General features: G+C 42.3%; 54 protein-coding genes and 5 tRNA genes (1 of these 59 running past the window's edge). 52 read left to right on the forward strand and 7 right to left on the reverse strand.

The annotated features are described in order from the left end of the window. Positions 1 to 157 precede the first annotated feature (157 nt). Positions 158 to 232: transfer RNA gene (locus tag CVV21_03020), tRNA-Glu, on the forward strand. A gap of 171 nt (positions 233 to 403) precedes the next feature. Here CVV21_03020 and CVV21_03025 read toward each other — a convergent pair. After that, positions 404 to 586 (reverse strand): hypothetical protein, encoded by a 183-nt coding sequence (locus CVV21_03025; GenBank protein PKL92299.1) that lies wholly within the window; start codon positions 584 to 586, stop codon positions 404 to 406. Positions 587 to 752: 166 nt separating this feature from the next. Between CVV21_03025 and CVV21_03030 the strand changes: the two genes are divergently transcribed. The 23 genes from CVV21_03030 to CVV21_03140 all read left to right on the forward strand — a co-directional run bounded on the left by CVV21_03030 (position 753) and on the right by CVV21_03140 (position 23,118). After that, a complete protein-coding gene (locus tag CVV21_03030; GenBank protein ID PKL92300.1) occupies positions 753 to 1,082 on the forward strand; it encodes a four helix bundle protein in 330 nt (109 codons plus the stop codon). A gap of 92 nt (positions 1,083 to 1,174) precedes the next feature. Then, positions 1,175 to 1,912 (forward strand): ABC transporter ATP-binding protein, encoded by a 738-nt coding sequence (locus CVV21_03035; GenBank protein PKL92301.1) that lies wholly within the window; start codon positions 1,175 to 1,177, stop codon positions 1,910 to 1,912. Further along, positions 1,897 to 3,009, forward strand: coding sequence for a hypothetical protein (locus CVV21_03040; protein PKL92302.1), 1,113 nt, complete (start codon positions 1,897 to 1,899; stop codon positions 3,007 to 3,009). Before CVV21_03035 ends, CVV21_03040 begins: the two co-directional genes overlap by 16 nt. Then, a complete protein-coding gene (locus tag CVV21_03045) occupies positions 3,010 to 3,771 on the forward strand; it encodes a hypothetical protein (GenBank protein PKL92303.1) in 762 nt (253 codons plus the stop codon). 48 nt (positions 3,772 to 3,819) lie between these two features. Continuing rightward, positions 3,820 to 4,191 (forward strand): hypothetical protein, encoded by a 372-nt coding sequence (locus CVV21_03050; protein ID PKL92304.1) that lies wholly within the window; start codon positions 3,820 to 3,822, stop codon positions 4,189 to 4,191. Positions 4,192 to 4,310: 119 nt separating this feature from the next. Further along, positions 4,311 to 5,399: a type IV pili twitching motility protein PilT gene (locus tag CVV21_03055; protein PKL92305.1), complete on the forward strand. Its 1,089-nt coding sequence runs from the start codon at positions 4,311 to 4,313 to the stop codon at positions 5,397 to 5,399. Between the two features lie 20 nt (positions 5,400 to 5,419). After that, positions 5,420 to 6,625: a pilus assembly protein PilC gene (locus CVV21_03060; protein PKL92306.1), complete on the forward strand. Its 1,206-nt coding sequence runs from the start codon at positions 5,420 to 5,422 to the stop codon at positions 6,623 to 6,625. A 101-nt stretch (positions 6,626 to 6,726) separates the two neighbouring features. Further along, on the forward strand, positions 6,727 to 7,191 hold the full coding sequence (locus CVV21_03065; protein PKL92307.1) for a hypothetical protein: 465 nt from the start codon (positions 6,727 to 6,729) through the stop codon (positions 7,189 to 7,191). Then, the gene (locus CVV21_03070; protein ID PKL92308.1) at positions 7,124 to 8,002 is read left to right on the forward strand and encodes a prepilin peptidase; all 879 of its coding nucleotides are present in this window, start codon (positions 7,124 to 7,126) and stop codon (positions 8,000 to 8,002) included. Before CVV21_03065 ends, CVV21_03070 begins: the two co-directional genes overlap by 68 nt. An 18-nt stretch (positions 8,003 to 8,020) precedes the next feature. Continuing rightward, positions 8,021 to 9,151, forward strand: coding sequence for a hypothetical protein (locus CVV21_03075; protein PKL92309.1), 1,131 nt, complete (start codon positions 8,021 to 8,023; stop codon positions 9,149 to 9,151). After that, positions 9,148 to 9,723 (forward strand): hypothetical protein, encoded by a 576-nt coding sequence (locus CVV21_03080; GenBank protein PKL92310.1) that lies wholly within the window; start codon positions 9,148 to 9,150, stop codon positions 9,721 to 9,723. The genes CVV21_03075 and CVV21_03080 overlap by 4 nt, the downstream gene beginning before the upstream one ends. A gap of 3 nt (positions 9,724 to 9,726) precedes the next feature. After that, on the forward strand, positions 9,727 to 10,317 hold the full coding sequence (locus CVV21_03085) for a hypothetical protein (GenBank protein ID PKL92311.1): 591 nt from the start codon (positions 9,727 to 9,729) through the stop codon (positions 10,315 to 10,317). Beyond that, on the forward strand, positions 10,314 to 10,763 hold the full coding sequence (locus CVV21_03090) for a hypothetical protein (protein ID PKL92312.1): 450 nt from the start codon (positions 10,314 to 10,316) through the stop codon (positions 10,761 to 10,763). The genes CVV21_03085 and CVV21_03090 overlap by 4 nt, the downstream gene beginning before the upstream one ends. A 62-nt stretch (positions 10,764 to 10,825) precedes the next feature. Then, complete coding sequence (locus CVV21_03095) at positions 10,826 to 13,153, forward strand: hypothetical protein (GenBank protein PKL92313.1); 2,328 nt, start codon at positions 10,826 to 10,828, stop codon at positions 13,151 to 13,153. A 9-nt stretch (positions 13,154 to 13,162) separates the two neighbouring features. Continuing rightward, on the forward strand, positions 13,163 to 14,347 hold the full coding sequence (locus tag CVV21_03100) for a chorismate synthase (GenBank protein PKL92314.1): 1,185 nt from the start codon (positions 13,163 to 13,165) through the stop codon (positions 14,345 to 14,347). 1 nt (position 14,348) lies between these two features. Continuing rightward, entirely contained in the window at positions 14,349 to 14,864 is a 516-nt protein-coding gene (locus CVV21_03105; protein PKL92315.1) for a shikimate kinase, read from the forward strand. Beyond that, positions 14,852 to 15,946, forward strand: coding sequence for a 3-dehydroquinate synthase (locus CVV21_03110; GenBank protein ID PKL92316.1), 1,095 nt, complete (start codon positions 14,852 to 14,854; stop codon positions 15,944 to 15,946). Before CVV21_03105 ends, CVV21_03110 begins: the two co-directional genes overlap by 13 nt. A 15-nt stretch (positions 15,947 to 15,961) precedes the next feature. Beyond that, on the forward strand, positions 15,962 to 17,344 hold the full coding sequence (locus CVV21_03115; GenBank protein ID PKL92317.1) for a hypothetical protein: 1,383 nt from the start codon (positions 15,962 to 15,964) through the stop codon (positions 17,342 to 17,344). 24 nt (positions 17,345 to 17,368) lie between these two features. Further along, on the forward strand, positions 17,369 to 17,725 hold the full coding sequence (locus tag CVV21_03120; protein ID PKL92318.1) for a hypothetical protein: 357 nt from the start codon (positions 17,369 to 17,371) through the stop codon (positions 17,723 to 17,725). Beyond that, positions 17,725 to 18,561: a hypothetical protein gene (locus CVV21_03125; GenBank protein ID PKL92319.1), complete on the forward strand. Its 837-nt coding sequence runs from the start codon at positions 17,725 to 17,727 to the stop codon at positions 18,559 to 18,561. The genes CVV21_03120 and CVV21_03125 overlap by 1 nt, the downstream gene beginning before the upstream one ends. Beyond that, positions 18,540 to 18,860, forward strand: a complete 321-nt coding sequence (locus CVV21_03130; GenBank protein ID PKL92320.1) for a hypothetical protein — start codon at positions 18,540 to 18,542, stop codon at positions 18,858 to 18,860. Before CVV21_03125 ends, CVV21_03130 begins: the two co-directional genes overlap by 22 nt. Positions 18,861 to 18,959: 99 nt before the next feature. Further along, positions 18,960 to 20,258 carry a hypothetical protein gene (locus tag CVV21_03135; GenBank protein PKL92321.1) on the forward strand — a complete coding sequence of 433 codons (1,299 nt, stop codon included), beginning with the start codon at positions 18,960 to 18,962 and terminating at the stop codon, positions 20,256 to 20,258. 391 nt (positions 20,259 to 20,649) lie between these two features. After that, positions 20,650 to 23,118 (forward strand): hypothetical protein, encoded by a 2,469-nt coding sequence (locus CVV21_03140; protein PKL92322.1) that lies wholly within the window; start codon positions 20,650 to 20,652, stop codon positions 23,116 to 23,118. A 209-nt stretch (positions 23,119 to 23,327) separates the two neighbouring features. Here CVV21_03140 and CVV21_03145 read toward each other — a convergent pair. The 3 genes from CVV21_03145 to CVV21_03155 all read right to left on the reverse strand — a co-directional run bounded on the left by CVV21_03145 (position 23,328) and on the right by CVV21_03155 (position 25,636). After that, positions 23,328 to 23,402, reverse strand: a tRNA-Met gene (locus CVV21_03145). A gap of 112 nt (positions 23,403 to 23,514) precedes the next feature. Continuing rightward, positions 23,515 to 23,600 (reverse strand) — tRNA-Leu (locus CVV21_03150). A gap of 161 nt (positions 23,601 to 23,761) precedes the next feature. Beyond that, positions 23,762 to 25,636 (reverse strand): tRNA uridine-5-carboxymethylaminomethyl(34) synthesis enzyme MnmG, encoded by a 1,875-nt coding sequence (locus CVV21_03155; GenBank protein ID PKL92323.1) that lies wholly within the window; start codon positions 25,634 to 25,636, stop codon positions 23,762 to 23,764. Between the two features lie 105 nt (positions 25,637 to 25,741). On the opposite strand from CVV21_03155, the gene rlmN reads away from it, so the two are divergent. From rlmN to CVV21_03220, 13 genes are all read left to right on the forward strand, one after another. Beyond that, positions 25,742 to 26,773, forward strand: coding sequence for a 23S rRNA (adenine(2503)-C(2))-methyltransferase RlmN (rlmN, locus tag CVV21_03160; GenBank protein PKL92324.1), 1,032 nt, complete (start codon positions 25,742 to 25,744; stop codon positions 26,771 to 26,773). A 599-nt stretch (positions 26,774 to 27,372) separates the two neighbouring features. Beyond that, positions 27,373 to 28,593 carry a hypothetical protein gene (locus tag CVV21_03165; protein ID PKL92325.1) on the forward strand — a complete coding sequence of 407 codons (1,221 nt, stop codon included), beginning with the start codon at positions 27,373 to 27,375 and terminating at the stop codon, positions 28,591 to 28,593. Positions 28,594 to 28,886: 293 nt separating this feature from the next. Continuing rightward, positions 28,887 to 30,848, forward strand: a complete 1,962-nt coding sequence (locus CVV21_03170; GenBank protein ID PKL92326.1) for a hypothetical protein — start codon at positions 28,887 to 28,889, stop codon at positions 30,846 to 30,848. Then, positions 30,848 to 31,168 (forward strand): hypothetical protein, encoded by a 321-nt coding sequence (locus CVV21_03175; GenBank protein PKL92327.1) that lies wholly within the window; start codon positions 30,848 to 30,850, stop codon positions 31,166 to 31,168. Before CVV21_03170 ends, CVV21_03175 begins: the two co-directional genes overlap by 1 nt. A gap of 153 nt (positions 31,169 to 31,321) precedes the next feature. Continuing rightward, positions 31,322 to 31,696, forward strand: a complete 375-nt coding sequence (locus tag CVV21_03180; GenBank protein PKL92328.1) for a hypothetical protein — start codon at positions 31,322 to 31,324, stop codon at positions 31,694 to 31,696. Positions 31,697 to 31,758: 62 nt separating this feature from the next. Continuing rightward, positions 31,759 to 31,998: a hypothetical protein gene (locus tag CVV21_03185; GenBank protein PKL92329.1), complete on the forward strand. Its 240-nt coding sequence runs from the start codon at positions 31,759 to 31,761 to the stop codon at positions 31,996 to 31,998. Positions 31,999 to 32,385: 387 nt separating this feature from the next. After that, positions 32,386 to 33,672, forward strand: a complete 1,287-nt coding sequence (locus tag CVV21_03190) for a hypothetical protein (protein PKL92330.1) — start codon at positions 32,386 to 32,388, stop codon at positions 33,670 to 33,672. A gap of 33 nt (positions 33,673 to 33,705) precedes the next feature. Then, entirely contained in the window at positions 33,706 to 34,626 is a 921-nt protein-coding gene (locus tag CVV21_03195; GenBank protein ID PKL92331.1) for an ABC transporter permease, read from the forward strand. A gap of 35 nt (positions 34,627 to 34,661) precedes the next feature. Continuing rightward, the gene (locus tag CVV21_03200; GenBank protein ID PKL92332.1) at positions 34,662 to 35,906 is read left to right on the forward strand and encodes a hypothetical protein; all 1,245 of its coding nucleotides are present in this window, start codon (positions 34,662 to 34,664) and stop codon (positions 35,904 to 35,906) included. Positions 35,907 to 35,990: 84 nt separating this feature from the next. After that, on the forward strand, positions 35,991 to 36,962 hold the full coding sequence (locus CVV21_03205; GenBank protein PKL92333.1) for a diguanylate cyclase: 972 nt from the start codon (positions 35,991 to 35,993) through the stop codon (positions 36,960 to 36,962). Continuing rightward, positions 36,962 to 37,771 carry a peptide ABC transporter permease gene (locus CVV21_03210; protein PKL92334.1) on the forward strand — a complete coding sequence of 270 codons (810 nt, stop codon included), beginning with the start codon at positions 36,962 to 36,964 and terminating at the stop codon, positions 37,769 to 37,771. Before CVV21_03205 ends, CVV21_03210 begins: the two co-directional genes overlap by 1 nt. Next, the gene (locus CVV21_03215) at positions 37,771 to 38,736 is read left to right on the forward strand and encodes a peptide ABC transporter ATP-binding protein (GenBank protein PKL92335.1); all 966 of its coding nucleotides are present in this window, start codon (positions 37,771 to 37,773) and stop codon (positions 38,734 to 38,736) included. Before CVV21_03210 ends, CVV21_03215 begins: the two co-directional genes overlap by 1 nt. Further along, on the forward strand, positions 38,733 to 39,503 hold the full coding sequence (locus tag CVV21_03220; protein ID PKL92336.1) for an ABC transporter ATP-binding protein: 771 nt from the start codon (positions 38,733 to 38,735) through the stop codon (positions 39,501 to 39,503). Before CVV21_03215 ends, CVV21_03220 begins: the two co-directional genes overlap by 4 nt. A gap of 320 nt (positions 39,504 to 39,823) precedes the next feature. On the opposite strand, the gene CVV21_03225 is transcribed toward CVV21_03220, so the two are convergent. The 3 genes from CVV21_03225 to CVV21_03235 are packed head-to-tail and all read right to left on the reverse strand — an operon-like array spanning position 39,824 to position 42,797. Beyond that, positions 39,824 to 41,170, reverse strand: a complete 1,347-nt coding sequence (locus tag CVV21_03225; protein ID PKL92337.1) for a signal recognition particle protein — start codon at positions 41,168 to 41,170, stop codon at positions 39,824 to 39,826. Then, a complete protein-coding gene (gene rpe / locus CVV21_03230) occupies positions 41,170 to 41,838 on the reverse strand; it encodes a ribulose-phosphate 3-epimerase (protein ID PKL92338.1) in 669 nt (222 codons plus the stop codon). The genes CVV21_03225 and rpe overlap by 1 nt, the downstream gene beginning before the upstream one ends. Then, on the reverse strand, positions 41,838 to 42,797 hold the full coding sequence (locus CVV21_03235) for a hypothetical protein (protein ID PKL92339.1): 960 nt from the start codon (positions 42,795 to 42,797) through the stop codon (positions 41,838 to 41,840). Before CVV21_03235 ends, rpe begins: the two co-directional genes overlap by 1 nt. A gap of 343 nt (positions 42,798 to 43,140) precedes the next feature. Here CVV21_03235 and CVV21_03240 point away from each other — a divergent pair, with 343 nt between their 5' ends. The 15 genes from CVV21_03240 to CVV21_03310 all read left to right on the forward strand — a co-directional run. Next, on the forward strand, positions 43,141 to 45,609 hold the full coding sequence (locus CVV21_03240; protein ID PKL92340.1) for a hypothetical protein: 2,469 nt from the start codon (positions 43,141 to 43,143) through the stop codon (positions 45,607 to 45,609). A gap of 9 nt (positions 45,610 to 45,618) precedes the next feature. Next, positions 45,619 to 47,556 carry a hypothetical protein gene (locus CVV21_03245; GenBank protein PKL92341.1) on the forward strand — a complete coding sequence of 646 codons (1,938 nt, stop codon included), beginning with the start codon at positions 45,619 to 45,621 and terminating at the stop codon, positions 47,554 to 47,556. Continuing rightward, the gene (locus tag CVV21_03250; GenBank protein ID PKL92342.1) at positions 47,553 to 48,521 is read left to right on the forward strand and encodes a hypothetical protein; all 969 of its coding nucleotides are present in this window, start codon (positions 47,553 to 47,555) and stop codon (positions 48,519 to 48,521) included. Before CVV21_03245 ends, CVV21_03250 begins: the two co-directional genes overlap by 4 nt. Before the next feature lie 17 nt (positions 48,522 to 48,538). Then, positions 48,539 to 49,597: a hypothetical protein gene (locus tag CVV21_03255; GenBank protein ID PKL92343.1), complete on the forward strand. Its 1,059-nt coding sequence runs from the start codon at positions 48,539 to 48,541 to the stop codon at positions 49,595 to 49,597. Then, positions 49,590 to 50,876, forward strand: a complete 1,287-nt coding sequence (locus CVV21_03260; protein PKL92344.1) for a hypothetical protein — start codon at positions 49,590 to 49,592, stop codon at positions 50,874 to 50,876. Before CVV21_03255 ends, CVV21_03260 begins: the two co-directional genes overlap by 8 nt. Then, positions 50,866 to 51,597, forward strand: a complete 732-nt coding sequence (locus CVV21_03265; protein ID PKL92345.1) for a hypothetical protein — start codon at positions 50,866 to 50,868, stop codon at positions 51,595 to 51,597. Before CVV21_03260 ends, CVV21_03265 begins: the two co-directional genes overlap by 11 nt. 220 nt (positions 51,598 to 51,817) lie before the next feature. Continuing rightward, positions 51,818 to 52,801 carry a hypothetical protein gene (locus tag CVV21_03270; GenBank protein PKL92346.1) on the forward strand — a complete coding sequence of 328 codons (984 nt, stop codon included), beginning with the start codon at positions 51,818 to 51,820 and terminating at the stop codon, positions 52,799 to 52,801. Positions 52,802 to 52,978: 177 nt separating this feature from the next. Continuing rightward, entirely contained in the window at positions 52,979 to 53,965 is a 987-nt protein-coding gene (locus CVV21_03275) for a hypothetical protein (GenBank protein ID PKL92347.1), read from the forward strand. Then, a complete protein-coding gene (locus CVV21_03280; GenBank protein ID PKL92348.1) occupies positions 53,962 to 55,413 on the forward strand; it encodes a B12-binding domain-containing radical SAM protein in 1,452 nt (483 codons plus the stop codon). The genes CVV21_03275 and CVV21_03280 overlap by 4 nt, the downstream gene beginning before the upstream one ends. A 2-nt stretch (positions 55,414 to 55,415) precedes the next feature. Then, positions 55,416 to 56,333: a glycosyl transferase gene (locus tag CVV21_03285; protein ID PKL92349.1), complete on the forward strand. Its 918-nt coding sequence runs from the start codon at positions 55,416 to 55,418 to the stop codon at positions 56,331 to 56,333. A gap of 121 nt (positions 56,334 to 56,454) precedes the next feature. Further along, positions 56,455 to 56,530: transfer RNA gene (locus CVV21_03290), tRNA-Phe, on the forward strand. A 19-nt stretch (positions 56,531 to 56,549) separates the two neighbouring features. Next, positions 56,550 to 56,624: transfer RNA gene (locus CVV21_03295), tRNA-Thr, on the forward strand. Between the two features lie 67 nt (positions 56,625 to 56,691). After that, a complete protein-coding gene (locus CVV21_03300) occupies positions 56,692 to 57,009 on the forward strand; it encodes a 30S ribosomal protein S16 (GenBank protein ID PKL92350.1) in 318 nt (105 codons plus the stop codon). Further along, positions 57,010 to 57,255 (forward strand): RNA-binding protein, encoded by a 246-nt coding sequence (locus tag CVV21_03305; GenBank protein PKL92351.1) that lies wholly within the window; start codon positions 57,010 to 57,012, stop codon positions 57,253 to 57,255. After that, on the forward strand, positions 57,255 to 57,671 hold the 5' portion of the coding sequence (locus tag CVV21_03310; protein ID PKL92442.1) for a tRNA (guanosine(37)-N1)-methyltransferase TrmD. Its footprint extends 297 nt past the window's final position; the window shows 417 of its 714 coding nt (coding positions 1-417); the start codon lies at positions 57,255 to 57,257; its stop codon lies beyond the right edge, outside the window. The genes CVV21_03305 and CVV21_03310 overlap by 1 nt, the downstream gene beginning before the upstream one ends.

Consider the following 57,671-nt stretch of genomic DNA (forward strand, 5'->3'; position numbering starts at 1 on the left):
TACCGATCATGTCCTAATATTTTAAGCTTTTTAAGGTGTATACGATGTCTATCCTTATTCCCAAAATAAAGGTAAAATAATATTGACAAATGCTATACCGTATAATATAATTTGCAGGTTCTAAAAGACTAAAATTACAGTTAAATAGATGATAAACGTCCCCATGGTCAAGAGGTTAAGACACCGCCCTTTCACGGCGGTATCGGGAGTTCAATTCTCCCTGGGGACGCCAAAAAAAATAGCCGGCTTTATTTAGCCGGCTATTTTTTTTGTGCGAGAAAGGTGAGAGTAGAGAGTAGATAAACCAAAAACAATCAAGACCACTGCCGATTTCCACTCAAACCACCTTTCGGTCACCTTTCACCTTTCTCCTCTCTGAATTGTTTTATATCAGGTGGCTTTTTTATTTTGGCGAGAAAGGTGAGAGTAGAGAGTAGATAGGAGATAAACCAAAAACAATCAAGACCACTGCCGATTTCCACTCAAACAACCTTTCTCCTCTCTGAAAGACCTTGCCTTTGTAATGTTTTGTCGCCTTTCTACTTTCTCCTCTCTGAAAAACCTTGCCTTTGTAATGTTTTGTCACCTTTCTACTTTCTCCTCTCTGAAAGACCTTGTCTTTGTACTGTTTTGCCGCCTTTCTCCTATCTGAAAGTATTTTCCTGATTGCCTGTGATTTTGTTTTGTAGTAATATATTCCCGAAATAACTTCATAGAGGGGGTTGTATAAAATGGCGTTTATATTTTAAAACCTGCATGTGTATCAAAAAGCAGTAGATTTTGCCGAGCAAATTTCCAATCTGACTGATCATTTCCCAAAAGGAAACTATTATATTGTTGACCAGCTAAATCGTGCCGCTTTATCAATTTCGCTGAATATTGCCGAAGGCAATGGTAAGTTCACGGGTAATGATAAGAAAAACTTCTTTTTTATAGCCCGGGGTTCAACACATGAGTGTGTTCCTCTGCTGGAAATTTCAAAGCGCAAGGGATTAATATCAGAGCCGGAGTGCATGAAGCTAAGTGTACAGCTGGAAGAAATAGGAAAAATGATATCGGGTATGATTACCAGATACAGTTAATATATTTCCTGTTTTTACCCCAAGATGACAAACGTTTTTATTTATGATAATATATCTATATGTTTAATAATTACTTTTAAAAGGACAAAACAATGCTTGAAATAAAAGACCTTTGTGTTTCTATTTACGGCAATGAGGTATTAAAAGGGATTAATCTTACAATTCCCGACGGGCAGACTCATATCTTGTTCGGGCCAAACGGTTCCGGCAAGACATCCCTTCTTATGACGCTTATGGGTTATCCGCAGTATAAAATAACCAAAGGGGAGATAAAATATGACGGCGTATTGTTGAATGACCTGGCAATAGACGCAAGGGCTCGCCTTGGGATGGGGGTCTTCTTTCAGCGCCCGCCGATTATAAAAGGCATGAAGTTAAATGATGTATTAAAAGAGATAATGAAAAAAAGCGGTGTGGATATAAATATAGAAAAAGGCGCGCAGGCGCTTAAACTTACCGGCTTAATAGGGCGCGACATCAACAGCGGTTTTTCAGGCGGAGAGATAAAAAGGTCTGAATTAATGCAGCTGTTCGCGCAAAATCCGCACTTTGTAATGCTTGATGAACCGGAATCCGGCGTTGACCTTGAAAATATGGTAATGCTTGGCGGTAAAATAAGGATGCTTTTAGGGCGTGATATAAAAAAAGAAGAGCGTAAAAAAAGCGCTCTGATAATAACGCATACCGGATACATACTTGATTATGTGGACGCTGACGCGGGCTATACACTATTAAACGGAAAGATTCAGTGCAAGCATGACGCGCGCGTACTTTTTGAACATATTCAAAAACACGGTTTTACGGAGTGTGAATTATGCAGGGAGACGTAATTAAAATTGACGAAAAAGACAGGCAGAAAATTCAGGACATAGGTATTAACACGGACGAAGCCGGCAGAAGCGGCTCTTTTGTGATGGAAAATGACAAAGTTCACCACTTAAGCATAAAGCAGCAGGGGGTGGAAATGCTTGCCATTAAAGAAGCGCTTACGCGCTACCCTGAATTAAAAGAGCTTATGTGGAAACTGGTGGACAAAGATAAAGATGAATACACAAAAGCCGCGTACGAAGAGACACATTCCGGTTATTTCATAAGGGTTAAATCCGGCGTCAAAGCGTATTTTCCTTTTCAGGCGTGTTTCTTTATTAAGCAGGATAAGATGAAACAGAAAGTTCATAACCTTATTATACTGGAAGAAAATTCAGAGATTCACATCATGAACGGATGCGCCGCCGCAAGTTATCTTGCGGAAGGCAGCCATATAGGCGTGACGGAAATATATGTGGGAAAGAACGCGAAACTTATGTACACAATGATACACGACTGGGCAAAAGATGTTACGGTAAGGCCGCGCTCCGCAATTAAAGTGGAAGAAGGCGGAACATATATATCAAATTACATCGCTTTAAGGGACACCAAAATAACGCAGATGTACCCTGTGGCTTACCTTGACGGTAAAGGCGCTGTGGCAAAATTTAACACCCTCGTAATGGCGCCCGAAGGTTCTGTGTACGACCTTGGATCAAAAGTGCTTTTAAATGCACCTGACACGCGCGCGGAAATTATTAGCAGGTCTGTCAGCAAAGGCGGCACTATTATCGCAAGAGGGCACCTGCAGGCCAATTCACCCGGTGTATTCGCGCACCTTGAATGCGACGGCCTTATGTTAAAAGACGGCGGTGTTATTTCGGCAATACCGGAACTGGAAACAAAGTATGCCGATGTCAATATGTCGCACGAAGCGGCAATAGGAAAAGTGGACGAAGAGCAGATTTTATACCTTATGTCACGCGGTATTCCAAAAAATGAAGCGGTATCAGCCATTGTTTCGGGTTTTATGGATGTAAAACTGCTGGGCCTTCCCGATGCGCTGGAAGAAGAAATTAAAAAGCACCTTAAAGTCCTTGAAGAAAGCGAAGGTATTTAAATGAAGAAGTTTTTTTTATTTGTTTTAGTTCCGCTTTTTTTATTTACGGCTTACACGCCTGACCCGGAAGAACATATCAGATTCGGCGCTCCATCCGGAAGCGGCAGAATATTAAAAAAGACAGGTTATGTCCTTATGTATGGCGGCAGCAAAAAAAATCCGTTGTGGGTTTCTTATCATCTGAAAAAAGGGAATATTCCTGAAAAAGCCCTTAAAAACGGCACTTTTACGCCGGATAAAGCCCTGCCGCCGGAATTAAGGACAAAAAGGAATGACTATCCCGCAGATTTTGACAGGTGCCCTATGGCGCCCGCGGTGGATTTATCGTATTCAGAAAAGACATTTAAAGAAGCGTTTTTAATGTCCAATGTCTGCCCCATGGAACCGTGGCTTAAGCGAGGCATATGGAAAGAATTTGAAAGTAAAGTAAGGGCATATGCCAGGTCTAAAGGCGGTGCGTTTGTGATAACAGGGCCGGCATTTAATTACGCGAAAGGTAAAAAGAAAATTATTAAAAATACCGGAATATATGTCCCCACGCACTTCTATAAAGTTGTGCTTTACCAGTCGGATGACGGAGGAATGCATGCGTTTGGTTTTATTATAGAGAACCGCAAACCGGAAAAGAAAATGACAGCGTACGGGACATCTGTGGATGAAGTTGAAAAACTTACAGGTTTTGATTTCTTTGCTGAACTTCCCGCGCAGGTGCAGGCAATTATAGAAAAAGAAAAAGGGTTTCCGAAAGATTTTTTACTATAAAATTTTTGCGGCATAAATAGCAGGCCGCATAGAAAAGAGGGGTTGAAAATGCCGCACGGTGAAATTTATTCGGACAAAAGAAAGCACAACAGAATAGAGAAGAAACTTAAAGTCACATATAAAATCATGAAAGATTCCGATGTGGGTATTGAAGCTGTAGAAAAATCAAAACGGCACGTGGAATCAAGCGATATAAGCATCTGCGGCATCCAGCTTTTATGCGATGAACACTTTAAGCATGAGGATGTTTTACGGCTTGATATTTATGTGGACGGGGAAGAAAAACCGCTTGCCACATTTGCGGAAGTAAAGTGGGTCAAAAAAGATGAAAAAATTGAAAAGTTCAGGATTGGGCTTGAATTCCTTGTCTTAAAAGAAGACCATATTGATGCCATTAAAAACCTTGAAAAACGCCTTTGAAAGTATTGTGTCAGGTAAAAACGCAGTAATTTTTTTACATTTTGATTTGACAGGATATAAAATAACAAATATAATAGTAAAAGATGCAATAGGACAAACAAATTTATCCGGAGGTAATAATGGTAAACATTGACACGCTTTTAAGGATTATGTTTGAAAAAGGGGCATCGGATCTTCATCTTACGGTGGGAGCTCCTCCAATGTTAAGGATAGACGGGGAAATGATAGCGTCAGAATTTGAAAAATTAAGGCCGGATGACTGCCAGCATGTTATATACAGTATTCTAACCGACGAACAGAAAGAAAAGTTTGAAAGGGAAAATGAACTTGACCTATCGTTCGGTGTTGAAGGCATAGGCCGCGTCAGGATGAACGTTTATAAACAGAGGGGCGCGGTGGGAGCCGCGTTAAGACGGATTCCCATGCACATTTTAAGTTTTGAAGAATTGGGCCTGCCGGCTGCGGTTCAGGAAATAGCAAAATTCCCAAAAGGGCTTGTTCTTGTAACCGGGCCTACGGGTTCAGGAAAGTCCACGACACTGGCTTCCATGATAGACTGGATAAATTCCCACAAAGCAGGCCATATTATTACGATAGAAGACCCGATAGAATTTATTCATACGCATAAAAGCTGTATAGTAAACCAGAGAGAAGTGGGCACGGACACAAGGAAATTTTCCGATGCTTTAAAATATGTTTTAAGGCAGGACCCCGACGTAATACTTGTAGGTGAAATGAGGGACCTTGAAACAATAGAAGCCGCGCTTACCATTGCGGAAACGGGGCATATGGTTTACGGCACGCTGCACACGCCTGATGCGGTGCAGGCTATAAACAGGATGATAGACGTATTCCCGGCGCATCAGCAGTCACAGGTAAGGGCGCAGATTTCTTTTGTGCTTCAGGCCGTGGTATGCCAGCAGCTGCTTCCAAAGTCGTACTCTTCCGGAAGGGCGCTGTGCGCGGAAATATTAATTACCAACGCCGCAATAAGAAACTTAATCAGGGAAGAAAAAATCCATCAGATATACTCTATAATGCAGACCGGCTCCGAATACGGAATGAGAACCATGAACCAGTCTCTGGCAGAACTTTACAGCAAACAGCTTGTTACATACAATGAAATATTTGCAAGGACAACTGACCCTAAAGACCTGCAAAGGCTTGTGCAGGGCGGGGGCGGCGGCGGCAAGAGCACCGCATATTAATGCAGCCGGGAGCGAGATAAATGGCAACATATTCTTATAAGGCAAAGACTCCGGACGGAAGGGTAATTGACGGAGTCATTGAAGCGGAAAACGATGAACAGTTAAGCGCCAAGATGAGGTCGCAAAAGCTGGTTGTTGTATCTTTTACAAAACAAAGCGGCGGGCTGATGTCCCTTTTTAAAATGGGGCCCAGGGTATCTACAAGCACTATCGCTATTTTCTCCAGGCAGTTTGCCACAATGATAACAGCAGGATTACCCGTGCTTCAGGCGTTAAATATACAGGTGGAACAGATGGAAGATAAGGTTTTTAAGGACGTGCTTACAAAAGTCAGGGATGACATCGGCGGCGGCGCCAACCTTTCAGACGCCATGTCGAAATTCCCGGGGGTATTTAATACTCTTTACTGCAGTATGATTAAAGCCGGTGAATTATCCGGATCTCTTGACCTTATTCTTGACAGGCTTTCCACCTTCCTTGAAAAGGGTGAAGCTTTAACTAAAAAGATAAAAGGGGCAATGACATACCCGGCGACAATTCTTGTCATAGCGCTTGCGATAACGGTTATTCTTATGGTAAAGGTTGTTCCGTCTTTTTCTATGATATTTGAAAGCTTCGGCGGAAACCTTCCGGCGCCCACTCAGTTTCTTCTGAATTTCTCCAATTTTGAACAGAAATACGTCCTTCATGAAATCATAGGGGTGGCATTGTTAGTGGTAATATTTATTGTCACTAAAAAGACAGTAAAAGGCGCTTTTTTTATAGATTCAGTGATTTTAAAAATGCCTGTTTTTGGGCCTTTGACAAAAAAAGCCACAGTTGCAAGGTTTTCAAGGACGCTTGGCACGCTTTTAAAAAGCGGTGTCAGCATCCTGGACGCCATTGAAACGGTCGCGCGCGCCGCGGGAAATAAAGTAATTGAAAAAGCACTTATGGATGTCAGGGCTGCGGTCAGGGAAGGGCAAAGTTTAACAGACCCCATGAAAGCCACTAAATTGTTCCCTTCTATGGTTGTACAGATGGTCTCGGTAGGCGAAGAAACCGGTGCTTTAGACGATATGTTATTAAGAATGGCAAATTTTTATGATGAAGAAGTAGATAACGCCGTTGACAGCATGATGGCAATGATAGAGCCCTTAATAATGGCGTTTTTAGGTGTGGTTGTAGGTGGGATGGTTATAGCCATGTTCCTGCCTATGTTCTCTATGGGAAGCATGGTCGGGTAGCTATACAAAAAAACATACAAAAAAACTTGACAAAATAAAAAAGAAACAGTATACTTGTTATAGAAAGAAGAAGTAAAAAAATTAAAAGGAGGTGAACGTAGATGAAGAAACAGAATGGTTTTACGCTTATCGAGTTGATGATCGTTGTTGCGATCATCGGTATCTTGTCTGCAGTTGCAATCCCGAAGTTCTCTGACATGTTGGAAAAATCAAGAGAAGGCGCAACAAAGGGAAACGTTGGAGCCATAAAGTCAGCGGTATCAATTTATTATGGTGACAATCAGGGTCAATTCCCGGAAGATCTTGATACAGCCCCGGATAAATTTGGAGCGTATCTTGACAGAATGCCCCCGGTTAAGGTAAAAGGTCAGCACAATCCGAACCCGCTTAAGGGAACCGTTATTACTGTTACTGTAGATACAGAAAAAGCATTGGCTACAAAGTCGGATAATATTGGTTTAGACACAGACGGTTGGAGATATAACAACAAGTCAGGCGATGTTTGGCTTAACAATGCGCAGCCGGATACAAAAGGTGTTACTTACTCGATTTACGGTTACGAATAACAGTTATGTAAAAAAAAGCCGCGGCTTAACTGCCGCGGCTTTTTTTATTTTCAAATTTAAAATTGGGGGTTTAATGAACTCTGAAATTATATTCGCCGGAACAGTGCTTATTATATTTATATACGGCGCTGTTATAGGCAGTTTTCTGAATGTATGTATATACAGGATTCCCGAAAACAAATCCATTGTTTCGCCGCCTTCCGCGTGCCCTGAATGTGGAAATTTCATCAAATGGTATGATAATATCCCTATTTTAAGTTATTTTATACTTGGAAGAAAATGCAGGTTTTGCGGGGAAAAGATATCAGGCAGATACCCAATAATTGAATTTATGACGGGTTTACTGTTTGTTTTATTTTTTATTAAGTTTGGGGTTGAAAAAAACTATTTTTTCTATATAATAATGGTAGGTTATCTTATAACGTTAGCATTAATAGATATTGACAGAAAAATTGTACCTGATGGTATTTTGAAGTATATGTGCATAACCGGTGCGGTTTTTTCAGTCTTTAAGTTTGGCGGAATTAACCTGTTTGAAGGCATTATAGGTGCAACGGCAGGCGGCACGCTTCTGCTTATATTGAACTACTTTACTAACGGAAAGATAGGGGAAGGTGATATTAAGCTTGCAGCAGTGCTGGGTATGTGTGTCGGGGCTGCGGCGGTATTTGATATAATTTTCTACTCTTTCATAGTTGGCGGTTTTGTGGCAGTGTTCTTGTTGGTTACGGGAAAGAATGGAAGAAAGGACGAAATTGCTTTTGTGCCTTTTATCGCCGCGGGTTTTATTTTAAAATACCTGCTGGCGTAAAAAATTTAGGGAGAGAAAATGGCGCTTGATATGTTTTCCAAAGGGATTGTCGGGCTTGATATCGGCAGTTCCAGCATTAAAGCGATCAAACTTAAGAAAAATAAAGACGGCTATGAATTAACGGGCGCCGAAATAATAAACCTTTCATCTGATTCCGTAGAAGACCTTGATCCGGAAGCCAAACATACCCTTTATGTGAACACACTTAAAAAAATATTAAAACAGAAAAATATTGCCGGCAGCAAAGTGATAACAGCTATTCCCGGTGATTCCGCAATTATACGTTATATTAAAGTTCCGTATATGTCCGCCGAAGAACTAAAAAATATGATTCCGTATGAATCAGAGCAGTATATTCCGCTTAGTATGGACCAGGTGGTATTTGACTATCAGGTACTGTCTGAAATAGAGGAAGAAAGTCAGAAAAAAATGGAAGTGCTTTTAGTGGCCGTAAAGAATGACATTATGGGCCAGCACATGCAGATGTTAAAAGAGGCGGGCGTGGTGCCTGCCGCAATTGAAGTGGATTCTTTTTCGCTGTGCAATGCGTATGACCTTAATTCAGCGGATCAGTCAGAAGGCGGGATAAAAGCGGACACGGTGGCGCTTATCAATATGGGTTCAAAGCTTACCACAATTACCATAACCGAAAACAACATACCGCACCTGTCAAGGGATGTGGGAATAGGCGGAAACAGCCTGACTAAAGAAATACAAAGGGATTTTAATATAAGTTTCGCGCAGGCGGAAGAACTTAAAAAACAGCAGGCAGTCATAATGGTTGAAAGCGAAGAACTTCTTTTAAGTTCAATGCCGGGCGGCGAAGATGACAAATCGTCAAGGATATTTGAAGCCATAACGCCGGCGTTAAATAAAATGCTTAATGATATCAGAAGGGCCTTTGATTATTATGAAAGCACGGTAAAAAGAAAACCGGTGCAAAAGATTCTTTTAAGCGGCGGCACTTCAAAGATAAAAAACATAGACAGGTTTTTATCAGAACGCCTTGGTATACCTGTAGAGATAAATTATCCTTTTAAGAACGTCAACATAAGTTCAAAGAATTTTGACTTTGATTACCTTAGGGCCAACGCGGTGCATTTTAATGTCGCGCTTGGGCTGGCTTTAAGAGCGGCGGATAAGATATGATAGAGATAAACCTTCTTCCGGCCAAGGTAAAAAAAGCAAAAAAAATGCAGATATTTTATGCGCTGGGCATATTAATAGCCGGGTTTGTGGTGATTGGGCTTGTGGGCGTAGTGGTTGCACAGAGCAATAAAATAAAAGAGACAGACAAAAAGATAAAAAAAATAGAGGCGGAATCCGCGGCGCTTCAGGATAAAATTGAAGAGGTAAAAAAATTCAATGCGCTGGAAGAAGCCCTGACAAAGAAAAGAAAAGTGGTGGAAACCCTTCTTATTAATCAGGCGGCGTGGGTTAAGCTGCTTGACATGCTTGCCGAAAAGATTTATCCCGATATGTGGCTTGTGGAAGTCTCACACGACAAAGAAAAAGCAGAAGGCATACAGGTCAGGGTTGCGGGCTATGCTTCTTCGCGCGCGGTGCTTGCGGATTTTGTAAGGCGCCTGGAAGAAGAAGAATCGATATCGGCAATAGGCATTTCAAAAATAGACATAACAGACAAGTACGGCGCTGGCTGGGTGGGATTCGAATTTAATTTTATATTTGCCACCGGCGCTGTAAAGCCAAAGCAGGGGTAAAATATGGATGTTTTAAAAATGGTTAAAGGCATAAAACTTACACAGAAGCAGCAGACCACAATAGCGGTTGCGGTAATTCTTACAGGGTTAACCGGCTATGCTTACTGGAATTACCTTTACAGCCCCCTTGTAAAAAAATATAAAGCCAAAGCGGTGATACTGGAGCAGAAACAAAAAGACCTGCAGGACGCCAAGAATATGGTATCCAAGTATCCGGAGTTTTTAAAGAGGGCAAGCGCGATAAACAGTGAAACCGAATTTTTAAATTCAAGGCTGCCGGAACAGACCAGTTTTGCCGAACTTATAGAAGAGATATCCAATAAAGCCGCCGCAAGCGACATTACCCTTGTGAAATTTTCGCCTGACAAAGAAACAAAAAAAGGCGAATACACGGAGAGAAGATTTAAATTCGAGGCACAGTCCAACTACAATAACCTTGGCGCCTTTATTACCGGGCTTGGCTACAGCAATATGATAATAGTGTGTGATGAACTTAGAATGAAAATTGATGAAACGGATATTTACGGAAAAAGGAATGTGAAAACAGAGATGATGCTTAAGATTTATAATTATCCAAAGGCGGCGGCTAAATGAAAATAATAAAGCGGGTATTTTTTATACTTGCGGCTTTTATTATTACTGCTGTTTTTGCCATGCCTGTTATTGCTGAAATAGGCGATTTTTCCGCCAAACCTATTTTTGAATATAAGGTTGAAAGCGGAAGGGATCCTTTCTCCCCAAGGCAGCTTATTAAATATGTACGCGGACAGAGCAATGTGCAGATAAGCTCGCTTATGCTTGAAGGCATTACCATAACGGGAAACAGAAAGTCCGCGTTATTACGAACCACCGGCGGTTTTATGTTCAGTTATATTTTTGAAGAAGGAAAACTATACGCGGATAATTCAAAGGTGATAGAGGGTATTACCGGAAAGATACTTAATCAGTACGAAGTGCTTTTACAGCAGGGAGACAGGGAAATACTGTTTAAGCTTGAAAAGGATATGACGGGATATAACATAGGCCCTGAAGAGGAATAATATAATTTACCGGGCCTTATAGGCCCCGTGATAGATAAAATAAAAAGAAAACAGGAGGCGCGATGAAGAATAAATTTGTTTTATTGGCGCTGTTTATTATTTCCATGCTGTTTGTTACAGGCACGGTCAAATTAAACGCGGAGGATGAGGATTTTATAAGCGTTTCTCCCGTTGAAAAAGCTGATACGTCATCGGCAATGGAAGCCGGCGCGGTAAAAGCAGCTGCGGTGGTAAAACCCGCTGCAAAAGGAATTTCTATAACCGGGGTTAATAGTTCTGAAACTGACGCAAAAGTGAAAGTTACCATAAATGTCTCTGATAAGGTAAAATATAAAGCCACGGAATTATCATCGCCTGCAAGGGTGCTTTTGCAGCTTGAAAATACCGCTACAAAATCAGACACCATTCAGGTGGGTAAAGGGGCTGTTGGCAAGGTAAGGCTGGCCCCTCATGATTCCACGGCTTGGGTTGTAATAGACCTTAATTCGGCACAAAAATGGCAGGCAACAAACCAGGGTAACAATATCGTTGTGGAAGTGGATAAGGGCGCGGTGTCTTCTGCAAGAACATCTGCGGAACCGGAACAGCCGGTAAAAAGGGTTTCAGGTATGATATACAGGGTGGTTGATGTGGCGGCGTCAGAACAGGACTCTAAGATAAGAATAATAGTGACCACTGACGGTCCGGCAAAGTACAGAATGATGAAGGATTCCAAAAATAACAGTTTAAAGCTTGATGTTGTGGATGCCGTGTCTTCGGTGGCTTCCAATTCCATTAATGTGAATAAAGGTACGGTAAATAAAATATCCATAACAGAAAATAAAAAGTCCAGGGAAGTAGCAGTAAGCCTTTCTTTGTCAAAAGACTCGCCTTATACGGTTACAAGGGATCATAATCAGATAATTGTGGATGTGGAAAAAGGCGCGGAAACAGTCCAGGCAAAAAGCAAAAATCTTAATTTAAGGCAGAAGATATCAATCAACGTTCAGAACGCAAGTTTACCGGGCGTTTTAAGGATGCTTGCTTCACAGTCCGGTTTTGAATTTACCACAAGCCAGTCAGTGGCGCTTGCTTCACCGGTTACGATGAAAGTTGATAATCAGCCTCTTAGCGTTGTGTTAAGGGATCTTCTTGTTCCGCAGAACCTTTACTACGAAGCCAGGGGAGATATGATAACAATTGGATCCCCGGCAGAAATTAAAAGCGAAAAAGCAATGCAGCCCAAAATGACAAAACACTATTCACCAAGAACCATGAAGGACGCGGATCTGGTGAAGATACTTCAAAAGCAGGTGGCTTCCAATCCCACACTGGATATAATTATTGATGAAGACACGTCGCCGGGTATGAATAAGATACTGATAAACGGCACCAGGTATGACATTGATACCGTAATGGATATGATTGCGGACATAGACGCCACTGACGGCAGCTCGCAGGAGTACAGTTCCGGAATAGTCACCAAGATTTTCAAACTGAAAAATATCAGGCTTATGACAAGGGCCGGCGATACGCTTGAATCCTCCAGTGTGGCCGAATTAAAGGCCATGCTTACAAACACCCTTGCGGCTGATGAAGAGGCAAACTTTAATTTTGATTTAAGGACATCCAGCATTGTTGTGACCGCAAGCCAGACTTACATGAAACGCGTTGAAAAAATAATCGAAGCGCTTGACGTAAGGGTGCCGCAGGTAATAATAGAGGCAAAACTGTATGAAGTTAATGTAAATAATATTAAAGACCTTGGAGTGGCGTGGGATGCAGCTTCACAGAATAATGAGCCGTATATTAAAGGCGAGATGATTCCGCTTGCCATTAACCCTGCAGGCAAGCTGACGCTTGGCACTGTGCTAAGCGGCTTTAAGATTAACGCGTACTTAAGCGCGCTGGAACAGAAAAATGAAGCAAAACTTTTATCCGCGCCAAAGATAGCGGTGCAGTCTGACAGGGAAGCTGTAATAGAGACAATGAGAAGGACGTATTACGAAGTTCAGAATATAGTTACAAACGCCAATTCGGCGCCTATTATCACCACAGAGTATAAAAATCTTGACCTGCCCATATCTTTAAGGGTGGTGCCAAAAATTACAAATAAAAATGAAATTGATATGAACGTGACGGTAAGGGTTGTAAAGCTTGTGGGCACCACATCCACTTCTGCCGGCCCTCCTGATACTTCAGAGCAGGAAGCCACCACGTATGTAAAAGCATCTAACAATGACACTCTTGTAATAGGCGGACTGATGAGCGAGCGCATCTATGACACCATTGAAAAAGTGCCGCTACTTGGCGATATCCCGCTTTTGGGAGAACTTTTTAAGAGTACAAAAAAATCCACAGAGAAGGTGGAACTGATAGTGTTTTTAACCCCTTCTATTGTTGAAGACTGATAACAAGACATGCTAAGATTTCTAACTGCCGGAGAATCACACGGAAAAGGGCTTACCGTAATAATAGACGGTGTGCCTTCAAACATAAAATTATCACCGGATGATTTTGATTGTTATCTGGCGGAACGCCAGAAAGGGTACGGCCGCGGCGGCAGGCAGAAAATAGAAACCGACCGTGCTGAAATAATTTCCGGCATCCGTTTCGGGAAAACCACAGGCGCGCCAATATCTGTTTTTATTAAAAATAAAGATTTTGAAAACTGGGCGCAGAAAATGGACGCCTGGCAGCGCCCGTCGTCGCTTGAAGAACTTAATATACCAAGGCCGGGGCATGCTGATTTGTCCGGCGGAATACGTTACAACCATAAAGATTTCAGAAACGTGCTGGAACGCGCCAGCGCAAGGGAGACCGCCGCCAGGGTAATAACAGGCGCGCTTGCGGTAAAATTTCTTAAACTGTTTGGTGTTGAAGTCTTTGGTTTTACGGATGCTATAGCCGGAGTTGCCGCGCAGTATCCAAAACAGGCATCAATTAAAGATATAAAAAAACTGGCAGAAGAAGCGGATGCGGCATCACAGGCGCAGCTTCGTTTTCCCGATAAAAATAATTCATCAAACGTAAAAGCCGCCATTGACATGGCTGTTAAAGAAGGCGATACGCTGGGCGGAGTTTTAAAAATTATCACTTCCAAATTACCACCCGGGCTTGGCGACTATACGCAGTGGGACAGGAAACTTGACGCAAAGCTGGCTATGGCTTTGATGAGCCTTCAGGCGGTGAAGGGCGTTGAAATAGGCGCCGGGTTTGCCTATGCCGCAGCCACCGGAAGTTCCATGCATGACGAAATTTTTTATTCAAAAAAAGACGGTTATTACAGAAAAACAAATAACTCCGGCGGTATTGAAGGCGGCATGACAAATGGTAATCCAGTGGAAATAAAAGCCGCTTTAAAACCCATCTCCACAGTTCTTAAGGGGTTAAAGTCCGTTAATGTTAAAAATAAAAAAGCTGTTAAGACCGTATATGAAAGGTCGGATGTCTGCGCTGTTCCGGCTGCAGCCTTAATAGCAGAAACCATTGTTGCAGCAGAACTTATGAAAGCTTTCCAGGAAAAATTTGGCAGCGGCGATATTGATTACATACTTTCTAACTATGAAAATTACAAGAAGTACGTGAAGAAATACAGGGTGTAATTTGAAAAATATTGTCCTGATAGGTTTTATGGGGAGCGGGAAGACAACTGTGGGAAAAATAGTATCCCGTATTACCGGTATGAAGTTTGTGGACCTTGACGCGCAGATAGAAAAAAGCGCGAAAACAAAAATAAGCCGTATTTTTGAAACCCGCGGTGAATTATATTTTCGCGGGCTTGAAACAAAAGCGCTGGCCAAAGCGGGGAAAAAAAGTAAAACCGTTATTTCAACCGGCGGCGGAATAATTAAGATGAACGAAAACCGGCCCCTGCTGAAAAAAGCGGGTTTGGTGGTTTATCTTAAGAACTCATTTGCAGTATGCAAAAAGCGCCTTGAAGGCAAGACCGACAGGCCGCTTTTTAATAAAGATAATCTTAAAAGCGCCCGCGCGCTGTTTAAAAGCAGGCTGGAACTTTATAGAAAAGCCGCGGATATAACGGTGGTAACTGACAGGTTAAATGCCGAAGAAGCGGCAAAACTTATAGCTGCAAAGGCGGAAAAAATTTGGAACAGGTAAGGGTAAAGTTAAAAAATAATCCATACACAGTATATGTTGGCGCTGATATCCTTCATAAAACAGGGGAGATTCTTTCCGGCTTTAAAAAGGGAAACAGGGTGCTTGTGGTAAGCAATAAAAAAGTTTTTTCGCTGTATGGAAAAAAACTTATGGCCGGCTTAAAAGGCAGATTCACGGCAGGTATTCATTTAATGAAAGACGGCGAGCAGTATAAAAGGCTTGATGCCGTCGCTTCAATTTATGACGCATGCGTTAAGAATAAACTGGACAGGCATTCGGCAATTATAGCCCTTGGCGGAGGGGTTGTGGGCGACGTGGCGGGCTTTGCGGCTGCCACTTATATGAGGGGCATAGATGTTGTTCAGATACCAACAACCCTTTTGGCACAGGTGGATAGTTCTGTCGGCGGTAAAACCGGGGTGGATCTTACGTCGGGGAAAAATCTTGCGGGCGCTTTTCATCAGCCGCTGTTTGTAATTGCGGATACTGATACTCTTAATACTTTGACGGAAAGGGAATTTTTAAACGGGATGGCGGAAGCGATTAAACACGGCATAATACTTGACTCTGAATATTTTAATTTTATGGAAACAAACAGGGCGGCAATATTAAAAAGAGATAAAGCAGCGGTACAAAAACTTGTAACAAGATCAGTTGAAATTAAAGCATCTGTTGTGGCAAAGGATGAAAAAGAAAAATCAGGATTACGGGCGTTTCTTAATTTTGGGCATACGGCAGGGCATGCCATTGAAGCGGCATTGAATTATAAAGGGTTAAAGCACGGCGAAGCCATTGCGGCTGGTGCGGTTATTGCGGCGGGGCTGTCAAGGCGGCTTAAATTGTGTTCGCAAGAAACAGAAAACAGAATAAATAAAGTATTTTATGAGTATAACCTGATAAAACCTTTAAGAAATCTAAAAAACACCCAAATTATAAGCAGGTTATCAGGGGATAAGAAAGCAAAAAATGGTAAAATAATATTTGTATTGACAAAGGAAATTGGCTGTGTTATTTTAAAGGAAATTACTGATTTTTCGGCCATTAAAAAGGAATTAAATCGTTTTAACAGTTTGCTTTCTTAATAAGGAGCCTCTTTCATGGCAGACGCCTTTAAGGCGGAAATTGAAGACCTAAAGAAAAAACTTTCGCAGAACCCTGATTCTCTTGCATTTGTTCCGCTTGCGGAGGCATACAGAAAATCGGGTATGTATAAGGAAGCCGTTGACACCTGTAAAACAGGGCTTGAAAAACATCCCGCATATACTTCCGCAAGGGTTGTACTTGGAAGAATTTATGTAGAGCAGGAACTGTATGATGACGCGGCAGAAGAATTGAAAAAGGTTGAAGCCGTGGACATTGATAACATAATGGTTCATACAATGCTTGGAAATATTTATGTTAAAAAGCAGATGTTTGCAAAAGCCGTGGAACAGTTTCAAAGGGTGCTTTCACTAAATCCGGAAGATACGGAAACACAGGAAAAACTTCAGGAAGCGCTGTCCGCAAAACAGACCGTTACATTACCGTCAAATAAAAATAAAGAAGAAAAACCACAGCCGCCTGCGCCTGCAGAAAACCCCGCGGTTAAAGAAGAAAAACCTGCCATGTCAGACCTGCAAAAATCGCTTAAAGTGGCGGAATTATACTCCAAAAAAGAAGAGTTTGATAAAGCCATAGAGATATACAGGGAGCTTCTTGAAAAAGACGCGGAAAACATCATAATTCAGCAGCGGTTAAGGGAAGTATATGACTTTCAGCAGAAGAAAATAAACAAGCAGAAAGAGCAGAAAGAAAAACGCAAAACCACGGAAAATGACAAGATAACAGCCGAAGATATTCTGGATGTAATGAAAGAGGCCGTTGAAAATGACCTTGTAGATGACGATAAAAGCGAGCCTGCCGCAAAAAAGGAAGAGCCAAAGAAAGAAGAAGTGAAAAAAGAAGAGCCGAAAAAGGAAGAAGTTAAGAAAGAAGAACCTAAGAAAGAAGAAGCAAAAAAAGAAGAGCCTAAGAAAGAAGAAGTTAAGAAAGAAGAGCCGAAAAAGGAAGAAACTAAAAAAGAAGAGCCAAAAAAAGAAGAAGAGAAAAAAGAAACAGTTGAAAAACTGCCTGAAATAGCAGATAATAAGAAAATTGAGATTGGTAACGTGCTGCAGAGCCTTTCTACCGTTGACGGAATTGTAGGCAGTTTATTCCTTCTTCGCGACGGGCAGCTTGTGGCAAGCGTACTGCCGACATCCATTAACAAGTCGGAAATAGGCGGTATTGTAGCGTCAATAGTAAATAAGACAGAGCAGTCTGTAAAGAATATGAAGCAGGGAAAACTTAATCAGGTTGTAATTGCGTCGGAACACGGGCAGCTTTTGTTCACGGAATTGGGCAAAGGGGTCCTGTTCATAATCGGCGATGAAAATATTAATGTGGGTAAGATGGGGCTTGTGTTAAAGCAGGTTAAAGAAAAAATGAAGCAGTTGATGTGAATAAATTAATAGGAGCCGTGAGAAATGGATTTTAAAAGCCTTTTGCAGAAAATAGTCAGCAGCGTAGACGGCGCCATTGGCGCGGGTGTTATTGGCGAAGATGGTATTGCCATTGACCAGTTTTCCAGCAGGTCTGACTTTGATATCACTGCCGCGGGCGCGGAATACTCCACAATTATAAGTAATGCCAAGAAGGCATCGCAGAGTTTTGGGCTTGGCAAGACAAATGAAGTTTTAATATCAACCGAAAAAGCCACAATGATAATGATGATGGTAGGGGATAATTACTTTGTGACACTGGCGTTAAGCCTTGACGGAAACCTTGGACGCGGCAGGCTGGAACTTAAGAAATCCATCCCAGACCTGGAAAAGATGCTTTAATGTTTTCCCGGCTGTTCAAAAGGACTTTCTGGATATTCTATGACAATCTTTTAAAAGGCCTTGTTTTAAACTTTTCTGTTTTTGGCGTTATGTTTATCGCTTTCTTCATACTGTTTATAGAACTGTTTCTTAACAGAAAAGTTTACGGCGCTTCCCAGGCGACCATTATTACCCTTGGGGCATTATCCCTTATATGGCACGTGCTTGCGCCCGCGGTTATGCATTTCTGGGCAAAATTTATTACGGGGACAAATGAAGACATGGGAATGTTTGCCAGGGTGGGCGAAGGGTTAAAACTATTCTGGTTAAAGGGCATTGCGCTGTTTGCGATAAACACATCGTTTTTCTTTCTGGCTTTTTTAAGCATTAACTTTTACAAAAGCATCCTTAACCTTGGATGGTGGGTTTATATCGTAGGCGGCATAGGGGTATGGATTGTTATCATGTTTTTATTTATCCAGATATTTTTAATTCCCATACTTGTCCTTGATGAAAAAAGAAGGGTTTTAGTTTCATATAAGAAGTCTTTGATAATGCTCCTCTCCGCGCCTTTTGCGGCGTCCTCTGTGGCGCTTATAATTCTTTATCTTAATTTTGTTTTCTATTTTGCCCTTCATATCGGCGGGTCGCAGGTACCAACCGTGCTTGAACTTATAACGCTTTTCCCGCTTTTCATGGCTCCGTTTATTACATACTCTTTAATAATCCTTTTGCAGGTGAATTTCGCTATTCTTATTTATGAAAAACATAAGATAATGCCAAGCCTTAAAGAAGTATGGGAAGACGGAAGAAACCTATCAAATCTCTTTAAACCATGGGAGACAAAAGGGAAATGACAGCCAATTACAGGTTAAGAAAGTCTTCAGTTAAAAAGGGAAAGAAAGCCATTGTCCCGCTGATTATAGCGCTGGTAATGGTATTTGGTTTTTTTAAAGCCGCATATACCTTTGTAAAGATGAGGGTGCAGAAAGCGTCGTTGAATTCAGAGATAGCGTCGTTAAAAGAAGACAATGCAAAACTCTCGGGAAAAATGGCAAACATAGCCGCTGACGAAGAATTTGTCTCCAAAACCGCCCGCGAACAGCTTGGGCTGGTTAAAGACGGGGAAACGGTATTTATACTGGTGGATAAGTAAGGGGATTGATAAACAATAAAGCCGGCAGAGATGCCGGCTCTTTTATTTTACGGGGAAATTAAATAATTATTAAAAGTTAAAGGAAATCTAAGGGGAATAATGAGAAAGGTTAATCCGAGAAATGTGGTGAGGGTTATAATACAAAGTATATTTATAGTTGTTTTTATTAGTTTATCTTTTTTGTCAGCCAAAGGTAATGAAAAAAATGTGATACCGCTAAATTTAGGAGAGGGGGAAGTTATGGATGAAAAATCACCATTGTTGGAAATGAGGAATGAACTTTTGACCGAACCTGTTAAATTTCTTGGAGGAATTCAGCCTTTTGGTAAATCCCGGGTATACGGGGTGGTTATAGAGATGGGCACGGATATAGGGGCTGCTTCTTTGATATGCCTGATTGACGGCACATGCAGTCTATATTATGAAAGAGGCGGCGGAACAATTGGATTGGCGGGTATTGAAAAAGTGAAAAAATTATCAATTATTGCGGCGCGTGAATCTGATCGGTATACAGAGTTTTGTAAAAAAACAAGTGAATTTCCTATGCCTAAAGACGGGGAAATATTTTTCTATATTATTACAGCTGACGGTATTTTAACTTATAAAGGTATAGAAGCAGATATTTCAGATAATAAATCAAAGTTATCAGTTTTATTTTTTCGGGGAAATGATGTATTAACTGCTATTCGTGTTAATGAGGCTGAGAAGGCAAATGAAATTATTAAAGCTGTTATGAAAAAGAACAGGGCAGTAGTTGAAAAAATGTTGAGCAAAGGGGCGGATCCGGATTTAAGAGATGCGGATGATACGCCAATTTTAGCCCTTGCTGCTTCAAATAATGATGCCGACATGGTGGAAATTTTATTGAAATATAAAGCTTCACCTGATATGACGTTTATTAATAAAAAGAAGGGGATTGCCGGCGCGACAGCGTTATCTTTTGCCGCCGGACAAGACAATCCGAAGTCAATAAAACTGTTGGTTTCTGCGGGCGCGGATGTTGATTCCGCGGATGATACAGGCTTAACTCCGCTTATGGCGGCAGCCGGCAACGGAAAAGTTAAGGCGTTACTGGAACTAATTGTAAATAAAGCGCAGCTTGAGAAAAAAGATAATGAAGGATATACGGCTCTTGTATTTGCGGCAAATGCGGGCAGAACAGAGGCGGTAAAGGAGCTTATAAAAGCAGGAGCGGATGTAAATACAAAAGATAATCAGGGCTCCACTCCTATTATGTTTGCCGCTCAACACGGGTATATTGAGCCGGTCAAACTGCTTCTTGAAAATGGGGCAGACCCATATGTGAAGGGAACCCACGGACTTTCTGCGATGGATTTCGCGGAACAAAATAATATAAAGAGTGTTATAAAGCTAATTAAGGATTTTAAGATGAAATGAAGCGGGGAGAGGATTTGGCTGCCTTGGCCTATTGAAGCGGTTGAGAAACGCTGGCGCAAATAATGCAGGCGGTTATGAAATGTTTTGATTTTCTAATTTTGAATTTTCTAATATCCAATTTTCAAAACACGGGAAAGGGCTGATGTGAAAAACGGAAGGTTAGGAAGTATCAGCTTATTTAATGTTGCGGACGGTCAAACGGGCAGCGGAGATTAAATAGAGGGAAATATGGTTTAATTAATTGAGCCTTCCGGGTTATGGGCATAAATCGCAGTGCGTTTATGGAAAGACTGAAATGCATTCGTATTAGAACTTGACGGGTGAAAAATACGGGTTTATACTGTTGCATCAATTTCAACAAGAAAAATTTTATTAATTTTAGGGAGGTATTATGCATATCTATACGGGGATTTTTTTTACGGCACTTGCAACACTGGTTTATGAAATAACATTGCTTAGAATTTTAAGCGTCATGTCCTGGTATCACCTGGCTTTTTTCGCGGTGTCAACAGCCATGCTGGGAATGACGGGGGGCGCGGTTACTGTTTATCTTAATAAAAAGGCCTTCGAGCCGGAAAACCTTAACAATAGTTACATAAAGGCGGCTATTGCTTTTGCGGTATCACTGCCTGTTTCGCTGACGCTTTTATGCTTTACTCCGATTGTTTACCAGCACAACATTGCCAGTGTAACAAGGATACTGCTTGCCGCGTTTTATTGCATAATACCATATTATTTTTCGGGTATTGTCATTACAGCCATCCTTACAAGGGAAGAAAAACCTGTGGGTAAACTGTACGGGGCTGATTTGGGAGGAGCTGCCATAGGATGCCTTGCGGTTATATTGGGGCTTGAGTTTTTAAGCGCTCCAAATATGATACTTTTTGCTGCGGTGATAGCTTCTATCGGCGCGTTTATTTTTTCAATCAGGAGCAAGGGAACAATGTTGAAGAGTGCTTCAATGGCCTGTGTTGCCCTTGTGCTTGCTGTTTTTATCGGAAACATAATATCGGGTGATTTTATCAGCCCGCGTACCATAAAAGGGCATAAAAGCGACACCAGAAAATTTTATTTTCAGAAGTGGAACTCTTTTTCCTGGGTAAATGTCAGCGGTATGGAGTTTAAAAGGCCTTACCTGTGGGGGACAAGCCCGATAACACCGGATCTTCCTGTAAAGGTTCACGGGCTGTCTGTTGACGGCGAAGCCGGAACATTTATGCTTAACATGGATGATATGGCAAACCTTGAAGTTTTAAAATATGACATGGTTAACCTTGCGCATTACATCAGGCCTAACGGCGGCAGCTGCGTCATAGGCGTTGGCGGAGGCAGGGATATTACCAGTTCAATTGTTTTTGGGCACGATAGAGTGGTGGGTATAGAAGTTAACCCTATCTTTATTAAGTTGCTAAAAGGCAAATTCAGGGATTTTGCGGGGCTGGCAGACAGGCCGGGCGTGGAATTGGTGGCTGACGAAGCCCGCAGTTACCTTGCCCGTTCAACAGAAAAATTTAATGTTATTACAATGGCGCTTATAGATACATGGGCCGCAACCGGAGCCGGAGCTTTTACACTGTCTGAAAACGGCCTTTATACAGTTGAGGCATGGAAGGTTTTTCTTGACAGGCTTAATGACGGCGGAGTCTTTACGGTTTCAAGGTGGTTTTCCGAACACCAGCCCGGAGAAACAGCGCGTATAGTAAACCTTGCGGTCACAGCGCTTTATAAAAGGGGTGTCAGTGACCCTTCCAAACATATTGTGCTTACGGCTATCGGTAATATTGCCACGTTACTTGTTTCAAACAAACCTTTTTCAGATGAGGACCTTAAGGTACTGCGGGAAACGGCGGAAAGGCTTAAGTTTAAAATATTTATTTTCCCGGGTCAGGAGCCTGAAAATGAGTGGCTTAGAAAAATTATAACAGGGAAGTCAATAGAAGAGATAAACGCACTTGTGAAGGATGCGCCCCTTAACTACACCGCGCCTACTGATGAAAGGCCATACTTCTTTAACATGATAAAACTTAACAACTTAAGTTTTGCCTGGCGTTATTCCGCGGGCGGAATTTCAGGCAACATGGTTGCCAACATTACGCTTTTAATACTGATAGGCGCGCTGATGTTCTTTGTGCTGGCTGTGATTGTGGTACCGCTGCTGGCAGGGGCTAAAAAAGACGCAAACAAGGTTGACTATGCGCCCGCGTTTTATTTCGCGCTTATAGGGGCGGGATTTATGTTTGTGCAGATTGCTATGGTGCAAAGGTTATCCGTGTTTCTGGGGCATCCTGTCTACGCGTTGGGGATACTATTGTTCACTATGATTCTAAGCGCCGGAATTGGAAGCCTTGTAAGTGAAAAAATTGCGATTACAAAGCCGCCTCTTTCCAAAGTTTATCCGGTTGTAATAGGCGGGTACATTATTACGCTGGCGCTGCTGATGCCTGTAATAATTTCCGCAATGACCACCTTTTCAATGGCCGCTAAAATTGCGTCTTCAATTGCCATGGTGGCGCCCCTGGCGTTTGTAATGGGAATGTGTTTTCCCGCAGGAATGCGGATGATATCGGGAACGAAAGCCGCAGGTACGCCGTGGTACTGGGCGTTAAACGGAATATTCGGTGTTTTTGCATCTGCGGTTGTGGTGCTTATATCAATTTACTCCGGAATTACAACTAACTTCTACATAGGCGCTTTATGCTACCTTTCGCTGCTGTTTTTCATACCGAAGATGCAGGTTATGGCAGAGGTTAAGGCTAAGGCAGAGGCAAATGTTATGGCAGAGGAAAAAGCTAAGGCTAAAACTAAGGTTAAAACTAAGGCTAAGGTTAAAGCTAAGGCAAAAAAGAAAAGAAAAAAATAACAGGTTTATATTGCTGCGGATTAAAGTTCTAATTATCGAATGCTGAATCTTCAAAAAAAATAGCGGTTCGTTAGAACCGCTAATAAGACAATTAATCCGAGAATTCGAAATTTGAACAGATTCGACCTTTTTGATCTTCTAATATCTAATCATCGAATGTCGAATCTTCAAAAAAATATAGCGGTTCTTTCGAACCGCTATATTTTTTATGGTTGCGGGGAGAGGATTTGAACCTCTGACCTTTGGGTTATGAGCCCAACGAGCTACCACTGCTCCACCCCGCGTCATGTCGTGTTTGGATTTTCATTTCAGAAAACCTTATGTGTAACAACGTTAACAATAATTACATATTTCCATTCAAATGTCAAGAACACATAAAAAACTTAAATTAAAAAATGGTGCCGGGGGCCGGACTCGAACCGGCACGGGCTTTCGCCCCGTGGATTTTAAGTCCACTACGTCTACCATTTCGTCATCCCGGCATCATGGGTTGAAATTATAACAGTATAGTAAAAGGGTGTCAATAAGGGAAAAGTTACAGGTGACAGTTAACAGCTGACAAGTTACAACTTACAACTGATAACCTGCTACTTGTTAGCTGTTACTTGTAAGTTGTAACCTGTTACTTGTTACTTGTAAGCTGTTAGTTGCTAAACTTCTTTATAAGCAGTAATAGCACGTTTATATCCGAAGGCGTGACGCCCTGGATGCGGGAAGCCATGCCCAGCGTCTCCGGTTTAATCTCATTTAACCTCTGGCGGGCTTCTAAGGGCAGCCCTTCCGCTTTCATGAAATCAAATTCCGGCGGTATTGCTTTTTCTTCTATTTTTTTAAACTTTTCAATTTGCTCGTTCTGTTTTTTTATGTAGCCTTCGTATTTAATCTCGGAAACAAAATACTCTGATATATGGTTCAATACTTTTGGGATTTCGGTAAAAACTGTCAGCGCCTCATACGGTACTTCCGGACGTCTTAGCAGCTGTAAAAGGGAGCTTTCGGACTGAAGAGCGGTGGTTCCCATATCTGTCAGTTTTGTATTTGTTTCGGGGGACGGACGGACATATATTTTATTAAGACGTTCTTTTTCTGTTTTGTAAAATTCCTGTTTAAACATAAAAGTGTCATACGTCTTATCGTCAATAAGCCCGAAAGAACGGCCGTATTCCATAAGGCGGATGTCGGCGTTATCGTTTCTTAACACAAGCCTGTGTTCCGCGCGTGACGAAAATAAACGGTACGGTTCTGTCACGCCCTTTGTGACAAGGTCGTCAATCATGACGCCTATATAGCCTTCTTCACGGCCGGGGGAAAACATAGCCTTACCTGATAGCTTAAGCGCCGCGTTAATGCCGGCTATTAAACCCTGTCCTGCGGCTTCTTCGTAGCCCGATGTCCCGTTTATCTGGCCTGCAAAAAACAGCCCCGGAATTAATTTGGTTTCAAGGTATTTGCTAAGCTGCGTGGGCGGGGCATAGTCGTATTCAATGCCATAGCCGGGGCGCGTGATTTCTGCTTTTTCCATTCCTTCAATTGTACGCACGTACATTAACTGAACGTCGCGCGGTAATGAAGTTGAAAGGCCGTTTAAATATATTTCGTTTGAATTTCTTGCTTCGGGTTCCAGAAAAACCTGGTGTGATGTCTTCTCCGGGAATTTAACCACTTTGTCTTCTATGGAAGGGCAGTACCTTGGCCCAATCCCGAATATCATCCTGTCTGTACTGCTGTAAAGGGGAGAGCGGTCCAGATTCTGCATTATTATCTTTGCGGTATTTTCATTTGTCCTGGCAAGCCAGCACATAATCTGGTCAGTGTTTATATTTTCTGTACGGAATGAAAACGGCACCGGTTTTTCATCGCCCGGCTGTGGGGTAAATTTATCAAGGTCAACCGACCTTATATCCACGCGCGGATTGGTGCCTGTCTTCATCCTGCCAAGTTTAAAACCAAGCCCGGCAAGTGATATTGACAGCCCTTTAGAAGGCGGGTCGCCAAGGCGGCCGCCGTTGAAATGCTGAAGGCCTATATAAATTGTCCCGTTTAAAAAAGTGCCTGTGGTAACAATCACGGATTTTGCGGAATAAAAAGTGCCGGTGTCGGTTATTATGCCTGTAATGCCTTTGTCGTCTGTGGTTATGCTTTCCACAAGCGCCTGTTTAATTTCAAGGTTGTCCGTGTTCTGCAGTACGCGCCGCATATAGGCGGGGTATTCATATTTATCCGCCTGTGCCCTTAAACCATGGACAGCAGGGCCTTTGTTGGAATTTAAAACCTTAAACTGAATTGATGTCCTGTCCGCGGCAAGCGCCATTTCTCCGCCCAATGCGTCAATTTCACGCACAAGGTGGCCTTTGGCAAGCCCGCCAATTGCAGGGTTGCAGGATAAATGGGCGATGTGGTCTATGTTAATAGTAAACAGGGCTGTCTTTAACCCCATGCGCGCGGGCGCAAGCGCAGCTTCGCAGCCGGCGTGTCCGGCGCCTATTACAATAATGTCGTAACTTTTTTCAGGAATCAATTATGTCTCCGGTTTTAGTTTTGTATGATTATACCTAAAAGGGATGTGATTTACAATTGGCGTTATGATATAGTATCTTTGTAATTAATTAAAAGGAGATATTAAATGACTAAAGATATTAAAGCAATGACACTGCAGGAAATACAGGATGTACTTACAGCTGCAGGATTTGAAAAGTACAGGGCGCAGCAGGTATATGAATGGATATACAAAAAAAAGGCGCAGAGCACGGATGATTTTAAAAACATACCCGCAAAGGTAAGGGAATACCTTGAAGCTAATTATGATTTTTTTCTGCCGGAAATTATTAAACAGCAGGAATCGGAAATTGACGGCACAAAAAAACTTCTGCTGCAGCTTGATGATGATACAAAGATTGAAACCGTTATTTTAAATGACGAAGACAGATACACCGCGTGCATCTCTTCGCAGGCAGGATGCGGCTGCGGGTGCGCGTTCTGTGCCACTGCCACACTGGGCTTAAAAAGGGACCTTACAGCGGGAGAGATTGTAGGCCAGTTTTTAAGGGATGAAATAGAAGCAGCCCATCTGCTGGATAATGTGGTGTTTATGGGCATGGGCGAGCCGCTTTTAAATACGCAGAATGTATTTAAAGCAATAAAACTTATCTCTGACCCAAAGGGAAGGGGTTTTTCGCAGAAAAGAATAACCGTATCCACCGTGGGTATCATTCCGGGTATTGAAGCAATGATAGAAGAAGGGCTTAAAGTAAACCTTGCCGTTTCTTTAATAACAGCAGATACAGCGTTAAGGTCAAAACTTGTTCCTATGGAAAAAACATATCCTATCAAGGATGTCATAAAGGCCGCAAAAAGGTACTGTGCAAAATCGGAAACCCGTCTTACCTTTGAATACGTGCTTATGGAAGGCGTTAATGATTCAGCGCAGGACGCGGAAATGCTGGTTGAACTTATCAGGGGTATTGACTGCAGGGTGAATTTAATACCTTATAATAAAGTAAGCGGAAAGAAATATTCTTCGGGCCAGCGTGAAAAAGCCATCAGCTTTCAGAAGATATTAAAGGGATACAGGATAAAAGCGCTTATAAGAAAAGAAAAAGGCGCGGATATTGACGCGGCCTGCGGCCAGCTTGCCGCAAAAGAGGATAAGAAATAGGGGATAAAGGTTTGTATTTATTTGTTTGGTTTTAATCTTTGGTAGACGCGGGTCTTAATACCGCGCTTATTACAGATTCTGCGCGGTATTATCCCGCGGCTCTTGATTTGGAATTGTTGTTGCTTCTGACCCTCCGACCATAGCGACTTACCGGGGTTGGATATATTTTTTCAGCACGCGCCGCAAATTGGTATTCTTGCATCCAAATAAACTTGAAATCCACACTGCGTTAACGTCATTGGCAATCGCGGTCTTGCGGCACATCCGAATTTGCCGGCGTTGCATTAAACCGCCCCTGCCGGATACATGCTATACTTGGGCGGCACGCACTGAAAAAACACCCCCAACCCCTGTAAGGTATTCATCTAATTTTCGAATCTCGAATTTTCGATGTTTTTTATCGTCGTTACATCCGTCCTTCCGTGCATCTGTCCCTCGTTTTTTATTTTGTGTAACCCGTTTTGTCTAAAACTCAAAAAAAAAGCAAAAACTTGAAAAATCATCATTTATAATTCTAGACAAATTTACATGAACGTGTAAAAAAGTCTGGACAAATTTATATGTTTATGTAAAAATGTCCATAGATACAGGAGGTTACTATGATAAAGCGTTTTCTTGAAGAAGTAGTGTTTTTACCGCAGTTTGGCAGGCAGATGCGGTTTATAGCCGGGCCAAGGCAGTGTGGGAAGACTACGATAGCCGTCAATAAACTTAAAGAAGAGGGAAATGAATCATTATATTATAATTGGGACAGGCAGCAGATAAGAAAACGGTATAGAACAGAAGCGGATATTCTGGAAACAGACCTTGCCGGACGGAGCGGGAAGGGGAAAGTATGGGTGTGTTTTGATGAAATACATAAAATGCCAAAATGGAAAAATATTCTTAAGGATGTTTTTGACACGCACGAAGATAAAGTGAATTTCATTGTTACGGGAAGCGCCCGGCTTGATGTCATGCGCAAAGCGGGAGACAGCCTGCTTGGGCGTTATTTTATGTTCAGGCTTAACCCCCTTATGATAACAGAAGTTTTGGGGAGAAAAATACAGCACATTATGCCTGAAAATAAACCCGCGGATTATGTGGATAAATTGCTGTCAAATACAAAGCAGGAAACAGGAATTATGGATGATTTTTTATCTCTTAGCGCTTTTCCTGAACCGCTTTTATCAGGAAACCGCGTGGCGGCAGCCAAATGGCATGATAATTATTTTGAAAAGGTGACAAAGGAAGAACTTAGAGATGTTTCGGCGATAAGAAACCTTGAGTGGGTTATTAATCTGTTATATATGCTGCCGTCAAGAATAGGCTCGCCGCTTTCTCTTGAATCTTTAAGGCAGGATCTTGAAGTGAACCACGCTACAGTAAAAAATTATATGAATTATCTTACGCTAACATACGCTGTATTTCAGCTGCAGCCTTTTTATGAAAATATAAAGAAATCCATAAAAAAAGAAAAGAAAGCCTATTTTCACAATTATTTTTTGGTTGATAATGAAGCCGCAAGATTTGAAAATTTTATTGCGCTGGAACTTAAGGCAAGAATAGATTTATGGAACGATGCTACTGCAGATAAATACGGGCTTTTTTATTTAAGAACAAGGGATAAAAAGGAAACCGACTTTTTAATAACAAAAAATAAAAAGCCATATGTTATGTTTGAAGCTAAACTTTCTGACACTGCGATTGAAGCGCATCATAGGGCAAATTCGGCAGCGCTTGGAAACATTCCTTTTGTTCAGCTTGTGAAACAAAAGGGTGTATTAAGGGCAGACGGAAAAAATTTTTACTGCGTATCTGCCGCCAGGTTTTTGGGATAGTAGTAAGGGGCGCGGGTCTTTCCCGGCACTATGGCGGAGACGGCAGCCCGCGGCAGTTATTTTGTCTTAGACTTGTAGGGGCGGCGCTCCCGCGCTGTCCGGCTTTTTTGTTTTTGTATTTGTTGTCCTTTTGACCTTTGTTTTTATTTCTGTCCCTCTGTGCATCTGTCCCTCGGCCTTACTTCCGTCCCTTGATTTCTTATTTAAATCTTTCCAATCTTTAATATTTGATGTAATATAAAAAAGTCCGGGGAGTTTAAAATTTTAGTTTGGGTATGAATTAAGGAGATGTTTTGTATTTAAATGGGAGTGTAAACAGGGGATACAACACACAGCGATATTTACAGCAGCTTCAGGCAATGTATTACCTGTTGTTTATGGCTGTATTGCATAATATGAAGCTCCGCCTTTCATACGCCCCGGCTGATGTCAATTATACGGTTTATGAAAAATACGATGGCATAAATGAAAGCGACTTTAATTATAAGCACAACTGGGCGGCAGAAGGCTATACAAGCCAGGCAAAGGTTCCCGGCAATGCGGGGGCTTCGCTGGGTATAGAACCGCTGTTAAGCGGAACAGTCTGGTACAAGTACAGGCTTATATATAACAGAAATTCAAGTGCAGGTTACCAGGTAAAACTTTTCTTTGGCCCGTACAATAATACAGTGGCGGATAATATGGTTACAATTGATAATCCCTTTAATGCCCCTGGAACCTGGATATTCAGGCTTGGCAATGCGAATGTTGACAGCATGAAGATATACAGCAAAGACCTGCTTGCCACAGCCGAAGTGCCGGGTGTAAGTAAAAACGGATATGAAACCACAACAGATTATGACAGTATTCACAATATAACAAATAAGTCCTTTAAAAATCAGCTGTATATAGGTGGGACGGTATATAACAGAAATTCATCTTACAACAGGGATTATTTCTATGACCCTGCGCGTCCGCATGCTGTGGATCACATGAATAATAACGGAAGTTTCTTCAGGCAGTATGAATATGACGCCAATGGGAATGTGACACAGCACAATAATTACAACAGGCAGATATTATGGGATGAAGAAAACAGGATAAAACAGGTTGCAGACACTTTCCCGGGTGATGTGCATGTATCAGAAAATTATTTCTATGACCATAAAGGTGAAAGGAAGATAAAGGTTAATAATTATAATACAGGGACGCCGCAGCTTGGGGATGTGGCAATGTATGTAAATCAGTACGCGGCAATGTGGTTAAGCAATGCGAACAACATAAACACGTACACAAAGAACTATTATGTTGGAAATCAGCGCGTTGCAAGCAGAATAATGTCAGACGCCGCATGCGCAACAGGCACGGATAGTTTTGATTTTACATATTTCTATGGAACAGACCATCTTGGCTCGTCAACGTATTTGACAAACGCTTTAGGCGATATTGTGGAGCATAACGAGTATACGCCATGGGGTGAAATATGGCAGACCGAAGACAGTATGCCGGTGGTATCAGTTGGGGAGCTGAACAATCCGTTTAAGTTTACGGGCAAGGAAATGGACAGGACAGGCCTGTACTATTACGGCGCCCGTTACTACGATCCACAGGTTTCGTTGTGGATGAGCCCGGACCCGATACTTGATAAGTATCTGCCAAGTGCGGGAGAAAAAGATAACAGCAAACTACCGGGAATGGGTGGGGTATTTAATTCGTTAAACCTTGGGTTGTACACTTATACACTGAATAATCCAATGATTTTTATAGATCCTGATGGGAATGTAACTATTTCTATTACAGGTGCTTCATCAGTTAATGTAGCTGCTGGGATTTCTTATAATAAAGGTTTTATATTCGGTGTAACTGATGATGGGAAATTTGAATGGGGAACTACTGAAACGGTTGCGCCGATAGGCGAAACAAACGCAGGATTATTTATGGGTTTGCGAATGGAATTTACAACTTCAAATACTATTGAAAACACTTCTGGCACTGGTTTTGACGCATTTGGGAACCTTGCATTTGGTATCGCAGAAGCAGGTGCCGAACAAGGAATTGGTGGTATTGTAAATGATAATGGAGATGTTATTTGTGGTGACAATGGGTATATCTCTTATGCGGTTCAGGCAGGATTTAGCGCGAGTGTACTTCCTGTTGCGGGTGGTGTTGAAAAATCTTTTACGACAATAGATAAAGCTAATGAAGGTGATGGTAAAATGTTATTAAGATATATTATTGGAGATTATAACAAACCTAATCCGGGGGTTACATATTAATGGTTATAAGAATTTTAATGTACATAGAAATTGGTATTTTTATATTAATTTTTTTAGCCGTGATTAACTTTGCTTTTCAATTTATTTTTTGCGATAGTTATTTCCGAAACAATTCAAATGGTATGCGATCTTTTTTTTCTTGGAATGTAACGAAACGTATTCTTGATGCTGAAACGAATGCATCTGCGAATGATCCCTATGCTTTTAAATTAATTAGTAATTTAAAAAAATCAATTATTTTTATCTTATTAGCGATTTTTGCTTTTATAATTAATATGGTAGTGATTTTTTGGTATGCCTATAAGACAGGTCAGATGTAAAAGTGAAAAGGTTTTTAAAAATTTATATAAGTATAAGGGAACAAGGATGGTTATAATTGTTTTGTTATTAACCTAGTTACTGAAAGTAAAAACTAATAGATCTGTACTTGGTTGGAGAAACGTTGTTTTAAGACTACACATTTTGGAGGGATTATGAAGAGGATAATGATTATTATGGCAATAGCATTAATAACAACGGCGATATTTGCTGCATCGCCGACGCCGGTGCCGGGAAATGTGAAGACAGGCAAAACTATTAAGATGATGATAAAAGTTCCTGTTCAGATAGTGGATGGGGCTTATGTTGCGCAGGTGGGGGATGATATTAAGGCTTTAACTACAGGCGGGACATATTTATATAATGAAGAAAAGACAGAAGCTATTGTGATACTGCACGTCCCGGAAGAAGATAAGGCATCTGCAAGTTCGCTTGTTAAGGCAAGCAAGAAGGAAGTTAAAGAAAATCAGGTTAAGAATTATGATAAACAGTTTAAGGGACTTAAGAACTCATACAACGACGGTAAATAAGCCGTTAGAAATTATATGTGGTCATGTATATACAACTGACAAAAATTGCGGAGGATATTTAAATGAGAAGGAACATATTATTCAGAGCCGTGCTTGTTATAAGCATGTTTGTTATTTCAATTCCGGCGTATTGCGGGATGGTTTACGCGCCAAACCATATATTCAAACAATGGAATAATACCACTTTTTCCGGTGAGCCATGCGCGGTAGGGCAAGGGACTAACATTGCTTGGAATATGGGTACCGGTGGACCTACAGACGGCGGATGCGGGCAGCTTACCGCAAGAGAGGATAAGAAATAGGGGATAGTGTTTTAATTTATGTTTTTGTTCTGGTAGCCGCGTCCATTTAGGGCGCGTGTATTTTATTTTAAATATCCACTTATACAAACAACTGCCGCACATAATACCGAGCAATTCCATAATAGGCTCGGTATTAAAAAGGTGCGCCTACCAGTGCAAAACCGAGACCGAGCCGCTGATCTGCTGAACTTCAGAGTTGCAGCTTATCTATGGGATATGGGATAGACCTTATTTCCGTCCCTCTGACCATCTGACCCTCCGTCCCTCTGGTTTTTGCCCCTCTAACTGTCAAAAAAGTAAAAAATCTTGACTTTTAAAGCTAAAAGTGTAAAAATACTAACACGTTTATTACAAAATCAATTATTAAAATATTGAAGGAGGATTACCGTGAAGAAAAAGCTTTTTGTAGTTTTTTCGTTAGTTGTTTTAGCCTCGCTTTTTGTGTTTACAGCCTGCAACAAACCCCTTGGAGGAACCAACAAAATCAGGTTCATGTATTGGGGAGATGTAACTGAAATTGAAATCATAAACCAGGCAATCGCGGAATTTGAAAAAGCAACAGGCGTTAAGGTAAGCGCGGAAAGGGCCCCTTCGGGACCGCCTTACATGGAAAAGGTATTAACACAGTTTGCGGGCGGAAGCGCGCCTGACGTGCTTTTCATAGAAGCAAACAATTTCAAGAAATTCGCGGAAAAGGGTGTTTTAGAAGACCTTACACCTTATCTTGCAAACGAAACAGCATTCAAAAAAACCGATTTTTATCCTGAAATAATCGACAGATTTACCGTGGAAAACAAGTTATATGTCCTTCCAAGAGATATCGCGCCTATCTGCGTTATGTATTACAACAAAGACCTTTTTAAAGCAGCGGGAGTTAAGCCCCCGACAGACAACTGGACATGGGCTGAATTTCTTGCCAAAGCAAAAGCGCTTGTAAAGAAAGACGCGCAGGGAAGGATAGTACAGTTTGGATTTGTGGATGATTGGCCTATCTGGGAATCATGGGTATTAAGCAACGGCGGATCGCTTGTTGACAACGTAAAGAACCCCACAAAGTGCACACTTGATAAGAAAGCGGCTTATGACGCCATTCAGTTCAGGGCGGATATGATACATAAGTTTAAAGTTATGCCTTCGCCTTCCCAGATGACCGCTATGGGCGGAATGGGTTCCGGAGACATGTTCGTATCGGGAAAAGCCGGTATGTTCTACAGCGGAATATGGAAGACCCCGTCATTCAGGCAGATAAAGGATTTCAAATGGGACGTTGTTATGTTTCCTAAAGGGCCGACCGGAGTAAGGGCTTTCTCTACAGGCGGATCCGGATATGCCATCACAAACAAATCAAAAAATAAAGAAGCGGCATGGAAGCTTGTAACATATCTTGCCGGAGTAAAAGGCCAGACACAGCTTGCACAGACAGGGCTTGCACAGCCTGCCATGAAGAAAATTGCTGAATCACCGGCTTTCCTTGACGGGCAGGATCCTAAGAACAAAAAGATTGTCCTTGCAGGCGTTAAGTATGTTAAGTTTGCTCCGCTGGTATCAGACTGGGAAGAAATCAACGTAAGCATGATTGCACCCAACTTTGATAAGATCTGGAGCGGCAAAGCAACTGCAAAAGAAATATGCCAGGAAATAGTGCCGGAAATTAATGAAAATTACTTTGAATAACAGTGAACATAGAATAACCAGCGGAGGAAACTGATGAGCACGAATACTGTTCCGGTACATCATAAATCAGGCTCGCATGAAGCGCTGTGGGGGTATGTTTTTATAGGCCCCTGGATTTTGGGTATGATTCTTTTTGTTGGCGGCCCAATTATCGCGTCTTTAGTGCTTGCTTTTTGTAAGTGGGACCTTTTAACGCCGATTCAATTTGTGGGGTTTGAAAACTTCGCACATATGTTTGGCGATAAAAAGTTCTGGATAAGTTTGGGAAACACGTTCTATTACACTTTATTCGCGGTTCCGCTTGGTATTGTGGGTTCCATCATGGTAGCCCTGTTAATGAACCAGGACTGGAAAAGCGTAAGGCTGTTAAGGACAATATATTATCTTCCTTCTGTTACTGCCGGTGTTGCGTCGGCTATTATCTGGATGTGGCTTTTTAATCCGGATTTCGGCCTTATCAACTATGGTTTAAGTATGCTGGGAGTAAAAGGGCCTCTTTGGCTTGCTGATGAAAACTGGTCAAAACCGGCGCTTGTTGTAATGAGCCTTTGGGGTGTAGGCGGAAACATGATTATTTATCTTGCCGGCCTTCAGGGAGTGCCCAGGCAGTTATATGAAGCCGCGGAAATTGACGGCGCGGGAATATGGCATAAGTTCAGGCACGTGACAATTCCTATGTTAACACCCGTTATTTTCTTTAACTTAATCATGAGCATAGTATGGTCGTTCCAGATATTCACGCAGGTCTATACAATGACCGGCGGGCAGGGCGGTCCGGCGGATTCCACGCTTGTGCTTGTTCTGTATATTTATCATTACGCTTTTAAATATCATCATATGGGATACGCCTGCGCTCTTGCATGGGCGCTTTTCTTTGTCATAATGTTATTTACCTTCCTGCAGTTTAAGATTGCCGGCGGCTGGGTGCATTATGAAGGCGAACTTAAGAAATAAAAATTATACCACTAAACCTTTGGAGGTAATGTAATATGGAGCAGAAGAGCAGCTTCTGGGCAAGTAAAAAGAAGCAGGACATGGCAGTAAGCCTGGTCCTTTATATTATAGCGTGGATGGGCGCGCTGATATTTGTTATACCGCTTGTATGGATGGTATCAACGTCGCTTAAATATCCCACTGATATTTTTACAACACCGCCAAAATGGCTTCCTATATCGGATGTGTCATGGAAACTTGACCCCGATGTACGTTCCCAGCAGGCAGGCTATGTAAAGATAGCAAGGGGCGCTAACGGCACCAACATAATTTATCTTATGTCCGGGCTTAAAAAGAGCGCAAAGGTATTAAGCACAATGACATTGTCCGGAGCCGCCCGGTTAAATGTTCAGAAGGGCGACTATGTGGCGGAAGGCGATATTATTGCCAAATTGCCCACATCCGGCGTTGCAAAGGTAAACGGCAATATTATAATGATAGCGGATAAAGAAGGTAATGTTATAGACAGGATAGAAGCACCAATGAATTCCAAGGTAAAAGTCGCGACAGGCGACAGGGTAACCAAGGATGACAAGGTGGCTGTAATTCCTCCGCAGTGGCATAACTATGTGGAAGCGTGGAGCCCCAAAGCTTTAAGCGAAACTTTCACCACATACCTGCTTAACACCATCTTTATAACTGTCTGCGGGCTTTTAGGAACCCTTTTAAGTTCTGCTTTTGTCGCGTACGGTTTTTCAAGGTTTAAGTTTCCTTACAGGGATCAGCTGTTCCTTATAATGGTAAGCACCATGATGATTCCCGCGCAGGTAACAATGATACCCACGTTCATCCTTTTTAAATACATAGGATGGATTGATACTTTTGCCCCGCTTATTGTCCCCACGTTCTTTGGCGGCGGCGCGTTTAACATCTTCCTCATGAGGCAGTTTTTCATGACAATTCCTTATGAACTTGATGACGCTGCAAAAATTGACGGCTGCAACTATTTCCAGATTTTCTGGCTTATACTTATGCCGCTTGTAAAACCGGCGCTTGTCACAATCGCGATATTCGGATTTGTTTACAACTGGAACGACTTCATGAACCCGTTAATTTACCTTAACAGTTCCAGCAAATACACCCTTGCGCTTGGGCTTCAGACATTTACCACAATGTACGGCAGCTACTATCACCTTATGATGGCGGCTTCAACGATAGTCCTTCTTCCGATACTTATAGTGTTCTTCTTCGGGCAGAAGTACTTCATAGAAGGCGTAGCAACAAGCGGATTAAAAGGCTAAAAGTTTAAGATACTTATTAATGATTACACCAAAGCCCCGGACCAAAATCCGGGGCTTTTTTATTTTTAAAAAGCGGGGTAAAAAGTGAAGCGCTATATCTTTAAAAGGCTGTTGCTTGCAATACCGGTGCTGTTTGGTATTACAGTAATCACTTTTTTTATTATCCACCTGACGCCCGGCGGTTTTACCGCGGTTAACATGCAGATGGATATCCGTACATCGCCGGATTCTATAGAACGCATGCGCCATTTGTACGGGCTGGATAAACCCATATTGGTACAATATGTGGAATGGATTGGAAGGACAGTAACTTTTAATTTTGGGGAATCTTTTATTGACCACAGGCCGGTGCTGCACAAGGTGGCAGAACGCCTTCCCGCCACGCTGCTTTTAAATGTGCTGTCGCTTGCGCTGGTGTTCTTTTTTGGAATAATACTGGGGGTAATTTCTGCGGTAAAAAGAAACACGGCGGCGGACAAAATTATAACGGTCTTTACTTTTATAGGCTACTCTATACCCACTTTCTGGCTTGCGCTTCTGCTTATGCTATTTGTATCAGTCAAGGCGGGGCTGCTTCCCGTATCCGGCATGGTATCAATTGATTTTGATTATATGACCCTGCCGCAGAAAATAGCTGACCTTGCGTCGCACCTGATACTGCCGCTTATTGTCACTTCAATAGGGGGGCTTGCTTACATCTCCCGCTTTGTAAAATCCGGAATGATAGAAGCTCTTTCCCAGCAGTATATCAGGGCGGCATACGCCAAAGGGCTTGATAAAAAAACCATATTATACAGAAGCGCGCTGAAAAACAGCCTGCTTCCCGTAATTACGCTTTTGGGAATGTCCATCCCGGGGTTAATCGGCGGAAGTTTTATATTTGAAACCATATTCGCGTGGCCCGGAATGGGGCGGCTGGCATATGAGTCCGCTTTAAGTTTTGACTATCCGGTAATAATGGGTGTGGTGACAATGGGCGCTGTGCTTACTCTTTTAGGCAATCTTGCGGCGGACATTGCGTACGCGGCAGTGGACCCAAGGATAAGGTATAAATAATGAATAAAATGATGACGGCAGGGCTTATTGTTGTGGTTTTTATAGTGGCTATGGCAATACTTGCGCCTGTGATTTCACCGCGCGATTACAGGGAGCAGGACATTTCGCAGCGCCTGCAGAGCCCTTCCAAAGCCCACATAATGGGGACTGACGAACTTGGCAGGGACGTTTTTTCAAGGCTGCTGCGCGGCACAAGGGTCTCTGTATCCGTAGGCATAATGGCGGTTTTAATCTCCGCGGTGATAGGCGTACTGCTTGGCATAATTGCCGGATATTTTGGCGGCGTAATTGACAACATAATAATGCGCGGCGTGGATATATTTTTAACCGTGCCTACCTTATTTTTAATACTTATGCTTATCGTTTTTTTAGGCCCTTCCATATTTAATATTGTCATCATAATAGGGCTTACATCGTGGACTGATATCGCAAGGATAGTAAGGGCGGAAGTTTTATATATAAAGAAACTGCCCTATGTGGAAGCCGCAAAGCTGCTTGGGTTTAAAAAAAGAAGGATAATGTTTCGCCATATCCTGCCGAATGCTTTTTCGCCGGTGCTTGTATATATCACGTTTGGAATTTCAGGGGCAATTCTTGCGGAATCCGGGCTGTCATTTTTAGGGCTTGGCGTTCAGCCGCCGGAACCAAGCTGGGGCAATATCCTGACATCGGGAAAAGATTATATAGACACCGCGTGGTGGCTTGTATTGTACCCGGGGCTGTCAATTTTCGCGGCGGTGTTTTCATTTAACCTTCTTGGTGAAGGCTTAAGGGATTATTTGAACCCCAAGCTGGACAGGGAGGGGTAATGGGCATAATTAATGTATCCGACCTGACAGTGAAATATAAAGTTAAGAAAAATTTTATAACCGCGGTTGCCGGTGTGTCGCTTGATATTTCGGCGGGAGAATCAGCGGCAATTGTCGGCGAATCCGGGTGCGGAAAGACCACGCTTGCAAACGCGCTGTTAAAACTTCTTCCGGAAAATGCCGTGGTGACGGGTTCGGTTTTTATGGACGCAATGGATGTGTTAAACGCGGATGAAGAAAGGTTAAGAAGCATTAGGGGTAAAACCGCGGGTATGATATTTCAGGAACCGGGGGCGTCTTTAAACCCGCTGTTTTCAATAAAACAGCAGATAGAAGAGACGCTTACGGCGCACTTTGGGAAAATGGCAGCGCCGGCGCTTGAACAAAAATCACTGGAGCTGTTAAATGATGCCGGTATTACGGACGCGCAGCGTGTGTATAATTCGTACCCGCACCAGTTAAGCGGCGGCTTACAGCAAAGGGTAATGGCCGCAATAGCGCTTTCCTGCAATCCCAAAATTCTGATAGCGGATGAACCCACAACAGCGCTGGATGTAACCGTTCAGGCGCAGATAGTTGAACTGCTGAAAAAATTAAAAGAAGAACACAATCTGACATTACTGCTTATAACTCACGACCTTCACCTGGCAAATGAACTTGCGTCCAGAATTATAGTTATGTACGCGGGAGAGATAGCGGAAGACGGAGCAATTAAAGATAAAAAATCCGCGCTGCATCCTTACACCGCGGCGCTTTTTGAAATTATACCGTCGCTGGATTCCAAAAAAAGGCAGTTTACCGTAATACCCGGGGAAGTTGCCAGGCCACGGGAAGGAAGGGATTTCTGCGCTTTTTCTCCAAGGTGCCCTTATGCGGATGATAAGTGCAGAAGCCAGAAGCCCGAACTTATAGAAGTAAAACCCGGCCATTTTGTAAGGTGTTTTTACCCGGGCGGTAAAAAATGAAAAATATAATTCTGCGTACGGAAAAATTATGCAAGCATTTTATGGCAGAAGGCGCTTTTGGCGGCGCGCGTTACAGGGTAAACGCGCTTGTTGACGCATCCGTAGAAATTGAAAAAGGCAGAATACTGGCGCTGGTGGGTGAAAGCGGTTCAGGTAAAACCACCCTTGCCAGAATTATAGCAGGGCTGGAAACGCAGGATTCCGGCGCGGTATTTCTGGACGGAAAAATACCTGACTATAAAAATCCGGCTGAGAGAAGAAAGGTTCAGTATGTGTTTCAGGACACGTACTACTCCTTAAATCCAAGGATGACAATTGGTAATGTATTAGCCGAACCAATATCAATACACTTTGGGGTAAAGAAAGAAAATATCAGCGGGAAAATACAGCAAATGCTGCAGTCAGTGGGGCTTGGCGCTGATGTAATGGAAAAATACCCGCATGAACTGTCAGGCGGCCAGCGGCAAAGGGTGGGCATAGCAAGGGCGTTATCTGTAAATCCGGAACTGTTAATAGCGGACGAACCGGTATCTTCGCTTGACGTCTCTGTTCAGGCGCAGATACTTAAACTTTTTTCTGATTTGAACGAGAAAAATGGCATATCAATCATATTTATCACGCATGATTTAAGAATAGTAAAAAGCCTTGCTGACACGGTGGCAGTTATGAACAGGGGAGAGATAGTGGAATACGGTGAAGTGGATGAAGTGTATTCAAACCCGCGCAGTGAATATACGAAGACGCTGCTTGGCGCGGTGAAGGGGTAGGGCGGCAGCTCAGCAGCTAGGCAGCTAGGCAGCTAGGTTTAGATCTGGTGTGGTAGACGCGGGTCTTTAGCCCGCGGCAGTTGGTGTAAGGTTTTATAATATAGAGACGCAATACATTGCGTCTCGTTTTTGGTTTTTACAACCCTGTGTAAGGCGCAATATATTGCGCCTCTACGTTAAAATATATAAATCTAAACAACGCGCCTTAAAAGGCGCACCTGCCAAATCGGTAATAGATAAGTGAAAGGAAAGTATAAGGTTTAAAGATTTTACCAAGCTGCCGAGCCGCTGAGCTGCCTAGCTGCATTTTTTGGAAGTACCTAGAATCCCCTGAAATTACCCGGCATCTGCCCGAAATTTGGTTTGCCGTGGCGGGTTTTCTTGCCCATCTTTTTCATCATCTTCTTTGACATGTTGAATTGTTTTAATAATTTATTCACGCGTTCTACCGGCAGGCCGCACCCTTTTGCCACCCTTTTTTTTCTGCTGTCATCAAGAATTTCCGGCCTTCTGCGTTCTTTGGGTGTCATGGAAAGTATTATGGCTTCTGTGTGTTTTAATTCTTTTTCGTCTATTTTCACGTTATCAAGCCCCATGTTGGCGGCGCCGGGAATCATCTTTAACAGTTCATCAAGCGGGCCCATGTTTTTCATTGTCTTCATCTGCTCAAGAAAGTCTTCCAGGTTAAAGGTGGCTTTGCGGAATTTTTCTTCTGTTTTTTTGGCTTCTTCTTCGGTGACCGATTTTTGTACTTTTTCAACAAGGGAAATTATATCGCCCATGCCAAGAATGGATGATGCCAGCCTGTCAGGGTGAAACAGTTCAAACCTGTCTGCTTTTTCGCCTGTGCCCATAAATTTAATGGGGACGCCGGTCACGTATTTCATTGAAAGGGCGGCGCCGCCCCTGGCATCGCCGTCTGTTTTAGTAAGGATAATGCCGGTTAAGCCCACGGCTTCGTTAAAACTTTTTGCCACATTTACCGATTCCTGCCCAAGCATAGAGTCTGCCACAAGAAAGACTTCGTTCATGGGGATAGATTTTTTAATAATCTCAATTTCTTTTATCATGTCTTCATCTATGTGCAGGCGGCCGGCGGTGTCAAACACCACAATGTCATACAGTTTTGTTTCAAGAAGGGAATAGGCGTTTTTGCATATCTTTATGGCGTCGTTGTGTTCTTCCGTGTAAAAGTCCGCGCCAATCATGCCGGCAAGTTTTTTAAGCTGTTCTTTAGCGGCAGGCCTGTAAGTGTCCGCCCCTACAAGCAGTATGCGGGGAAGTTTTCTTTCGTTTTTTAAGTACAGCCCAAGTTTTGCGGCTGTGGTGGTTTTGCCCGACCCCTGAAGCCCCACAAGCATTATAAGCGTGGTGGTGCGGGAAGTATCAATCCCGTTGTTTTTTTCGCCAAGAAAAGATGTAAGTTCGTCATGGACTATTTTGGTAAACTGCTGGCCGGGCGACACCGCGTTTAGGACAGATTCTCCCATCGCTTTTTCTTTAACAGCGGCAACAAAGTCTTTTACAACTTTATAATTTACGTCCGCTTCAAGCATGGACATGCGTATGGCTTTAAGCGTTTCTTCTATGTTTGCTTCGGAAATTATCCCTGTGCCCCGTATTTTGCGGATGACAGAGTCAAGTTTTTTTGAAATTGCGTCAAACATTACCGGCAGCCCTTTACGGAATCGCGGATGTCAGACGCCGCTTTAACACGGTCAGGCGCGGAAAATATGGCGCTTCCCGCCACAAGAATATCAGCGCCCGCGCCGCAGGCAAGGGGAGCGGTGGCGGTATTAATGCCGCCGTCAATTTCTATAAGGCAGTTATATTTGTTTTTATCTATCAGCGTCCTAAGTTCGGTTATTTTTGAAAGCATATCTGTCATAAATTTCTGCCCGCCAAAACCCGGTTCCACAGTCATAATAAGGATAAGGTCAAGTTTGTCCATATATTTAAAAAGGGAAGAAACAGGGGTGCCGGGTTTTACTGACAGCCCTGCTTTTTTTCCGGCAGCGTGTATTTCACTAATCACAGCGCCGCAGTCGTTGGAGGCTTCTTCATGTATGGTGATGTAGTCGCACCCCGCGTCCAGATAATTTGAAATGTAGCGCTCCGGTTTTTCTATCATAAGGTGCGCGTCAAAAGGTAATGATGTATGGGGCCGGAAGGATTTTATCACTTTAGGGCCAAAGGTAAGGTTCGGTACAAAATTTCCGTCCATTATATCAAGGTGCACAAATTCCGCTTTTATCTGTTCTAAAAATTTAAATGTGTTTTTAATATCGGAAAAATCCGAATCAAGAATGGAAGGGGCAAGCATCATCTTTGACATTATTGCGCCTTAAATTCGTGTTCTTTTACAAGTTCGTTATTCACAAATATCTGAACCAAAGCGTCGCCGCGGACAACCGGCTGGACTTCTATTTTTTCTTTTACCAGAGTAATTTTATTATATATGGCTTCGCTGCCTGCAAGGCTTAAAACCGATATCTTTACGTGTTTTGGCAGCGGGTCCGCGCTTTCAAGGGTGAAATTCACCTTAATAAGGCGTTTTTTAAGGCTTAAATCGTCTTCTTTATTGCCGGCGTTAAGTATTATAGGTGTCTTTTTATTAACCGCATATCCCGCTTCCGGCGACTGGGACAAGATGCTTCCCGAAGGCAATTCGTTATTTATTTCCACGTTTATTTTTTCCACGGTAAGGTCGTGCCTGCGCAGCGCCTTGTAAACATCAAATATGTTTTTGCCTTTTACGTCAGGCATCATGAAAACTTCATCTTTTAACCCTTCTGACCTTAAGGTACTTACGTTTTCGTTAAATGGTACATCCGCGCCCGCGGAAGGGAACTGGGCGATTATAGTGTCTTTTTTATGTATGGAAGAAGAAATTGCATCGTCATAACCGGGGCCAAGGTCAAGATTAATCAGGTTCAGTACGGCTTTTGCTTTTATCATTCCCGTGACGTCCGGAACCCTTATCATCTTTGAACCGCGGCTTACAACGGCATACACCGCGCGGCCCTTTTTAATTTTTACTTTTGGTTTTACGTTCTGCGAGACAACAAAGCCTTTTTCATAAAGATTACTGTAAACTTCATCTTCAAGTTTTAAGTCAATGCCCATTCTGCCGGCGCTTTTTACGGCTTTTTCAAAAGCCATTCCCGTATAATCGGGCATGGATATAGAGCCGATAGAGAAGACCAGTTTCATAACAACCGCGGTGGTAATGCCAAACATAACAAATCCGATAAATACAAGTTTTAAAATGTAGGATAAATTGCCCTTTTTCATATGCACCTTTTAATTATATGATTTAACTTACCGGAATATTATATGTGATAAGCGTTATTTTGCAAGAAAAATATATAAGGGCAGATGGTTGGAAGGTTAGATGCTTAGATGCTTAGATGCTTGGAAGCTTGGAAGCTTGGCAAAATCCTTCCATCCCTTCGTGCATCCAACCTTCCAAGCATCTAAGCATCCAAGCCTCTGCCTTACGTTTATCCCGATTGACAATTATGGGGGTTTTTCGTATAATTCTCTATATTTTATATATGTTTATAACGGGAAAATTCTAAAAAAAGCTTAAATAATGGGTGAAATATGCCCTTAAAAGCAAAGTGGAGGTGTTACTTTGGACGTATTTTTTGGTTATATTGCTAAGTGGTGGTTTGTTTCCGTAATAATCGGGTTGCTGGCTTTTCCGATAACCTTTGTGCTCTTTGGGAAATCGCAGGATAAGGGTTACATGTTTACAAAAATTGTGGGTATCTTCCTTATATCATACTTTTCCTGGCTGCTGGGTTTCTTAAGTTTTTCCACCGGCACCATTCTTGGGGTAATAGCCGTAATGACAGGGGTTTCTGTCTGGCTTTTTCTTCAGAATAAAAAAGAAATGCTTCAATTCTTCTCTGAAAAAGCAGGGGTGGTAATAATAGCCGAACTGTTTTATTTTCTTATTTTCCTTGTTTACGCCATGTTCAGAATGAACCAGCCGGACATAGTGGGAACGGAAAAATTCATGGATTTTGCTTTCATCAATTCCATAGTTAAAGCCGATAAGATGCCGCCTTTTGACCCGTGGATGTACGGTGTTGATGCGGCAGGCAAGGCGCTTCATATAAGCTACTATTATTTTGGATATCTTATGATGGCCATAATGTTTAAGCTGACAGCCATACCTAACGGAATGGCGTACAACATAGCCCTTACATATATAGTGGCGCTGTCCGCGCTTGGAACTGTCGGATTGCTTTACAACCTTACCAAGAATTACCTTATAGGTTTTCTTGCCGCGGCATTCCTGCTTTTAATAAGCAATATTGACGGGTTTATTCAGGTTGTATCCAACGGCTGGTCCACGGATAACTTTAACTGGTGGCACACTTCCAGAATTATTGACAGGCCCAATTACGATATTACCATTAATGAATTCCCGTTTTTCTCGTTCCTTTTGGGCGACCTTCATCCTCATCAGATGGCAATACCATTTGTATTGCTTGCCCTTAATATCGGGCTTCTTTTTGCCAAGTGGGAAGAAAAGGATATATTTGGAAAAGAGCCGCGCAAGCTTCTGTTTCTGGGATTCACAGGGCTGCTTTTAGGCGGGCTTTGGTTCTTAAACAGCTGGGATTTCCCCACATATCTTTTTGTCATAATGCTGTGTATTGCAGCCAACAGGTATTCTGACCGTGAAAAAGTAAAAGACTGGTGGGTGGACGCGGCAACGGGATTCGGCGTGATATTTTTTATTTCCATAATCGCGTACCTGCCGTTTACGCTTCTTTTTGGCTCGCAGGCAAAGGGCGTGGGTTTTGTAAAAGCAAACACAAGCGTTGCGGATTACCTTACAATTTTCGGGATTATGCTTTTTCCGATACTTTCCTTTATAGTGTTCAGGACGTTTAACTGGGTTTTTGCCATTAAGGGCGAGAAATCCAAAAAGAGGAACGAGTACTGCCCCCGCTGCGGAACTGAAATAAGGGAAGGCAAAATAATATGCGGGCAGTGCGGCTACCAGATAACAGGAGTGGAACTTAAGCTTGGAGGGGAAGAACTTCCTGTTAAAAAAGGCAATCAGACAGTAATGTCATTTTTCAAACTTTTTACGGCGCCGGGCTCTGTTAAGGATAAAAAGGTATTTATAGGGCTTGGAATTACAATTGGTGTTGCGCTGCTGCTTATAACGGTTAAGACCATTTTTGACCTTACCGCAAAATGCCCGGAATGCAAAGGCTTCACCCCCGGAATATTTGCGGGTATTATGTTCCTGCTTTTTGCCTATACGTTTGTGCTTGGGCTTACAAAGGTGGAACAGAAAGAAAACCAGTTTGTCATAATCCTTATCTTTACCGCTTTCTTTGCAGCCCTTGGCTGCGAACTTTTTCACGTTATTGACACTTTCTCCCGCGAAGGGCAGCACGCGCCGCTGGAACGCATGAACACGGTATTTAAATTCTATTACCAGACGTGGATAATGTATTCCATAGCAGCCGCGTACAGTTTCTTCTGGATAAAGCATTTCTATTTAAGGCATAAACACGCCGCTATACGCTGGTCGTGGTATTCGGTATTTATTCTTCTTATCGCGGCCGGAATGTTCTATCCGTTTGCGGCATCAAGCGTAAAGACCGCGGGTTTTTCCGGCGCCATGGAACTTGACGGAAGCGCGTTTTTAAAAGAAAGGCTGTATGAAGGAAGGATGCCGGCAGCGGGCGATTATGAAGCCATTCAGTGGTTAAAAAAGGAAGTTAAAGGCAAACCCGTAATCCTTGAAGCGTGGGGCGGGGAATACACTGAATACGCCAGAATAACATCATTTACGGGATTGCCCACAGTGCTTGGGTGGCCGGGGCATGAACTGCAGTGGCGCGGCAATTACGACGAAGCCGGCCGCAGGCAGGGTATTGTCAGCAGAATATACGAAACAGCGGATGCCAATGAAGCGCAGCAGCTTTTAAACCAGTTTAACGTGGAATACGTGTACGTGGGCGTACTGGAACGCGATAAGTTTGGCAGCGCGGGAAACTTGGATAAGTTTAAAGATTTTATGGATGTGGCTTATTTTAATAAAAATGAAACTATAATATACAAGAAAAGGTAAGGAGGAAAAATGGCAGATACAATGAAATGCTCGAAGTGCGGATCTGAAAATCCCAAAGACAACAAGTTCTGTGACAGCTGCGGCGCTAAGATGACGGTGCCAAGCGATCCGGCAAAAAAAGAAGCAAAGGCGGATGGCAAAAAGGCAGCGGCAAAAACAGCAAAATCTTCAGACATGGCAATAACAACGCAGGACCTTATTCAGACCCCCGGGGCTTTTACTATAAATTGGGAAGCTGTTATCTGGCTGTTAATAATTATAGCCGCGTTTGTTTCAAGGTTCGCGGTGCTTGGCGATAAGCCTATGCACCACGATGAATCCATGCACGCGTTTTACTCGTGGAAGCTTTTCATGGGCAACGGGTATTCTTATAACCCGATGCTTCACGGGCCGTTTCTTTTTCACGCCAACGCGTTTGTTTACTTTCTTTTCGGAGCCACCGATTATACAGCCAGGATAATGCCGGCTTTTTACGGCATGCTTTGCATCTGGCTTCTGTGGTACTTAAAACCACAGCTTGGCAAAACAGGCGCTATGGTCACGGCTTTTATCATGGCGATATCGCCTTCGTTTATGTACCAGTCCCGCTACATAAGAAACGATATCTACATAGCGGGGGACACGCTTTTAATAGTTGTAGGGCTGTTCAAATACTTTGAAAACAAAAAGCCCGGCTGGCTGTTTCTGGCAGCGGTTGGACTTGCGCTTTCCTGGGCTACAAAAGAAGTAACGTATATAACCCTGTTTATTTTTGGAACGTTTTTCTTTGTAAGGTGGCTCTGGGAAAATTCGCTTAAAACATCCGACCCTGATAAATACGAAGACGAGGGCGGAATGCACCGCACGGTGGAATATTGGCTTACAAAGCCCGGGTCAAAAGTGTTTCTTACCGCGCTGGGTATTTTTGTGGCAATACACGCGCTGCTGTTTTTTAATAAAGAACCCAATCACAGTTTTTTTGTAAACGCTAAAGGGATAATTGACGGTTATATCGCGGCTTTAACGTACTGGCTTGGCCAGCACGGTGTGGCGCGCGGCAGCCAGCCGTGGAATTTTTACCTGCTTTTAACCCCGTTCTATGAACTGCCTTCGGTATTCTTCGGGCTTATAGCGACGGTTTATTACGTTATTAAAAAAGAAAAAAGGACGCTGTTTAATATTTTCTGTATTTACTGGTGGATAATGGCGATGATAATTTATTCATGGGCCGGCGAAAAAATGCCGTGGCTTGTATTACACCCGTTATTACCTTTAATGCTTATAGCCGGAAAAATGATAGCGGATATAATTGACAATAAAGAACAGACCTGGAAAAGGGCGGCAGGCCTTGTGATGTTTGTACTGTTATCGCTTGGTTCCATTCACGGCGCGATTAACGTCTGCTTCTATGAAGAAGGCGCGTCGCCAAAAGAGTCGCTTATTTACGTGCAGTCATCCGTGGATTCCACAAAAATAGTCCGCAACCTTGATAACTTTGCCAACAGGATGAAGGCGTTAAAGTGGGACAGCCAGGAATTCCGCAGGTACAGCCCGTATGACCTGGAAATGGTAATTGAAGATTATTGTTCCTGGCCGTTCGCGTGGTATTTAAGGGATTATAAAAAGATAGCGTACCCGCCAAAAATGATACCCGATTCTGATGTCGGCAAAGCCATAATATTTTCCGGCATTGAAGAGGCAAACGCGGGCCACGACGCTGCGGTAAAGGCAAAACTTGAAAATGATTACGTGGCTTTCAGGTATAAGCTTAGGGAATGGTGGGCGCCTGATGAAAAGAAATGGTGGAGCGCGCCGCTTTTCAGCGCGCCAAACAAGCCCGGCAAGATAGAAATGATGTGGAAGCGTTTTATGTACCGCGATGTGTGGAACGACCTTGGTTCTTATGACATGGTGGTTTATGTAAGAAAAGACCTTGAAAAATACTGGCTGGAGGGCGGAGACAGATGATTAACCTGGCAAGCATGTCAAAGCAGGAAAAAATTATTATAAGTACGTTGTTTGGAATTCTGCTTATTGTAATATTGGTTATGTTTAACCCGGATAATGTAAGCAAAGAAAGAAAACCCGTACAGCAGGCGCAGTCTTCAGAGGCAAAAAAAGGTTCGTTTAACAGCGCGCGCGACCTTGATGTGGATGCGGAAGGAAACATATACGTGGTGGATTCCCGCAATCACAGGATACAGAAGTTCAACAAAGAAAATGCTTTTGTTTCCATGTGGGGAAAAGAAGGCGAAGATAAGGGCAAATTTAAGGAACCCTGCGGCATAGACATGGGCCCGGACGGCAACCTTTATGTGACAGATACATGGAACAGCAGGATACAGGTATTCAACAAAAGCGGAAAATATATCAGGGATTTTGGCAAGGATAAAGGCATGTGGGGCCCGCGCGACGCGGCTGTTGATAAAAACGGTTATGTTTACGTGTGCGACACAGGCAACGGCAAAATAGAGAAATTTGACCCGCAGGGAAAATCTGTGGCCACAATCGGCACAAAGGGAGCGGGCAAATTACAGTTCAATGAACCTTTTGGAATTAAGGAAGGGCCGGACGGAAAACTTTACATACTTGACCGCAAGAATTACAGGGTGCAGATTATCACTACAAACGGGCAGTATGTAAATGAATTTAAAGTGGACGGATGGGCAGACGGCCAGATTGTAAACGGCTGCCTTATGGAACCGTACCTTTCAATGGACAGGCAGCGCGGTTTTATTTACATAACGGATTCCACAAATAAAAGGGTGCTGCGTTATTCCCTTGACGGAAAGAAAAAGAAAATTATTGATAAAAATGAAAACGGGGCGCCTTTATTTGGATGCCCGCTTTCGGTGGCATACGCAGGCGGCGGAAAAATTGTGGTGTCTGATTCAGGGTTAAACAAGCTTATCAGTTATATAGATAAAGATTAAAACAGGAGGGTTTAAATATGGCAAAGAAAAAAGTAAAGAAGGCATTAAAGAAACCGGTGAAGTCAAAAAAGGTTTCAAAGAAAAGCAAAGCCAAAAAAAGTAAAAAACGCGGTAAAAAGAAAAAGGGCGGTTTTGGCGGGCTTATAATTGCCGTGATTATTATTGCTGCCGTAATAGGGATAGCAAAATTAAAAGGCGGCGATCCGGTAAAGTATATTAAGGCGGATAAGATAATTGAATTTGGCGGAACGGGTGAAAAAACAGGGCAGATGAACGGGCCAAGGGGCCTTGCTGTATCTGATGACGGTTTTTTATATGTGGCTGACCTTCAGAATAACAGGGTGGACAAATTCACGTTAAACGGTGAATCCGCCGGCACAGTAGGGGAAAAAGGCGAGAAAAAAGGGCAGTTTAAAGAACCGTCCGGCGTGGCTGTTGACAAACAGAATAATCTGTATGTGGCTGACGCGTGGAACGGAAGGATGCAGAAGTTTGATTCAAAAGGCAGGTTTGTCCTGGAAATTGGCGGAGAAAAAGCCGGTTTTTACAGCCCAAGAAACGTGGCTGTTAACTCTTACGGAATGGTGCACGTGGCAGACACAGGTACTTCAAGGATACACAGGTTTGACACTGACGGCAACCGTATAGGAAAACCGTTCGGCGAGCGCGGAAAAGCGCTTGGTAATTTCCAGGAAGTTTTTGGCATAGCTTTTGACAGCAAGAAAAGGGTATATGTAGGCGACCCGGGCAATATGCGCGTGGCAGTCCTGTCAGGCGATTTAAAACCGGAAGCTTCAATTAAAGTTAAGGGCTGGGATGCCGCAAAACCCATGTGGCCGATGGTGGCTGTTGATTCGCGCGATTATCTTTACGCTGTATCATCGGGCACGCAGGATATCTGGGTCTATGACACCAAACATCCAAAGTTCAAATATGTGGGAACCATTAAGACAGATTCAAAAGGCAAGACTCTTTTTGGCAACCCTCTTGGTATCGCGATTGACGCGCAGGACAACATTTATATCTCCGAAGTGTCAAAGAACACAATAGTAAAGATCAGGCCGGTATTTGAATAATACAAACGGCAGTCAGGGAATTAAAGTGAAAGATAGAAATGAAGGCCTGCTGAAAGATTCAATAATAATGTTTGCTGCCACAAGCGGCGTGAACCTTTTAAATTTTATCTTTCACATGTATGTAAGCAGAAAATTGGGCCCGGAAGAGTACGGAGTGCTTGTCCCTCTTCTGGGCCTTGTTATACTTTTTTCCATGCCTGCTTTGGCGCTTCAGATGACAATTGTAAAAAAGACATCAATCTGTATGGCAAGGAAAAATTACGGGGGCATTGAACACCTTTTCAGAAAAACCACAGGCTGGTTTCTTATGCTTGGCGCCGTTTATTTCATCGGGTTTCTTGCCGGCGGGCCGTTCATACAGTCTTTTTTCAAAATTGACGATTACGGCCTTATAGTAATTCTGGGTTTAATAGCCGTTGTATCCCTTATAATACCGGTGGTCCGCGGCATACTTCAGGGGATGCAGAATTTTATTGGCATGGGGCTTAACCTTACGCTGGATGCCGTGTTACGGCTGGGTTCCCTTATACTGTTTTTAATGCTTGGATTCGGCGTCAGGGGGGCGTTATTAACCACGTTTGTCGGCGCCTTCTGCGCTTATCTTGTAGGTATTTTTATGCTGTCGTTTTTATTTAAACACAGGGAAAAAAATGTTGAAATATTAAGAAAAAGGGATATTTTATCTTACGCGCTGCCGGTTTTTTTCTCTGCCACGGCGTTTTCGCTGCTAAGTTACATGGATGTTTTTATGGTAAAACATTTTTTCGCGGAACATGACGCGGGGCTGTATTCCGCCACTTCAATAATAGGCAAGGCGTTTTTATTCTTCCCCGGAGCCATTGTAATGACCCTTTTTCCCAAAGTGTCTCAGAGTTTTGAACTTAATAACGCCACCGGAAAAATGCTTTTAAAAAGCCTGGGGCTGACAGCGGTTGTATCAGCCGCTGCAATAATATTCTGTTATTTCTTTCCGGACTTTGTAATAGGGCTGCTTTTTGGCGGGGAATATAAGGGCATAGCGCCTGTGGTAAGAATTTTTGGCGCCGCGATACTTCCGCTTGTTTTGATAAATGTGGTTATGAACTACTGCCTGGCAATACACAGGTATGTAATGATATATATAATGTACGCCGGAATCATTCTGTATGCGGTGCTTTTATGGTTTTTCCACGCTTCATTTATGCAGGTAATAACAATACTATTTTCCGTGAATCTGGCGATACTGCTTTTATCGCTGCTTACGGCAAAAGAGAACAGGAAACCCGAACATGCCGTTTAAAAAACTTTCAGTTTTAATGCCTGTATTCAATGAAGAACTTGCGGTTGCCGCCAATATTCTGGAAACCGATGAATATTTTAAGAAACTTGGGATTGGATATGAAATTATAGTCATAGATGACGGGTCAAAAGATAAAACCTATGAAAAGGTGAAAGAGTTAAATAACCCAAGGGTAATGGCGTACAAACAGCAGATAAACGAAGGCAAGGGCGAGGCGTTAAAAGAGGCGTTTAAAAAAAGCACAGGCGATATGGTCATGCTGCTTGACGGCGACCTTGACATTCACCCAAGGCAGTTTGAAGTGCTCTTTGAAGTGATGAAGAGCAATAATGCCGATGTTGTAATCGGATCCAAGCGCCACAAGGATTCGGTTTTAAATTACCCCAAAAACAGAAGGTTAATGTCCGCGGTTTATTTTTTTATCGTGAAATTATTATTTGGACTGCCGTTAAAAGACACGCAGACCGGGATAAAGCTGTTTAAGGCAGAAGTATTAAAGAATACCTTTCATAAAGTGCTTATCAAGCGCTACGCGTTTGACCTTGAACTGCTTGTGCTTGCACACCATAAAGGGTATAAGATAGCCGAAGCGCCGGTTGTGGTTGACTACAAAGGCAAATACGGCCACATAAAGTTTAAAACGATTTTTAACATGGTATGGGACACCCTTGCCGTATTCTACCGCCTGCACATAATAAAGTATTACGACAAACAGCAGTAGCGGATTTTCTTGTCTTTGTTTGGTCTTTTAATGTAGAGGCGTAATATATTACGCCTCGTCTTTGATTTAAATATGTTTTTGAATTTGTAGGGACAGCGCTCCTGCGCTGTCCGGCAGTTTTGTTTTTGTCCTGGTAGTGGTAGACGCGGGTCTTCAGCCCGCGGGATCTCGGGTTTATTTTATCGTGACCTTATTAATCAGCCATTTGGGCAAAATATCTATGACAGGTAAACAAAAAAACAGAAGGGAAATGCGGATGAAAAAAACAATACTGCTATTGTCTCAATGCCTGTTTTACCTGATGTTTTTTTCATCCATATGTGCTGCAGTAAATATAAAAGAACTTGATAGATTGATGGATTCATATTTTCATCAACGCGAAATTGTTAAAAGTAATAATAAAAGTGAGAAATCAGAAGAATTAAGAAAAATAAGAAGTTGGATAGAAGCACAATTAAATCTAAAAACTTTGCAAAAAAACGTTGAAAATGAACGAAAAATACTACAGATAATAGAGAATCTTCAATCCAAAAGAAGTGCAATTCAGATTAAAGGAGATACGGTTTTTAATCCGTTGGTTTATAACGATACAATATTGTTATCTTATCTTTATTTTTGCTTGGCAGAGATTTATTACGATAGGGGGAATTATAGTTTAGCAGCTGATGCTTATGAAATGCATTGTGTCGAAGTAGATAAATTCGGTATAGGGCCATACTTTATAAGGGATGAATTTCAATATGCGCATGTAATTGCATCCGCTTTAGAAGCATGCAGGTTTAATAAGGAAAAGTTCAGAAAGAAATACCCAAGTTTAAGTGCTTATTTTATTGAACTAGAAATTTTCAGGAAAAAGAATATTTTGTTTATTGAACGCATGTTATTGAATGATTATTATTCCAGGTTAATAATTGTATCGCGTGATAAAATGGTTAAAAACCTTACAAAATATTATTATATTGTTAAATCTAAGAGTATAAAGATTAAGAGTGTTACATCTGATAAAGATGTAATAAATATTATTCTTGAAGATTTGGATACCAAAAATACGGGTGAATACAGTTACAGTAATGGAAAAATTAATGTGATAAAACATGTAGAAACTGAATGGCAAATAAGGGGATATGACGATGACATGGCGCGAGATTTAAAGCGGCATCCTAATATTTATATATTTCCTGAAGAATATTATATAAAAGAATAATGGAGCAATTACAAAAGAGTCTGAAACAGTTCAGGAATAAAGGATATATTAATATGAAACTTGTTCTTTGTATTTTGCCTGTTGAATTAGTTCTACATATGTTTTAAACTTATATAAACATATGCCGTATTTTTAAGCTTTGCGGCAGGATTAACTGTTAATAATAAACGGAGAATTATGAAAACTGTATCAATAATAATACCGGTAAAAGAGATTAATGATTATATAAGAGAATCGCTTCCTTATATAGAGGCGCTGGACTATGATAAGTCTAAAATAGAGGTTATAGTACTGCCGGATTTTGACAGCAAAATAGACGGGAAATTTACTTTTGATCTTAAAATCATTCCCACCACGCATATTTATCCCGGTGAGAAAAGGGATATAGGCGTAAAAGCTTCCAAAGGCGAGATTATTGCTTTTATAGACGACGACGTATTCCCGATGAAACAATGGCTTAAAAAAGCTGTGGAGATTTTTGAATCATCCTCCGATATCGCGGCTGTAGGCGGGCCGGCGGCAACCCCTGATAATGACTCTTTTCTGCAGAAGGTAAGCGGGGATATATACGCATCGCTTTTGGGCGGGGGCGGCTACCGCTTTCGTTATAAACCGGAACATGCGCGGTTTGTGGATGATTTTCCGTCGTGTAATTTATTGGTAAGGCGCGATATTCTGGATAAGATTGGCGGGTTTAATACGGAGTTCTGGCCCGGCGAAGATACTGTAATGTGCCTTAAAATAGTCCGCGACCACAAGATGAAAATTGCCTATGACCCGGATGTGTTTGTCTATCACCACAGGCGTAATTTTCCGGATGGCCATATAAAACAGGTTAAAAGCTACGCGCTTCACAGGGGATATTTTGTAAAAAAATTCCCGGAAACGTCTTTACGGCTTTCGTATTTTTTACCGACCTTTTTTACGCTGTATATTTTAAGTTTTATTATCCCTCTTTTATTTGCCCGGCAGCTTCTTGCTTTGTGGTCACTGCCTCTTGCCTTGTATGTTATACTGTTAATAATTGACGGGATTAAAATTAAAGATATTAAACTGGCATCTGTTGTTCTGCCGGGGATATTTGTAAACCACGTAGTTTACGGAATCTATTTCATAAAAGGCCTGCTGTCACCAAGGCTTAAAGAAGAGGTAAAAAAGAAATGAAAGTAATGATATCATATCCGCCGTTAAAGGGAAAAGGTACGCCCACGCTTGGACAGAACAGGCAGTTTCAGTGGTTTCATAATCCGTCATTTATATATCCCATGGTGCCGGCTTCCGCGGCAACGCTTCTTGCTTCCAAAGGGTATGACGCAATTTATAATGACTCCATAGCTGAAATGATTGACTGGGACATGTATATAAACATGCTGCTTGATGTTAAACCGGATGTAATAGCTATAGAAACAAAAACCCCTGTTGTTAAGCAGATGTGGTCAATAGAAGCAGAAATAAAAAAAGTCCTGCCAAATGTAAAGACGGTATTAATGGGCGACCATGTAACCGCGTTTCCCCTTGAATCAATGCAGAATTCCACGTATGATTTTGTCATAACCGGCGGGGATTATGATTTTTCTTTATTAAGCATTGCTGATTACCTTTCAAAAAAAGCGGGTTTAATAAGCGGTATCTGGTACAGGGAAAATAATGACATAAAAGACACAGGCAAATTTGACCATTCAAATAACGATTTAAACTCTTTGCCGTTTATAGACAGGGACCTTACAAAGTGGAAACTTTACGGCGAAAAGTTCTTTAAGTACTCGCCTTACACATACACAATGGTTGGCCGCGACTGCCCGTGGGGCAAATGCACATTCTGCGCGTGGACAGGGCTTTTCCCGAAATTCAGGACAAGAAGCTCGGAAAGCCTTTTATCTGAAATAGACACGCTTGTGCAGAAATACGGCATCAAAGAGGTATTTGATGATACAGGCACATTCCCGCGCGGGGAATGGCTGAAAAAGTTCTGCGAAGGAATGATAAACAGGGACTATAAAATGTCCATACTTGCCAATTACAGGTTTGATTATATAAATAAAGAAACAGCCCCGCTGATGAAAAAAGCGGGCTTCAGGCTTATGAAGTTCGGGCTTGAATCGGCGAACCAGGCTACGCTTGACAGGGTGTGCAAGGGTATTAAAGTGGAAGACATAGAAAAAGGGTGCAGGATTGCAAAAGACGCGGGCCTTGGCGTGCATTTAACAGTAATGGTGGGCTACCCGTGGGAAACGCGCGATGACGCAAACCGGACATTAGACCTGGCAAGAAAGCTGCTTGATAAAGGGCTGGCGGACATGCTGCAGGCAACTGTGGTAACCGCGTATCCGGGAACCCCGCTATATGACCAGGCAATTCAAAATGACTGGCTGCGTTTTAAGGCGGGCGACTGGGATAAGTTTGACATGACAGAGCCGGTATTTAAAACGCCGGACATGTCCCCGGAAGAAGTGGTGGGCAAGTGCGAAAGTATTTATAAGGCATTCATGACGCCAAGGTTTATCCTGCGCCAGTTTATGGCAGTGCGTTCATGGGCAGATTTGGCTTTCATCTTTAAAGCTGCAAAAGCGGTAATTGGGCATATCATGGACTTTATGAAGATAAGGAAATAATTATGCCTGACAAATTTACAAAACTAAACGCGCCTTACTTTGACGCCGGTACAGAACAAGCCCTGGCGTATAATAAAAAAATTAAGCTTAAAAGCACACCGCTTGTATCGGTTATAATCCCCGCGTACAACACAGCCAAAACAATAGAGACCTGTATTAAGTCAATGCTTGGGCAGACTTATAAGAATATCGAAATTATAATTAATGACGGGAAAAGCAATGACGGCAGTATTGATATAATAAAAAAATATAAAAAAGTAAAACTTATATTTCAGAATCCCAACAGGACAAAAGCAAGAAATATAGGGGCGAAAATTGCGCGGGGCAAATATCTTTTCCACATAGATTCTGATATGGAATTAACCCCCATGCTTGTGGAAAACTGCGTTAAACTCTGCGAGAAAGAAAAATATGACGCCCTTATAGTCCCGGAAGTATCTGTGGGAAAAACTTTCTGGCACCTGGTACGCGCCATTGAAAAACTTACCTTTCTTAATGATGAATACATGGAATCCGCGAACCGTTTTATTCGCAGTGATGTTTATAAACGGCTTGGCGGATATGATGAAACCCTTACCGCCGGGGAAGACTTTGATATTCACCAGCGGCTTCTTGCCAAAAACTTAAAAATAGGAAGGGCTTCTGCATTTATAAAACATCACGAAGTTTTGAAGGTAACACAGACATGGAAAAAAGGGTATATATATGGAAGGACATTTAAAACATATATAAATAAATATCCTGTGCTTACGGGAAAGCAGTTTTCTGTAATTCGCCCGGCATACATCAGAAATCGCAAACTGCTATTTTCAAGGCCGGGGCTGCTTTGCGGCCTTGTAATAATGAAGGGAATAATGTATTTATATACGGTTTTTGGCATAATTGTCACTTTTATAACCGGGAAACACACCAGAACTTAACAGGTTAAAAAACCTTTTTAATGTTGACAATATTTCCTTATTTTATTATAATTCTCAGACGTTTTGATTCAGTCTTTATTGTTATTATATTTTTTTACTTTTACATCAACCGAATATAGGTGCCGAGATAGCTCAGTCGGTAGAGCGACAGACTGAAAATCTGTGCGTCGGCGGTTCAATTCCGTCTCTCGGCACCATTAATTAATTGATTGCTTTGCCGATGTAGCTCAGTGGTAGAGCAACTGATTCGTAATCAGTAGGTCACCGGTTCAATCCCGGTCATCGGCTCCAGTTGCATAAAATGAAAAGTTTTCGCGCAAAATAGCGCGAATCAAAAGTTTTTAAGGAGGTTTTTTGCATGTCGGTAATATTAAGGTTGAAAAGAATGGGAAGGGCCAACAGCGCTTTCTACAGGATAGTTGCGGTTGATGAAAGGCGTTCGGCAAAAGGCGGAGAATACATTGAAGAACTTGGGTATTATAACCCTACCAAGAATCCCCCTGTTATTAAGCTTGAAAAAGAAGCCACAACAAAGTGGATAAAGGACGGAGCCAAGATTACTCCGGCTGTTAAGGGTATTTTCAGGGAACTGAACATTTATAATGAAATGATTCCGGTAAAGCCCGTAAAAAAGAAGAAAGCAAAGAAGACAAAGGTAAAGAAAGCGGCTAAATAAATGAAAGCACTTCTTGAATACGCGGCGTCTTTATTGATTTCTGAAAAAGAAAAGCTGGCGGTTAAGGAGATAAATGATATGACAGGCAGGCTTGAAAAATGCGTCATATCGGTTGCTCCCGGCGACATAAAGTTTATCATTGGCAGGGAAGGCAGAACCATAAAGGCGTTAAGAAGCCTTGTAAGCATAGCGGCGGCTAACAAAGGAATAAAGAAAAGAATACCGCTTGAAATAATAAACGAATGATGGAAATAAATGTTCTTACGATTTTTCCGGAAGTCTTTGAAAAGGCGCTTAACTTCAGCATCCTTAAAAGGGCAAGGGAAAAACAAAAGGTAAACTTTAAAGTGGTCAACATCCGTGATTTCGCGGAAGACAAGCACAAGATGACCGACGACACGCCCTTTGGCGGCGAAGGCGGAATGGTCATGAAAGTGGAGCCCATTCACAAAGCGCTGAAAAGCGTAAAAGAAGAGGGCAAAACAGGAAAAGTGCTTTTAATGAGCGCTTCCGGACGCAGCTTAACCCAGGAAAAGTTAAGGGAGTACGCGCTGCTGGATTCACTGACTATTATCTGCGGAAGATATGAAGGCGTGGACGAACGGGTGGTGAATTATGTTGACGAAGAAATATGCATAGGAGATTATATACTTAGCGGCGGC

It is taken from the genome of Candidatus Goldiibacteriota bacterium HGW-Goldbacteria-1 (assembly GCA_002839855.1).
In the GTDB taxonomy this organism is placed as follows: Bacteria; Oederibacteriota; PGYV01; order PGYV01; family PGYV01; genus PGYV01.

Bases quoted from the DNA above. Each gene is read 5' to 3' on its own strand.
- CVV21_03040 (PKL92302.1), top strand. From the start codon at position 1,897: ATGCAGGGAGACGTAATTAAAATTGACGAAAAAGACAGGCAGAAAATT.
- CVV21_03130 (PKL92320.1), top strand. From the start codon at position 18,540: ATGGGAGACAAAAGGGAAATGACAGCCAATTACAGGTTAAGAAAGTCT.
- CVV21_03250 (PKL92342.1), top strand. From the start codon at position 47,553: ATGATTAACCTGGCAAGCATGTCAAAGCAGGAAAAAATTATTATAAGT.
- CVV21_03305 (PKL92351.1), top strand. From the start codon at position 57,010: ATGAAAGCACTTCTTGAATACGCGGCGTCTTTATTGATTTCTGAAAAA.
- CVV21_03180 (PKL92328.1), top strand. From the start codon at position 31,322: ATGAAGAGGATAATGATTATTATGGCAATAGCATTAATAACAACGGCG.
- CVV21_03070 (PKL92308.1), top strand. From the start codon at position 7,124: ATGTTTGGCTTAACAATGCGCAGCCGGATACAAAAGGTGTTACTTACT.
- CVV21_03235 (PKL92339.1), bottom strand. From the start codon at position 42,797: ATGAAAAAGGGCAATTTATCCTACATTTTAAAACTTGTATTTATCGGA.
- CVV21_03200 (PKL92332.1), top strand. From the start codon at position 34,662: ATGGAGCAGAAGAGCAGCTTCTGGGCAAGTAAAAAGAAGCAGGACATG.
- rlmN (PKL92324.1), top strand. From the start codon at position 25,742: ATGACTAAAGATATTAAAGCAATGACACTGCAGGAAATACAGGATGTA.
- CVV21_03265 (PKL92345.1), top strand. From the start codon at position 50,866: ATGCCGTTTAAAAAACTTTCAGTTTTAATGCCTGTATTCAATGAAGAA.
- CVV21_03210 (PKL92334.1), top strand. From the start codon at position 36,962: ATGAATAAAATGATGACGGCAGGGCTTATTGTTGTGGTTTTTATAGTG.
- CVV21_03035 (PKL92301.1), top strand. From the start codon at position 1,175: ATGCTTGAAATAAAAGACCTTTGTGTTTCTATTTACGGCAATGAGGTA.
- CVV21_03300 (PKL92350.1), top strand. From the start codon at position 56,692: ATGTCGGTAATATTAAGGTTGAAAAGAATGGGAAGGGCCAACAGCGCT.
- CVV21_03065 (PKL92307.1), top strand. From the start codon at position 6,727: ATGAAGAAACAGAATGGTTTTACGCTTATCGAGTTGATGATCGTTGTT.
- CVV21_03270 (PKL92346.1), top strand. From the start codon at position 51,818: ATGACAGGTAAACAAAAAAACAGAAGGGAAATGCGGATGAAAAAAACA.
- CVV21_03135 (PKL92321.1), top strand. From the start codon at position 18,960: ATGAGAAAGGTTAATCCGAGAAATGTGGTGAGGGTTATAATACAAAGT.
- CVV21_03090 (PKL92312.1), top strand. From the start codon at position 10,314: ATGAAAATAATAAAGCGGGTATTTTTTATACTTGCGGCTTTTATTATT.
- CVV21_03095 (PKL92313.1), top strand. From the start codon at position 10,826: ATGAAGAATAAATTTGTTTTATTGGCGCTGTTTATTATTTCCATGCTG.
- CVV21_03195 (PKL92331.1), top strand. From the start codon at position 33,706: ATGAGCACGAATACTGTTCCGGTACATCATAAATCAGGCTCGCATGAA.
- CVV21_03050 (PKL92304.1), top strand. From the start codon at position 3,820: ATGCCGCACGGTGAAATTTATTCGGACAAAAGAAAGCACAACAGAATA.
- CVV21_03165 (PKL92325.1), top strand. From the start codon at position 27,373: ATGATAAAGCGTTTTCTTGAAGAAGTAGTGTTTTTACCGCAGTTTGGC.
- rpe (PKL92338.1), bottom strand. From the start codon at position 41,838: ATGTCAAAGATGATGCTTGCCCCTTCCATTCTTGATTCGGATTTTTCC.
- CVV21_03125 (PKL92319.1), top strand. From the start codon at position 17,725: ATGTTTTCCCGGCTGTTCAAAAGGACTTTCTGGATATTCTATGACAAT.
- CVV21_03140 (PKL92322.1), top strand. From the start codon at position 20,650: ATGCATATCTATACGGGGATTTTTTTTACGGCACTTGCAACACTGGTT.
- CVV21_03120 (PKL92318.1), top strand. From the start codon at position 17,369: ATGGATTTTAAAAGCCTTTTGCAGAAAATAGTCAGCAGCGTAGACGGC.
- CVV21_03045 (PKL92303.1), top strand. From the start codon at position 3,010: ATGAAGAAGTTTTTTTTATTTGTTTTAGTTCCGCTTTTTTTATTTACG.
- CVV21_03080 (PKL92310.1), top strand. From the start codon at position 9,148: ATGATAGAGATAAACCTTCTTCCGGCCAAGGTAAAAAAAGCAAAAAAA.
- CVV21_03085 (PKL92311.1), top strand. From the start codon at position 9,727: ATGGATGTTTTAAAAATGGTTAAAGGCATAAAACTTACACAGAAGCAG.
- CVV21_03060 (PKL92306.1), top strand. From the start codon at position 5,420: ATGGCAACATATTCTTATAAGGCAAAGACTCCGGACGGAAGGGTAATT.
- CVV21_03175 (PKL92327.1), top strand. From the start codon at position 30,848: ATGGTTATAAGAATTTTAATGTACATAGAAATTGGTATTTTTATATTA.
- CVV21_03215 (PKL92335.1), top strand. From the start codon at position 37,771: ATGGGCATAATTAATGTATCCGACCTGACAGTGAAATATAAAGTTAAG.
- CVV21_03100 (PKL92314.1), top strand. From the start codon at position 13,163: ATGCTAAGATTTCTAACTGCCGGAGAATCACACGGAAAAGGGCTTACC.
- CVV21_03220 (PKL92336.1), top strand. From the start codon at position 38,733: ATGAAAAATATAATTCTGCGTACGGAAAAATTATGCAAGCATTTTATG.
- CVV21_03055 (PKL92305.1), top strand. From the start codon at position 4,311: ATGGTAAACATTGACACGCTTTTAAGGATTATGTTTGAAAAAGGGGCA.
- CVV21_03245 (PKL92341.1), top strand. From the start codon at position 45,619: ATGGCAGATACAATGAAATGCTCGAAGTGCGGATCTGAAAATCCCAAA.
- CVV21_03225 (PKL92337.1), bottom strand. From the start codon at position 41,170: ATGTTTGACGCAATTTCAAAAAAACTTGACTCTGTCATCCGCAAAATA.
- CVV21_03075 (PKL92309.1), top strand. From the start codon at position 8,021: ATGGCGCTTGATATGTTTTCCAAAGGGATTGTCGGGCTTGATATCGGC.
- CVV21_03115 (PKL92317.1), top strand. From the start codon at position 15,962: ATGGCAGACGCCTTTAAGGCGGAAATTGAAGACCTAAAGAAAAAACTT.
- CVV21_03285 (PKL92349.1), top strand. From the start codon at position 55,416: ATGCCTGACAAATTTACAAAACTAAACGCGCCTTACTTTGACGCCGGT.
- CVV21_03275 (PKL92347.1), top strand. From the start codon at position 52,979: ATGAAAACTGTATCAATAATAATACCGGTAAAAGAGATTAATGATTAT.
- CVV21_03185 (PKL92329.1), top strand. From the start codon at position 31,759: ATGAGAAGGAACATATTATTCAGAGCCGTGCTTGTTATAAGCATGTTT.
- CVV21_03280 (PKL92348.1), top strand. From the start codon at position 53,962: ATGAAAGTAATGATATCATATCCGCCGTTAAAGGGAAAAGGTACGCCC.
- CVV21_03255 (PKL92343.1), top strand. From the start codon at position 48,539: ATGGCAAAGAAAAAAGTAAAGAAGGCATTAAAGAAACCGGTGAAGTCA.